The 57,671-nt window shown below is 57.8% G+C and carries 48 protein-coding genes (1 of these 48 running past the window's edge); 38 read left to right on the top strand and 10 right to left on the bottom strand.

What is annotated here, in order from left to right; all coding sequences use genetic code 11:
* Positions 1-485 carry the final stretch of a cytochrome-c peroxidase gene (locus QN224_RS28205; RefSeq protein WP_283979331.1) on the top strand. Its footprint begins 613 nt before the window's first position, so only the last 485 of its 1,098 coding nucleotides appear in the window; its start codon lies off the left edge, out of view; its stop codon occupies positions 483-485.
* Positions 486-892: 407 nt separating this feature from the next.
* Here the strand turns inward: QN224_RS28205 and QN224_RS28200 are convergent, their stop codons facing one another.
* Together QN224_RS28200 and QN224_RS28195 are read right to left on the bottom strand one after the other, a co-directional pair.
* Positions 893-1,792 carry a glycosyltransferase family 10 domain-containing protein gene (locus QN224_RS28200; RefSeq protein ID WP_283979330.1) on the bottom strand — a complete coding sequence of 300 codons (900 nt, stop codon included), beginning with the start codon at positions 1,790-1,792 and terminating at the stop codon, positions 893-895.
* 421 nt (positions 1,793-2,213) lie between these two features.
* A complete protein-coding gene (locus QN224_RS28195; protein ID WP_283979367.1) occupies positions 2,214-2,762 on the bottom strand; it encodes a peroxiredoxin in 549 nt (182 codons plus the stop codon).
* Positions 2,763-3,436: 674 nt separating this feature from the next.
* Between QN224_RS28195 and QN224_RS28190 the strand changes: the two genes are divergently transcribed.
* The 22 genes from QN224_RS28190 (at position 3,437) to QN224_RS28085 (ending at position 23,934) form a co-directional block, all read left to right on the top strand.
* On the top strand, positions 3,437-4,114 hold the full coding sequence (locus tag QN224_RS28190) for a nitrogen fixation protein NifQ (RefSeq protein ID WP_283979329.1): 678 nt from the start codon (positions 3,437-3,439) through the stop codon (positions 4,112-4,114).
* 115 nt (positions 4,115-4,229) lie between these two features.
* Positions 4,230-5,549, top strand: a complete 1,320-nt coding sequence (locus QN224_RS28185) for a dicarboxylate/amino acid:cation symporter (RefSeq protein ID WP_283979328.1) — start codon at positions 4,230-4,232, stop codon at positions 5,547-5,549.
* Positions 5,550-5,897: 348 nt separating this feature from the next.
* The gene (locus QN224_RS28180) at positions 5,898-7,115 is read left to right on the top strand and encodes a cytochrome P450 (protein WP_283979327.1); all 1,218 of its coding nucleotides are present in this window, start codon (positions 5,898-5,900) and stop codon (positions 7,113-7,115) included.
* 423 nt (positions 7,116-7,538) lie between these two features.
* A complete protein-coding gene (locus QN224_RS28175) occupies positions 7,539-7,793 on the top strand; it encodes a hypothetical protein (protein WP_283979369.1) in 255 nt (84 codons plus the stop codon).
* A complete protein-coding gene (locus tag QN224_RS28170) occupies positions 7,759-7,881 on the top strand; it encodes a hypothetical protein (RefSeq protein WP_283979366.1) in 123 nt (40 codons plus the stop codon). The genes QN224_RS28175 and QN224_RS28170 overlap by 35 nt, the downstream gene beginning before the upstream one ends.
* 190 nt (positions 7,882-8,071) lie before the next feature.
* Entirely contained in the window at positions 8,072-8,650 is a 579-nt protein-coding gene (locus QN224_RS28165) for a nuclear transport factor 2 family protein (RefSeq protein WP_283979326.1), read from the top strand.
* Complete coding sequence (locus tag QN224_RS28160; RefSeq protein ID WP_283979325.1) at positions 8,647-10,344, top strand: SDR family oxidoreductase; 1,698 nt, start codon at positions 8,647-8,649, stop codon at positions 10,342-10,344. The genes QN224_RS28165 and QN224_RS28160 overlap by 4 nt, the downstream gene beginning before the upstream one ends.
* Before the next feature lie 210 nt (positions 10,345-10,554).
* Positions 10,555-11,610, top strand: coding sequence for an LLM class flavin-dependent oxidoreductase (locus QN224_RS28155; protein WP_283979324.1), 1,056 nt, complete (start codon positions 10,555-10,557; stop codon positions 11,608-11,610).
* A 715-nt stretch (positions 11,611-12,325) separates the two neighbouring features.
* Positions 12,326-13,210: a nitrogenase iron protein gene (nifH, locus tag QN224_RS28150; protein ID WP_283979323.1), complete on the top strand. Its 885-nt coding sequence runs from the start codon at positions 12,326-12,328 to the stop codon at positions 13,208-13,210.
* 106 nt (positions 13,211-13,316) lie between these two features.
* Positions 13,317-14,819, top strand: coding sequence for a nitrogenase molybdenum-iron protein alpha chain (nifD, locus tag QN224_RS28145; RefSeq protein ID WP_283979322.1), 1,503 nt, complete (start codon positions 13,317-13,319; stop codon positions 14,817-14,819).
* A 99-nt stretch (positions 14,820-14,918) separates the two neighbouring features.
* Positions 14,919-16,460 carry a nitrogenase molybdenum-iron protein subunit beta gene (gene nifK / locus QN224_RS28140; protein ID WP_283979321.1) on the top strand — a complete coding sequence of 514 codons (1,542 nt, stop codon included), beginning with the start codon at positions 14,919-14,921 and terminating at the stop codon, positions 16,458-16,460.
* Between the two features lie 56 nt (positions 16,461-16,516).
* A complete protein-coding gene (nifE, locus tag QN224_RS28135; RefSeq protein WP_283979320.1) occupies positions 16,517-18,001 on the top strand; it encodes a nitrogenase iron-molybdenum cofactor biosynthesis protein NifE in 1,485 nt (494 codons plus the stop codon).
* Positions 18,002-18,012: 11 nt separating this feature from the next.
* On the top strand, positions 18,013-19,365 hold the full coding sequence (gene nifN, locus QN224_RS28130) for a nitrogenase iron-molybdenum cofactor biosynthesis protein NifN (protein WP_309486621.1): 1,353 nt from the start codon (positions 18,013-18,015) through the stop codon (positions 19,363-19,365).
* Positions 19,362-19,844 (top strand): nitrogen fixation protein NifX, encoded by a 483-nt coding sequence (nifX, locus tag QN224_RS28125; RefSeq protein WP_283979319.1) that lies wholly within the window; start codon positions 19,362-19,364, stop codon positions 19,842-19,844. The genes nifN and nifX overlap by 4 nt, the downstream gene beginning before the upstream one ends.
* 3 nt (positions 19,845-19,847) lie before the next feature.
* Positions 19,848-20,336: a NifX-associated nitrogen fixation protein gene (locus QN224_RS28120; protein WP_283979318.1), complete on the top strand. Its 489-nt coding sequence runs from the start codon at positions 19,848-19,850 to the stop codon at positions 20,334-20,336.
* Positions 20,337-20,679: 343 nt separating this feature from the next.
* Complete coding sequence (fdxB, locus tag QN224_RS28115) at positions 20,680-20,997, top strand: ferredoxin III, nif-specific (protein ID WP_283979317.1); 318 nt, start codon at positions 20,680-20,682, stop codon at positions 20,995-20,997.
* 51 nt (positions 20,998-21,048) lie between these two features.
* Positions 21,049-21,300 carry an exopolysaccharide production repressor protein gene (locus QN224_RS28110; protein ID WP_309486623.1) on the top strand — a complete coding sequence of 84 codons (252 nt, stop codon included), beginning with the start codon at positions 21,049-21,051 and terminating at the stop codon, positions 21,298-21,300.
* Between the two features lie 68 nt (positions 21,301-21,368).
* The gene (locus QN224_RS28105) at positions 21,369-21,854 is read left to right on the top strand and encodes a NifX-associated nitrogen fixation protein (RefSeq protein ID WP_283979315.1); all 486 of its coding nucleotides are present in this window, start codon (positions 21,369-21,371) and stop codon (positions 21,852-21,854) included.
* 6 nt (positions 21,855-21,860) lie between these two features.
* On the top strand, positions 21,861-22,004 hold the full coding sequence (locus QN224_RS28100; protein ID WP_283979314.1) for a hypothetical protein: 144 nt from the start codon (positions 21,861-21,863) through the stop codon (positions 22,002-22,004).
* Between the two features lie 969 nt (positions 22,005-22,973).
* Positions 22,974-23,327 (top strand): tryptophan 7-halogenase, encoded by a 354-nt coding sequence (locus QN224_RS28095; RefSeq protein WP_283979313.1) that lies wholly within the window; start codon positions 22,974-22,976, stop codon positions 23,325-23,327.
* Complete coding sequence (locus QN224_RS28090) at positions 23,324-23,614, top strand: tryptophan 7-halogenase (protein WP_283979312.1); 291 nt, start codon at positions 23,324-23,326, stop codon at positions 23,612-23,614. Before QN224_RS28095 ends, QN224_RS28090 begins: the two co-directional genes overlap by 4 nt.
* Positions 23,614-23,934 (top strand): tryptophan 7-halogenase, encoded by a 321-nt coding sequence (locus QN224_RS28085; RefSeq protein ID WP_283979311.1) that lies wholly within the window; start codon positions 23,614-23,616, stop codon positions 23,932-23,934. The genes QN224_RS28090 and QN224_RS28085 overlap by 1 nt, the downstream gene beginning before the upstream one ends.
* A gap of 226 nt (positions 23,935-24,160) precedes the next feature.
* On the opposite strand, the gene QN224_RS28080 is transcribed toward QN224_RS28085, so the two are convergent.
* Positions 24,161-25,111: a LysR family transcriptional regulator gene (locus QN224_RS28080; RefSeq protein WP_283979310.1), complete on the bottom strand. Its 951-nt coding sequence runs from the start codon at positions 25,109-25,111 to the stop codon at positions 24,161-24,163.
* A 2,083-nt stretch (positions 25,112-27,194) separates the two neighbouring features.
* On the opposite strand from QN224_RS28080, the gene QN224_RS28075 reads away from it, so the two are divergent.
* Together QN224_RS28075 and QN224_RS28070 are read left to right on the top strand one after the other, a co-directional pair.
* Positions 27,195-28,217: a LysR family transcriptional regulator gene (locus tag QN224_RS28075; protein ID WP_283979309.1), complete on the top strand. Its 1,023-nt coding sequence runs from the start codon at positions 27,195-27,197 to the stop codon at positions 28,215-28,217.
* Between the two features lie 247 nt (positions 28,218-28,464).
* Positions 28,465-29,478: a 1-aminocyclopropane-1-carboxylate deaminase gene (locus QN224_RS28070; protein WP_283979308.1), complete on the top strand. Its 1,014-nt coding sequence runs from the start codon at positions 28,465-28,467 to the stop codon at positions 29,476-29,478.
* Between the two features lie 452 nt (positions 29,479-29,930).
* On the opposite strand, the gene QN224_RS28065 is transcribed toward QN224_RS28070, so the two are convergent.
* Positions 29,931-31,292 (bottom strand): cytochrome P450, encoded by a 1,362-nt coding sequence (locus tag QN224_RS28065; protein ID WP_283979307.1) that lies wholly within the window; start codon positions 31,290-31,292, stop codon positions 29,931-29,933.
* Between the two features lie 1,001 nt (positions 31,293-32,293).
* Between QN224_RS28065 and QN224_RS28060 the strand changes: the two genes are divergently transcribed.
* The 5 genes from QN224_RS28060 (at position 32,294) to QN224_RS28045 (ending at position 41,097) form a co-directional block, all read left to right on the top strand.
* The gene (locus tag QN224_RS28060; RefSeq protein WP_283979306.1) at positions 32,294-33,613 is read left to right on the top strand and encodes a pitrilysin family protein; all 1,320 of its coding nucleotides are present in this window, start codon (positions 32,294-32,296) and stop codon (positions 33,611-33,613) included.
* Positions 33,610-34,953, top strand: coding sequence for a pitrilysin family protein (locus QN224_RS28055; RefSeq protein WP_283979305.1), 1,344 nt, complete (start codon positions 33,610-33,612; stop codon positions 34,951-34,953). Before QN224_RS28060 ends, QN224_RS28055 begins: the two co-directional genes overlap by 4 nt.
* Positions 34,954-35,434: 481 nt before the next feature.
* Positions 35,435-36,232: an SDR family oxidoreductase gene (locus QN224_RS28050; protein WP_283979304.1), complete on the top strand. Its 798-nt coding sequence runs from the start codon at positions 35,435-35,437 to the stop codon at positions 36,230-36,232.
* A gap of 858 nt (positions 36,233-37,090) precedes the next feature.
* On the top strand, positions 37,091-37,261 hold the full coding sequence (gene tnpB, locus QN224_RS34105) for an IS66 family insertion sequence element accessory protein TnpB (protein ID WP_369292616.1): 171 nt from the start codon (positions 37,091-37,093) through the stop codon (positions 37,259-37,261).
* 923 nt (positions 37,262-38,184) lie between these two features.
* Complete coding sequence (locus tag QN224_RS28045) at positions 38,185-41,097, top strand: Ulp1 family isopeptidase (protein WP_283979303.1); 2,913 nt, start codon at positions 38,185-38,187, stop codon at positions 41,095-41,097.
* Between the two features lie 965 nt (positions 41,098-42,062).
* Here the strand turns inward: QN224_RS28045 and QN224_RS28040 are convergent.
* From QN224_RS28040 to QN224_RS28025, 4 genes are all read right to left on the bottom strand, one after another.
* Positions 42,063-43,001: a GDP-L-fucose synthase gene (locus tag QN224_RS28040; RefSeq protein WP_283979302.1), complete on the bottom strand. Its 939-nt coding sequence runs from the start codon at positions 42,999-43,001 to the stop codon at positions 42,063-42,065.
* 14 nt (positions 43,002-43,015) lie between these two features.
* Positions 43,016-44,071, bottom strand: a complete 1,056-nt coding sequence (gmd, locus tag QN224_RS28035) for a GDP-mannose 4,6-dehydratase (protein ID WP_283979301.1) — start codon at positions 44,069-44,071, stop codon at positions 43,016-43,018.
* Positions 44,072-44,282: 211 nt separating this feature from the next.
* Positions 44,283-45,293 (bottom strand): nodulation protein NodZ, encoded by a 1,011-nt coding sequence (locus QN224_RS28030; RefSeq protein ID WP_283979365.1) that lies wholly within the window; start codon positions 45,291-45,293, stop codon positions 44,283-44,285.
* Between the two features lie 580 nt (positions 45,294-45,873).
* Positions 45,874-47,295, bottom strand: coding sequence for a phosphomannomutase (locus tag QN224_RS28025; protein ID WP_283979300.1), 1,422 nt, complete (start codon positions 47,293-47,295; stop codon positions 45,874-45,876).
* A 153-nt stretch (positions 47,296-47,448) separates the two neighbouring features.
* On the opposite strand from QN224_RS28025, the gene QN224_RS28020 reads away from it, so the two are divergent.
* The 7 genes from QN224_RS28020 to QN224_RS27990 all read left to right on the top strand — a co-directional run bounded on the left by QN224_RS28020 (position 47,449) and on the right by QN224_RS27990 (position 54,532).
* Positions 47,449-48,876 carry a mannose-1-phosphate guanylyltransferase/mannose-6-phosphate isomerase gene (locus QN224_RS28020; RefSeq protein WP_283979364.1) on the top strand — a complete coding sequence of 476 codons (1,428 nt, stop codon included), beginning with the start codon at positions 47,449-47,451 and terminating at the stop codon, positions 48,874-48,876.
* Positions 48,877-49,475: 599 nt separating this feature from the next.
* Positions 49,476-50,060, top strand: coding sequence for a NodA family N-acyltransferase (locus QN224_RS28015; RefSeq protein ID WP_309486656.1), 585 nt, complete (start codon positions 49,476-49,478; stop codon positions 50,058-50,060).
* Positions 50,057-50,716, top strand: coding sequence for a chitooligosaccharide deacetylase NodB (gene nodB / locus QN224_RS28010; RefSeq protein WP_283979298.1), 660 nt, complete (start codon positions 50,057-50,059; stop codon positions 50,714-50,716). The genes QN224_RS28015 and nodB overlap by 4 nt, the downstream gene beginning before the upstream one ends.
* A gap of 14 nt (positions 50,717-50,730) precedes the next feature.
* On the top strand, positions 50,731-52,011 hold the full coding sequence (gene nodC / locus QN224_RS28005; protein ID WP_283979297.1) for a chitooligosaccharide synthase NodC: 1,281 nt from the start codon (positions 50,731-50,733) through the stop codon (positions 52,009-52,011).
* Positions 52,012-52,050: 39 nt separating this feature from the next.
* On the top strand, positions 52,051-53,079 hold the full coding sequence (gene nodI, locus QN224_RS28000; protein WP_283979296.1) for a nodulation factor ABC transporter ATP-binding protein NodI: 1,029 nt from the start codon (positions 52,051-52,053) through the stop codon (positions 53,077-53,079).
* A 4-nt stretch (positions 53,080-53,083) separates the two neighbouring features.
* A complete protein-coding gene (locus QN224_RS27995; RefSeq protein ID WP_283979295.1) occupies positions 53,084-53,866 on the top strand; it encodes an ABC transporter permease in 783 nt (260 codons plus the stop codon).
* Positions 53,867-54,025: 159 nt separating this feature from the next.
* Entirely contained in the window at positions 54,026-54,532 is a 507-nt protein-coding gene (locus QN224_RS27990) for a transposase (protein ID WP_283979363.1), read from the top strand.
* Positions 54,533-54,596: 64 nt separating this feature from the next.
* Here the strand turns inward: QN224_RS27990 and QN224_RS27985 are convergent, their stop codons facing one another.
* Positions 54,597-55,805 (bottom strand): beta-ketoacyl-[acyl-carrier-protein] synthase family protein, encoded by a 1,209-nt coding sequence (locus tag QN224_RS27985; protein ID WP_283979294.1) that lies wholly within the window; start codon positions 55,803-55,805, stop codon positions 54,597-54,599.
* Complete coding sequence (locus tag QN224_RS27980) at positions 55,806-56,087, bottom strand: acyl carrier protein (protein ID WP_283979293.1); 282 nt, start codon at positions 56,085-56,087, stop codon at positions 55,806-55,808. It abuts the gene before it with no gap.
* A gap of 333 nt (positions 56,088-56,420) precedes the next feature.
* Here QN224_RS27980 and QN224_RS27975 point away from each other — a divergent pair, with 333 nt between their 5' ends.
* Complete coding sequence (locus QN224_RS27975) at positions 56,421-57,347, top strand: LysR family transcriptional regulator (protein ID WP_283979292.1); 927 nt, start codon at positions 56,421-56,423, stop codon at positions 57,345-57,347.
* Positions 57,348-57,671: the final 324 nt, after the last annotated feature.

Here is a 57,671-nt window from a genome sequence, read left to right as displayed (position 1 = left end):
TGACCACACCCGATGCGCCGTTCGATCGATACCTCGAGGGTGATGAGAACGCACTCACCGATGAAGCGAAGGAAGGCCTCAGGCTTTTTGTCGACAAGGGATGCTCCTCCTGCCACAACGGCATAAACGTGGGCGGTGGCATGTACGCTCCATTTGGCGTGGTCGAGAAGCCCGGCTCGGAGTTCCTGCCGCCTAACGACAAGGGCCGTCTCCAGGTAACAGGGAAGTTGGACGATGCCTACGTCTTCAAGGTTCCGACGTTGAGGAACGTCACACTCACTCCCCCCTACTTTCACAGCGGCAATGTATGGGACCTCAAGCAGGCCGTGGCGGTGATGGGTACGACCCAGCTTGGCACCGAGCTGGGGGCTGAGGACGTCGCCAAGATCATCGCCTTCTTACGGACGCTCACCGGGGTCCAGCCGCAGGTGACCTATCCGATCCTGCCGCCGAGCGTCCCGACGACGCCCCGGCCGGCGCATTGACCCAACTGCTCACGCCGGCATGTCGTTTCCAAATCTCAACTCCAATCCGTTCGGACCGCTCAGGGACGGGGAACTGCACCAGGCCACTCACCATCCGCAGATCACTTGCATAACACGCGCCCATATTGCCGCCGGGCGATTTCAGTTCAGGCGCTTGTGAGTTCCATTCAATCTTTGCAAATCCGACGGAACCCAGAGCTATTGAAATCGCCCACTTCTTTTTGAGACAGCCTCTAAGGCAACTGCAATCATCGCGTCCCCCATCGATCATCTCCTCCACAACAAAGAACATGATCGCACAAATCGATGATCAGGATTTCTGGTGATTCGTGTGCCTTTGAGCAGCCATAATTAGACCAAATTTAGCCAATCGTGGGGCGCCGGATGCGAGCGAACATCCGAGTCCTTCATTCGTCCCTCCCAAAATCGACCGCAGAGGGACGAATCTGTATAAGTTCGGGGGGCAAAGGAACATCCCGAACGCTCTCGATGAAGTTGGCGAGATAAGCAAATGTATTATATTTCTCAAGAACCAATCGCTTAGCCTCACGTATTGCGTCGCGGCGTTCCTTCCAGAGGTCCGAGTCAATAACTTCTCGGATCTTGTCCAACACCGTTGGGTCCTCTGGATTAATTATCACCATTGATTCGGAAGGGAAAAACCGTGTAATGTCCTGACTACCGTAATAGATCGGCATTGTTTCAGCAACGAAGCAATCCATTAGCTTCTCGGTGAAATAGTAGTCCGCACGAGTATTTTCGAATGCTATACTGTAGCGATAAGGCGCGAGTGCATCCCATTTGTCTCCGATCAGCCGAAAACCTCGACCGAACAGGTCAAAATCGACCGCCCCTCGTAGTCGTTCCAGAAATGCCAATCGATATCGATGTCCTTGGAGGAGGGCGATATTGCTGGTGATCCACGAGAGCCGGCGCGGCTTGTCAACGACTTCGGTGGCCAGAAGTTGGTCATAAGTCTTTCTTACAGACCAAGCCCGAGTGATCGGTGGAGACAGGACGAACCGGCGCCCTGCATCGTGCCGAGCTGCCAACTCCGCGTCAGACGTGAGAACGATGCTATTTAGCCCCTGCCCTTCGTGGAACACGCAATGAGCTTTCGTCGGCGGTTCGCCGATAGCATAAATTATCCTGTTCGGGCTCGCCTCGATCTCGACGGGTAACCCGAAAAGAGAGGCAGAATTAAAGACAATATGCCAATCGGGCGCGAAAGACGTCTTGCGCACGAAGGCGACATTGTTCCAGATCCCACTACCCTTTGGAGTGAGATGGTGGATTGCATCATCCAAGTCTCCCCACGAATCGAGACATCTGGCAACAATGGGAGCTGGACGTTCCGTTAGCAATTTAGGCAAAGCCGTTCTACTCCATTCCCTTTATCCGCGGAAAGTTGCGCACTCCGCCCGACCATCTATTCCAATCTTCTCATATTGGCGTCGAATGGCGGAAGTCAACAAAAACCAAACTTGATCAGCTCCACGCCCTTAGCCCAGCCGTCGTTGATCATAATCGATGGGCGCATGCGACACTTCGCCGACGACGGACAGCAGACTGGCTGCTCGCAGAAGTGTGAAGAGGCTGGCAGGAAGAGAAATCAGCGTCATGGCTACCGCATGGCAGCGTAGAATACAAGCTGCCCATCAGCCGACCGGCCTGTTCGAAACAACCGGTGCAGGCTCCATAGCCAGATCGATATTTTCAGGGGGCCGTTCAGGAGGCAGATGCGGCATTCGGCGTCCTCAGCGTTTCGAGAATGTTCTGCGGAGAAGAGATCCCATAGGGATCGGAATCGCAGTTGTCCGAGAAACCTTCCTCTTCGAACCATTGCTCCACCACGCCATCATTGATAAGGGCAGCGTAACGCCACGAGCGCATGCCAAAGCCAAGATTGTCCTTTGCGACCAACATGCCCATCTTGCGAGTGAATTCGCCCGAACCATCAGGAATAAGCTTGACCTTCTTTAGCCCCAACGCCTTGCCCCATGCATCCATCACGAACGCATCATTGACTGACAGGCAGTAAACCGATTCAATTCCCACCTTCCAGAATTCGTCACAAAGCTTCTCAAAATCGGGCAATTGCTGTGTCGAGCAGGTCGGCGTGAAGGCACCGGGAAGCGAAAACAGAATAGCGCGTTTGCCGCTAAAGTAGTCCTCGGTTGTTTTGACTTCCCAACGGTATGGATTTGGCCCCTCCACAGTCTCGTCGCGAACGCGCGTGCGAAAGGCGACAAAGGGGATTCTCTTTTTTATAGCCATCAGCATTGCTCCTTCGGAAAAGAACTGGCGCATTCGCCGCTCTGGATCCTCTTGCGAAACCCGTTACTTGGGAGTGTCTCGATTAACGTCCGCCACCAACAAGGACGACCACTAGTCCTCAAGAGATTTGTAATATCGGGCATGTCAGGGCGTCGCTTTCAATCTTCTATTTGGCAGCTTGGCGGCCACTCACAAGCGAAAAGCAAGCGCTGTGCCATTCGGCATCAACCCTGCAGCGGCACTGCTTGTGTAGCCGGGGTGGTGTGCAGGTATTAGCCATTCGCATAGGGTGGAACACTCGCAGCTTCTCGAGGCCCAAACCATAGGCGCAATGGTTGGCAGTCGCTCGCGCGCACCAACGCTACCGCCTGCAAGGCCAGGGTGTGTGGAGTTTGCCCCGAATTGGCGGTCCCGCTTTTCCATTGAGGGAACCGGCCGCTGCTTTTGGCACGGATCCGACGTCTAATGTCGTCTTTGTCGTTCTCTCGACATGGCCGCATGCGCCTGCTGTCTGCCGGACATCCATTTAGTCCTTGAATGACCACAAAATTACGTCTTCGGCTCAGCAGACTCGATTGGCACGAGTTTTGAAACTCCCCCGGCACGAAGCGGCCAGAACTGCCGTGCCGTAATCACCACCCGGTGCGTGGAACGAAACAGGGAAGGAAAGCAACATGTCGAACATAGCTCAATTCCGCGCTTTTTCGAAAGGGAGAGCCACCCTCGGAATTAGAATGCCCGATCGGCCGGGTTGGCGACAATTATTTCAGTCGCTGGGCCTCGGACCATGGGCGCCTCTAGACCTCGAAATGGATTTCGATCAGTACGTGCTTGCCTGTGTCCTCTCGCGTGCACTCGAGGAAATCGATGCCGGCGAGGCAACTGCAACAGAGGCAACGGGGCTTTCGCAGGTCGAGCTGCGGGATATCCTGAACGGCAATTTCCCTGCCCCAACGATTCACGCCTTTCGCTTGGAAGAAGTACGCGAGGTGGAGCCTGGCGCGGAGGAGGAACTCCTGCGCGGTTTGCTGCTCGCGCATGCTCGACCGGGCGGTCCGGCGAGCGCCCGTTTCGCCAAGATCATTGCCCGGCGTGCCATGCGCCACGACCACCTCTGGCGAGAGCTTGGTCTTTTCGACCGGGTCGAACTAAGCCGCCTGCTCGCCACTCATTTCCCCACGCTTGCAGCCGGCAATACGAATAACATGCGGTGGAAGAAGTATTTTTACCGCAAGCTCTGCGAGGCTGAGGGCTTTTCGTTGTGCACCGCACCCAGCTGCCAAGAATGCAAGGAATTGAGAAACTGCTTTGGCCCTGAGGAATTCGACGGTCGTCGCGAGGAGGTCACGTAGGGAGCCGACCCTAAGTTAGGCCACCCACGCGAGCTGTTGAGGGATGTCAGGCCTTTCGTCAATTCAGGAGGCTCGGTTCACGGCACACGCACGCAACCATGTGGAGGATTTTGTCATGTTGATCGCAGAACATTCCGCGGAGGTTCGCCGCAAGACACCCTTTTATCGCCATCTCTATGTCCAAGTCCTCGCGGCGATCGCCGCGGGCATCCTGCTCGGGCATTTCTACCCCGAACTCGGCACGCAGTTGAAGCCGCTCGGCGACGCCTTCATCAAGCTCGTCAAGATGATCATCGCGCCAGTCATCTTCCTGACGGTCGCGACCGGTATTGCCGGCATGACCGACCTCGCCAAGGTCGGGCGCGTCGCCGGCAAGGCGATGATCTACTTCCTGACCTTCTCGACCCTCGCGCTCATTGTCGGTCTCATCGTCGCGAATGTCGTCCAGCCGGGTGCCGGCATGCATATCGACCCGGTCTCGCTCGATGCTAAGGCGGTTGCCACCTATACGGCCAAGGCGCATGAGCAGTCCGTCACCGGCTTCCTCATGAACATCATCCCGACAACGCTGATCGGCGCCTTCGTCGAGGGCGACATCCTGTCGGTGCTGTTCATCTCGGTCCTCTTCGGCATTTCGCTCGCCATGGTCGGCAAGAAGGCCGAGCCCGTCGTCGACTTCCTGCAGGCGCTGACGCTGCCGATCTTCCGTCTGGTCGCGATCCTCATGAAGGCCGCTCCGATCGGCGCCTTCGGTGCGATGGCCTTCACCATCGGCAAGTACGGCATCGCCTCGATCGCCAACCTCGCCATGCTAATCGGCACCTTCTACCTGACCTCGTTCCTGTTCGTCTTCATCGTGCTCGGCGCCGTCGCACGCTACAACGGCTTCTCGATCGTCGCGCTCATCCGCTACATCAAGGAAGAACTGCTGCTCGTGCTCGGCACGTCCTCTTCGGAAGCGGCACTGCCGGGCCTGATGAACAAGATGGAGAAGGCAGGCTGCAAGCGCTCGGTCGTCGGCCTCGTCATCCCGACCGGCTATTCCTTCAACCTCGACGGCACCAACATCTACATGACGCTTGCCGCGCTCTTCATCGCGCAGGCGACCGATATCCCGCTGTCGCTCGGTGACCAGATCCTGCTCCTGCTTGTCGCCATGCTGAGCTCGAAGGGGGCTGCCGGCATCACCGGCGCGGGCTTCATCACCCTTGCCGCCACGCTCTCGGTCGTTCCCTCCGTACCGGTCGCCGGCATGGCGCTGATCCTCGGCATCGACCGCTTCATGTCGGAATGCCGCGCAATTATCAATATAATCGGTAATGCAGTTGCGACGGTCGTGGTGGCGAAATGGGAAGGCGAGCTCAATCAGGCGCAGCTTGCGAGCGCCCTTGCAGGGGACGCGCCGATCCCTGCGGCCGTCCAGCCAGCGGAGTAATGCCTCCTACGGCAAACCCGGACAAGTGCGGGCGCGGTCTTATTCTCCAGAGCGCGCCTACTTTCCTTCCTGCGCAACCATGGGCGTTTTCTGCAGCAGTATTTCCCCGGCTCCTCGATGCTCCAGGACTCCGGACCCCCCGGCCAACTTCTTCGGTCGCACTGCGGTTTTCGGGTCAACCAGCAGATTGGCAGGACTTTGAAGCTTGCCCGGCCCGAGGCCTGTAGTCGTCGAGCCGCGAGGGAACTCCCGCAAGAGAAAGAGGTCAGAGATAAGTGTAACCCAGAACCCTTGCCGGATGTGAAAACGATCGGGCGCAGCTGATGAGTGTTGAGAAGGAGAAATCGAGTGGAGAGCAATCCCATTCCAGATCATGTTCCGCCCGGATTGGTGAGGGACTTCAGTCTATTCACGTCGCCCGGCATGGCGCCGACGCCTAACGGGGATCCGCACGCCGCCGTGGCTTGCGTTCATGACGGCCCACCAATCTTTTACTCTCCTTGCAACACGCGCGATGGACGAGGTACCTGGGTCATCACACGCGCGAGAGACCAGCGCAGGGTGCTGGAGGACGCTGAGACCTTTTCCAGTCATCGTAGCATCTTCGCCTCCGCACTCGGCGAGCACTGGCCGGTTATCCCCCTTGAATTGGATCCACCGGCTCATGGTGTCTTCCGTAAACTGCTAAATCCTCTGTTCTCATCTAAGCGGGTGATGGCCCTGGAGCCGACCGTCCGCCTGAGAGCGAGTGTGCTGATCGACGCGATAGCCCGATCCGGGACCAGCTGTGACGTGATGAAGGATTTCGCCTTTCCCTTCACGGTAAGCGTTTTCCTTAGCTTTCTGGGGCTTTCAGAGAGCCGATCCGATGAATTCGTTAGCTGGGTAGGCGATTTGCTCCACGGTGAGAAGGTCAAGCGAACGGCAGCAGCCCGGTCGATCGTGACATTCATTGACGAAGTTGCAGCGATGCGCCGCAAGAAACCAGCTTTTGATTTCATGACATTCATCGTGCAGGCTGAGGTCGACGGCCGCTCCTTAACAAAGGAGGAAGTCCGTGGCATCGGCGTGCTTTTCATGGTCGCGGGACTTGACACGGTCGCAGCCGCCATAGGCTTTGACATTGCCTATCTTGCGCGCAATCCCGAAGACCAAGAATTGCTGCGGAACGAACCAGGCCGGCTCGTGCTCGCCACTGAAGAGTTGCTGCGCGCTTATTCAACTGTTCAGATGATTCGCGTAGCCACGAAGGACGTCGAATTCGAAGGCGTGCCGATCCGTGAGGGAGACTATGTCTGCTGCGCCACTATGATCGCTAATCGTGACCCGTCTGAATTTGAGTGCCCTAACTCTATCGATCTGGCACGACAGGACAACCACCATACCGCCTTTGGCTTTGGTCCTCATCTTTGCCTTGGCGCGCACCTTGCCCGGCGAGAAATTGTCGTTGGTCTACGTGAATGGTTGGCGCACATCCCGCCATTTGGAATCAAGGAAGGTACGGCGCCGATCATCCACGGGGGTCATGTATTCGGGATTAAAGATCTCATTGTGGCTTGGTCCTGATCGGAACGCCGCACGGGTACAAAGAGGCGATGTGATCTCCCCGCGCTTCATTCGCAGTTTCATGTACTCTCAGCGGCCTCGCGAGGCACTCGGACAAGACTGTCCGCCTTGTCGAATTGACGACACAGCCTCGTCTGATCGAATTCCTCCACACTTGCGCCTAAGTAGCTGAAAAGAACGTCTAATATTCAGCTTTGGGAGCTGTCGATGAAATTGGCATGAACTTTGAACACTGCACTGACAGGCGGTGGCTGCTTGTTGGGTGAGCACACTTCTACAGCCTCGAATACGAGGTCTCAAGCCCGAGTGGCCTGGATTCATGAAGATGAGGCAAATTCAACTGAGTTCTCGCGACGGCTGCAAGCCGATTTGTACACTCCAACTTGGAAAGCCACACCGTCGTAAACGAAAAGGAAAAAGGAAATGAGCGAGACGGCAGAAAAACCCTTTGAAACTATGGAAAAGTCGTCCTTTGATCGATCCACGGCGATCAAAGGAGGCGAGCAGCTGATACTCGCTTTTGAGGCTCAAAAAATGGTTGAATCGATCTTCGAATCCACAACGGGCAGGGCTCGCACTGCCGCTGAAGATGATGGCAGCGCTGCGGGCCAATGCCGAGGCCATTTACTCCCAGGTTCAAGCGATGTTCGGGGTGAAGTCGCCGTCCCAGGTTATTGAACGACAGCCGTCCTTCCTGCGCAAGCACATGGACATGATTGTCGAGCAGGTAAGACAATCGGAGGCACTCACCTGTAGGTGCTGCTAGATCTTTCGAAGTCGGTCAAGCACCTTTTCGAACGGGTTCTAACGGACCTCAAGGTGGCCTGATTGTCTCGGAAGGGGAACAATATCAGGCCATTCGAGCCCCACCCGCACGCTTAAACTGCAATGGCTTGAATGTCCTCGTGCCAGGCAGGCACACGCTCCTTCAATCTTCAGAAACCTGTAGAGAGCCCATGAACAAACAGAGCGTAACCAGACTATTCGACCGAGACGCCATCCGCGACTGTCTCCATCGGTACTGTCGAGGAATTGACCGCGCAGACGAGGCCGCTTTGCGCAGCTGTTATTGGCCGGATGCGCGTGACAATCACGGGAGTTACTCCGGCTCTGTCGACGGTTTCATTCAGCTTGCGGTTGGCGTCTTCAAAACGCAGCCGCGCAACATCCACCAGATTACGAACATCATGTTTGAGTTCCGCAGCCCGGCAGAAGCCGCGGTCGAGAGTTATTTCACGGCGCTGCAACGCGGACCTGACGGGGCAGGCGAGGTAACCCAGGTGCTCCTATGCGGACGCTACTGCGATCTGTTTCAGAAAAGGGAAGGAGAGTGGCGCATCTTGGAACGCGTCGTGGTTTATGATTGGGTCGAAGAGCAGAAGCCTCCGACGTCCTTAGAACCAGAACGGTTCGGCCCTCGCCAGCCAATTGGAGCCCCGCACCCGAATGATCCGGTCTACGCGCTTTCGAAGCGCCGTATTGCCGCGACAAGTCATCCAGAGGACCGGGTCGGCAGTGGAGACGAAGAACTATGATAAGACTGCGATATCCAGCGCTTCCTGCCGGGACACGCCCAGACGATCGGCAGGTTCAGCCAGGGCGGGTCATCATCATCACAGGTGCTGCAGGGGGTATTGGCCGTGCGCTGGTCGACACCTTTGCCGCGGCTGGAGACATTGTTGTCGCGGTGGACCTCCCGGACAGTGGCGTAATTGAATTGGGGCGTCATCTGGGCCAGCCCCACCTTGGCCTTGAGTGCGACGTGTCTCGAGAAGAAGAGGTCGTCACCCTCTGTGCCCTCATCGAAAGCCGATTTTCGCAGATTGGAGTGCTTGTCAACAATGCGGGGATAGCGCCGACCATGACGGCGACCGCAGACACTCCGGTGGAGGATTTTCAACGCGCTTTAGCCGTAAACCTCACGGGGCCGTACACCATGGCGCGCGAAACCGCGAAGCTGATGAAACCTGGCGCAGCCATAGTCAATATCGCTTCGATGGCTGGCCTGGCCAGCAACCCGAAGCGCAATGCCTACGCCGCTTCGAAAGCTGGTCTGATCTCAATCACGAAATCGCTGGCCACCGCATGGGGTTCGCGCGGCATCCGTGTGACAGCGGTAGCGCCCGGCTACGTACGCACGCCGATGGTTGCCGAACTGGAGCGCACCGGCAAAATCAACGCTACCGCAATCAGGTGCCGGGTACCGATCGGCCGAATGGCTCGTCCCGACGAGATCGCGCACGCCGTGCGTTTTCTGGCCAGCGCGCAGGCAGGTTACATCACGGGGTCTACGCTTGTGGTCGATGGTGGTTGCATGTCATTCAATCAACCGGGTCGTGCAAATCCGCCCAAGGATGCGGCGCCCCAAGCAGAACTCTCCCCGCCGCTCGAAGGCACCAAGGCGCGAACAGTAGTCGTCATGGGCGGCGCTAAAGGCATAGGCGCGGCCGTCGCTCGCCGTTTTGCCGCGAACGGCGATACGCTCGTGATCGCTGACGTCGACGGTGATGCAGCGGTAGGGTTGTCGGGCTTGCTCGGTGACAGGCACCTGGCAAAACGCGTGGACAGGACGGTGGAGAGCGAGGTCGTGGCGTTGTTCGAAGAGGTGAGGGAGCGCTTCGGCCACATCGACGTATTTGTCAACGGCCCTGGCATGAGTGATACACTCGTCCCCCCTATCGAACAGGTGCCGGCAGCGCTCAAACACCATCTGGATGTGAATCTTTCTGGCGCCTTCACATGCGTACGTGAGGCCGCTATATCAATGCGACCTGGCAGCGTAATTCTCAATCTTGGGGCAAGTTGCGGCCTCTTACCTCTCGGGCTGGGTCATGCCTACCGCGCATACAATGCAGGCATAGACATGCTGACCCGCTGCATGGCGGCCGAACTCGGGCCAGTTGGGATCCGCACAGCCACAGTCGCTCCAGGTCACATCCGCACGTCCAGCGCCATCGAGTGGGAAAAGGTAGCCGGCATGGACCAGACGAGGCTCAGACAGCTGATCCCTTTGGGAAGGTTTGGCGGCCCGGAAGAAGTCGCCGACGCGGCCTACTTTCTGGCCTCGTCAGATGCCTGCTACATCAACGGCTCGACCCTGCACGTAGACGGAGGCTGGACCGCCTCCAGAGACGCGGGATGCCTCAGCGAGCTAGGTGGGACAAATTCGACGGAGAGAACACGGGGTCGGATAACAGCGAGTCGACGACGTTTCCCTCCGCGTAGCTGAGGGTTTGAACGTCTTACCTCCGGCGCTCCGACTTCAAACGAAACGCTATGGACGAGTCGCTCCATCGATCATGGGATGTCTCGTGGACGACGTCAGTCCACGCCGACCGCATGCGTAGACTGAGGCAACGGCTGGCCAAAAGGCGGAACCAAAAAGAGGCGCGGACGTCACCAACTGTGCGATCCCGATCCGCAAACAAGGAGACACCCAGTGGAATTCGCAACGTTCATTCTGGCCGCTCAGCGCGGCTATCATCAATCGCCCGATAGCATCATCCGCCACTCCATTGAACAAGCCATTCTTTCAGAGCAGGCGGGCTTCAGCACAGCTTGGTTCGCCGAGCACCACTTCAACAACTATAGCCTGGTCCCGTCGCCCCTCTTGATGGTGGCCCACTGTGCCGGGTTGACGAACACCATTCGCCTCGGCACCGCCGTCTGCGTACTGCCACTCTATCAACCGCAGCGCCTGCTATCCGAAATCGGCTTTGTCGATGTCGTTGCGAACGGCCGACTCGAACTCGGCGTTGGGTCTGGATACCAGCAGTTCGAATTCGACCGCTTCGGCGTCAATATCGATGAGGCGCCGGCCATCTTCTCGGAATACCTCGACATCTTGCTCAAGGGGCTCAACGACAAGATCTTCTCGCACTCCGGTCACAACATCCAGATACCCCCGACGGCGATTTCGGTGCGCACCCTTCAAAAGCCCACGCCGCCGATCTGGATTGCTACCGCGTCCTCTCGCAGCGTGGCCCGCGCCTATCGTGAGGGACACAATCTTTTCGTCACGGCATTCCACGACGGCTTGGAAACTCTGGGCGCGCTACGCGGCATCATCCAGACGGCGGCGGCATCCGAGGGCAAGAGGGCCAGCGACATTAAGCTATCGTTGCTGCGCTGCTGCTATGCCAGCGATAATGGAGCGGAAATCGACAACTATCTCGATAACGCCCGCTTCCAGCGCCGGCTGTCCGAGGCACTGCATCAGCGTCGCCAGCAGAGCCAGGACGGCTACATGCTGGAGGAGGTGCCGACGCCTTATGATCTATCGTTCGACACTATGCGAAGGAACCTGCCGATCGGCAGCATAAACCGCGTAATTGATCGCCTTCTGGAGGAGATCGAAGTCTTCAAGCCGGACCAGATTGCAATTCAGACCCAGTTGGGGGATTTGGACCAGAAGACGATGCTGCGTCAGATAGAGCTCTGGGGAGACAGGATTATCCCAGCAGTCCAGAAATCTCTTGGGCAGTCAGAGGCTTGAAGTTTTATCGTGCCTTCCACTTCGGCCACCTCGACTAACTCAGACCCATCGGAGTGCCCATCGGGTGCAAGCCGGCGTCGCCGGCGCCCGACAATGTCGGGCGCTCACGATAGCTGAACTTTTCGTGGAAGCGCTGACTCATTCATTAGCAAACGTTAGATGGAAAACAGCGCTCACTAGACTGGTCGTGCCCGTCATTCCGACCTCCGTTTCACCTGTTGTCCATAGAAAGCCCGTCGTTTCCAAGGCATACATTCAGATGCTAGACCGGCAGACGTTCAAGCACCAGTTCTCATTTGAATCTTTTGACCCGATGAGTCGCGAGCTTAAACGGATGAGGGTCGGGAAAAAGGTCTGAAGGAAACTTGATCGGCGGAAGACACTTCGAGCTGACAATACCTCTGAGAAAAGCCTCACCCCCAGTGCCTTAGTCCTTGATCGGCAGCGTTATCTTGTCGCCGTCCTAACGTGTGACAGGCACGCTATGCGACAATGCCGGTTCCATTTGTCGGTTCCGCGACAAAAGCTTGTTTCATCGTGCGGTGTCCTTGCTCATCCTAAATAGCTGAGAAAGCAAAAAAATCAGCGTCTGTTCGGCTCACGTGGCCCGAGTTGGCACGGCTTTTGTAACCATTCTTGCGCAGGCGGCGGAAGCTGCCGGCGGCATTCATGTTGCGGGCAACCGCGATGGTTCGAACAAACGAAGGAAAGCAACATGGCAGGTCTGCGTCAAATCGCATTTTATGGGAAGGGCGGTATCGGCAAGTCCACCACCTCGCAAAATACGCTCGCCGCTCTTGTCGACCTCGGGCAGAAGATCCTCATCGTCGGCTGCGACCCCAAGGCCGACTCCACCCGTCTGATCCTGAACTCGAAGGCGCAGGACACGGTACTGCATCTCGCGGCCGAGGAAGGTTCCGTGGAAGACCTCGAAGTCGAGGACGTGCTCAAGGTCGGTTACAAAGGCATCAAATGCGTGGAGTCCGGCGGCCCCGAACCGGGCGTCGGCTGCGCCGGACGCGGCGTTATCACGTCGATCAATTTTCTTGAAGAAAACGGCGCATACGACGATGTCGACTATGTTTCCTACGACGTGCTCGGCGACGTGGTGTGTGGCGGCTTCGCCATGCCGATCCGTGAAAACAAGGCCCAGGAAATCTACATCGTAATGTCCGGTGAGATGATGGCACTCTATGCTGCCAACAACATCGCCAAGGGAATCCTGAAATATGCCCATTCGGGCGGCGTGCGGCTCGGCGGGCTGATTTGCAATGAGCGCCAAACAGACCGCGAACTTGATCTCGCGGAGGCACTGGCGGCCAAGCTCAATTCCAAGCTCATCCACTTCGTGCCACGCGACAACATCGTCCAGCATGCCGAACTCAGGAAAATGACGGTGATCCAATATGCACCGGACTCCAAACAGGCGGCGGAATATCGCGCGCTGGCCGAAAAGATCCATGCCAATTCGGGCCAAGGCACCATCCCGACCCCGATCACCATGGAGGAGCTGGAAGACATGCTGCTCGACTTCGGCATCATGAAGACCGACGAGCAGATGCTTGCAGAACTCCAGGCCAAGGAAGCAACTGCCCAATAACCGCCGCCGCATACGAGGGGCGCGGAACTTGATCCGGCGCACCATTCCACGAACGGTGCCTCTCGTTGGAGGCGTCACCCAAACCTCGAGAAGGGGGCAGGCCCAAATGAGCCTCGATTACGAAAATGACAGTGCTCGCCATGAGGAGCTTATCGCGCAAGTGCTGTCGCAGTACCCACACAAAGCGGCGAAGCGTCGCCAAAAGCACCTCAGTGTCGCAACCGATAGGGAGGAGGTCGGCGGGGAAGCCCAGACCATCTCCGAATGCGACGTTAAATCGAACATCAAGTCCATTCCAGGCGTGATGACGATCCGCGGCTGCGCCTATGCCGGCTCCAAAGGCGTGGTTTGGGGGCCGGTCAAGGATATGGTCCACGTTTCACACGGGCCGGTCGGTTGCGGTCAATATTCGTGGTCCCAGCGCCGCAACTATTATGTCGGCACGACAGGCGTCGATACGTTCGTGACCATGCAGTTCACCTCTGACTTTCAGGAGAAAGATATCGTCTTCGGTGGAGACAAAAAGCTGGAAAAGATTATCGACGAGATCGAGGAACTGTTTCCCCTGAATAACGGCATCACCGTCCAGTCTGAATGTCCGATCGGCCTCATAGGCGACGACATTGAGGCGGTGTCTCGCAAGAAGGCCAAGGAGCACGAAAAAACGATCGTACCGGTACGCTGCGAAGGCTTCCGCGGCGTCTCGCAATCGCTCGGCCACCACATCGCTAATGACGCGATCCGTGACTGGGTCTTCGGCAAGGCAGACGTCGAGTTCGAAACTGGTCCCTACGACGTCAACGTGGTTGGCGACTATAACATCGGCGGCGACGCCTGGGCCTCGCGCATCCTGCTCGAGGAGATGGGCCTGCGCGTAGTCGGAAACTGGTCGGGAGACGCAACACTCGCGGAAGTGGAACGCGCCCCAAAGGCCAAGCTCAACCTAATTCATTGCTACCGATCGATGAATTACATCTGTCGGCACATGGAGGAACGATACGGTATCCCTTGGCTGGAATACAATTTCTTCGGTCCATCCCAGATCGAAGCCTCTCTGCGCAAGATAGCCAAGCACTTCGGCCCTACAATCGAGGAAAGGGCCGAGAAGGTCATCTCCAAGTACCGGCCCTTGGTCGATGCTGTGATCGACAAGTATTGGCCGCGGCTCGAGGGCAAGAGGGTGATGCTCTACGTGGGTGGTTTGCGCCCCCGTCACGTCATCACCGCCTATGAAGACCTCGGCATGCAGATCGTCGGCACCGGCTACGAATTCGCCCACAACGACGACTATCAGCGCACCGGCCATTACGTGAAGAAGGGCACGCTGATCTATGACGACGTAACCAGTTACGAACTTGATAAGTTCATCGAGCGGATACGTCCCGATCTTGTTGGCTCCGGCATCAAGGAGAAGTACCCGGTGCAGAAAATGGGTATACCATTCCGCCAGATGCACTCATGGGACTACTCCGGCCCATACCATGGCTACGACGGCTTCGCCATCTTCGCCCGCGACATGGATCTGGCCATCAACAATCCAGTCTGGGACCTCTACGACGCGCCCTGGAAGAAAGTGGCAGCGCCTGGGGCAGCGGTTTCAGCCGAATAAGAACTTGGTCTTTCGCGGACAAGGACCCGCGGGAGACCTGACGTCTCGAACGTTTCTGTGCCGCCGTTCGACGAGGCCAGATGAAAGAGGGTGACAACTATGCCGCAATCCGCCGAACAAATTCTCGACCATGCTCCCCTGTTCCGCGAGCCGGAATACAGGCAAATGCTGGCGGAGAAGAAGCTCAATTTCGAATGTCCTCATCCAGATCAGATCGTTACTGATCAGGGTGCATATACCGAAACCTGGGAATATCGCGAAAAAAATCTTGCCCGCGAAGCGCTCGTAGTGAACCCGGCCAAAGGCTGCCAGCCGCTCGGCGCGGTGTTCGCGGCCGCGGGTTTCGAGCGCACCATGTCCTTCGTCCATGGTAGCCAGGGGTGCGTTGCCTATTACCGTTCGCACTTGTCGCGGCATTTCAAGGAGCCTTCATCGGCCGTCTCGTCCTCAATGACCGAGGATGCGGCAGTGTTCGGCGGTCTGAAGAACATGGTCGACGGGCTTGCTAATACTTACACGCTCTACGACCCGAAGATGATTGCCGTCTCTACCACCTGTATGGCGGAGGTCATTGGTGACGATCTGCATGGTTTCATCGAGAACGCCAAGAACGAAGGCTCAGTCCCTCCCGAATTCGACGTGCCGTTCGCGCACACGCCAGCCTTTTTCGGCAGCCACGTCGACGGTTATGACGCCATGGTCAAAGGCATTCTGGAGCACTTCTGGAAAGGCAAGGAGCGCACGAAAGAGGCTGGCACGATCAACATCATTCCAGGCTTCGACGGCTTCTGCGTCGGCAACAATCGCGAGCTGAAGCGCCTGCTCAACCTTATGGGCGTGTCCTACACCTTTATCCAGGATGCCTCCGACCAGTTCGATACGCCGTCGGATGGCGAATTCCGTATGTATGACGGAGGCACAAAGATCAAAGACGTGCGGGCGGCGCTCAACGCGGAGGCCACGCTGTCGCTGCAGCACTACAATACCCGCAGGACGCTCGAATATTGTCGGGAGGTCGAACAGGCTACGGCCTCCTTCCACTATCCGCTCGGAGTCAAAGCAACTGACGAATTCCTGATGAAGGTGTCGGACATTTCCGGCAAAGAAATCCCCGAGACAATACGCCTTGAGCGCGGCCGCCTGATCGACGCCATGGCGGACAGCCAATCGTGGCTACACGGCAAGAAATACGCAATCTACGGCGATCCTGACTTCGTCTATGCCATAGCCCGGTTCGTTATGGAAACCGGCGGCGAGCCGATCCACTGCCTCGCTACCAACGGCACGCCGGCCTGGGAACGCGAGATGAAGGAGCTACTTGCATCTTCTCCGTTTGGAAAGGATGCCCAGGTCTGGGCTGGGAAGGATCTATGGGCAATGCGCTCGCTGCTCTTCACCGAGCCTGTGGACCTGCTGATCGGCAATTCTTATGGCAAGTATCTAGAGCGCGATACCGGTACGCCACTCATCCGGCTGATGTTTCCGATCTTTGACAGGCACCATCACCATCGTTTCCCCCTCATGGGGTACCAGGGCGGACTGCGTGTCCTAACAACGATCCTCGACAAGATCTTCGACAAACTCGATCGCGAGTCGATGCAGGTTGGTGTGACGGACTATTCTTATGACCTCACGCGCTGAAATCGGCGGCCGGCAAAGGCCGGCCTTCTCCCTATAAAATGTTGGAGTTCAGCGAAATGTCCCCGCTCACTGTAAAAATCCAGGATACCTTCGTCGAACCCGCCTGCGAAAGGAATCGCAGCAAGGATCCCGAGACGCGCAAAAAGGGCTGTTCGAAGCCGCTGACCCCCGGTGCGGCAGCCGGCGGCTGCGCCTTCGATGGCGCCAAGGTGGTGCTGCAGCCGATCACCGACGTCGCGCATCTGGTCCATGCACCGCTCGCCTGCGAAGGCAATTCCTGGGACAATCGCGGTACGGCTTCGTCAGGTCCGACGCTTTGGCGGACAAGTTTCACCACTGACCTCACCGAACTCGATGTTGTGATGGGGAACAGCGAACGGAAGCTTCTAAAAGCAATCGGAGAAATCAAAGAGGCGTATGCGCCGCCAGCTATCTTTGTCTATGCGACCTGCGTCACCTCACTGATCGGCGACGACATCGAGGCGGTCTGCAAGCGCGCGACCGAAAAATTCGGCTTACCGGTGGTGCCTATCAATGCGCCGGGCTTCGTCGGTTCAAAGAATCTTGGCAACAAGCTCGCCGGCGAGGCTTTGCTGGATCATGTCATCGGTACGGTGGAGCCTAATGACGCCGGCCCTTACGACATCAATATCCTTGGCGAGTTCAACCTCTCTGGCGAGTTCTGGTTGGTAAAGCCGCTCTTGGACAAGCTTGGCATCCGTGTTCGCGCCTGCATTCCGGGCGACGCGCGCTACCGACAGATTGCCTCCTCTCACCGCGCACGGGCAGCCATGATGGTGTGCTCAACCGCGCTCATCAACCTTGCCCGCAAGATGGAGGAGCGCTGGCAGATCCCCTTTTTCGAGGGTTCCTTCTACGGCATCACGGCCACCTCGGAAGCACTCCGGCGAATCGCTGATCTGCTCGTGAAGAACGGCGCCGATGCAGAGCTTCTCGATCGCACCGATACACTCATCGCAGAGGAGGAGGCGATCGCGTGGAAAAAGGTTGAGGCTTACCGGCCGAGACTCGAAGGCAAGCGGGTTCTCATCAACACCGGCGGCGTGAAGTCCTGGTCGCTTGTTCATGCGCTGATGGAAATCGGCATGGAGATCGTGGGCACCTCGGTCAAGAAATCGACCGCCGAAGACAAGGAGCGCATCAAGCAGATGCTGAAGGACGAGCACCACATGTTTGAGTCGATGGCGCCGCACGAGCTTTACGCCATGCTCTCAGAACACAGGGCCGACATCATGCTGTCGGGCGGGCGCACCCAGTTCATCGCGTTGAAGGCCAAGACACCCTGGCTTGATATCAACCAGGAGCGTCACCATCCCTATGCCGGCTACGACGGCACGGTGGAACTCGTACGCCAAATCGATCTCGCCATTCACAATCCTATCTGGTCCGAAGTGCGGGAGCCGCCACCATGGGAACACGACCCCGCCGTGGCGGAAGAACTGCCGAGCACGCAGGGAGGAACCGCGAGTGTCGCGCCTTCAAAGTCTCGCCGGCACAACGTCGCAGACTTCGCTGAGTAAAGAGGAAGCCAATGGTTCGCATCTATCCCCAGACCAAATCAGCGGCCATCAATCCGCTCAAGTCGTCCCAGCCGCTGGGTGCCGCGTTAGCCTTTCTTGGAGTGGATGGTGCGATACCGCTGTTCCACGGCAGCCAAGGCTGCACCAGCTTCGCGCTGGTGCTTTGCGTTCGCCATTTCAAAGAAACGGTCCCCCTGCAGACAACGGCGATGGACGAAGTGGCAACGGTCCTGGGCGGGGCAGGCCATCTGGAAGAAGCGATCCTCAACTTAAAGACCCGTACGAACGCGAAGCTGATCGGGATCTGCACGACGGCACTGGTCGAAACCCGTGCGGAAGACTTCTCACGGCAAATCGCCAACATCAAGATGATGCGCGCGGAAGAACTCGCAGGTACGCAGATCGTGCTGGCAAACACGCCGGATTTCGACGGCTCCCTCGAGGAGGGCTGGGCCAAGGCTGTCGCCGCGATGATCCAAGGGCTTACACGGCGCGGCCAGCAGCCGTGTAAGCCGAAGAAGGTGGCGATTCTGCCCGGGTGGCATCTCACGGTCGCCGATATCGAGCATTTGCGCGAGATGGTGGAGAGTTTTGGGCTCAAGCCGGTCATCCTGCCGGACGTTTCCAACTCGCTCGACGGTACGGTGCCCGACCGCTGGATGCGGACCACCTATGGCGGCACCAGCATTGAGGACATCGAGGAGCTTGGCACGACGGTGCGATGCATCGCCGTCGGAGAGCATATGCGGCGCCCGGCTGAGCTGCTGCAGAAACTGACGGGCGTGCCTTACATCTCATTCCAGTCGTTAACGGGACTGAAGAACGTCGACCAGTTCGTCTCGCTTCTTTCCGAAATTTCCGGCGTGCCGGTGCCGGCCAAAATCCATCGGTACCGCGCACAGCTGCAGGACGCGCTGCTCGACGGGCACTTCCATTTCGCCGGCAAGAAGATCGCGATCGCCGCCGAGCCGGACCAGCTCTACCAGCTTGCCACCTTTTTCACGGGGCTAGGCGCCGAGATCAATGCGGCCGTTACGACTACGGGTTCGTCGAAAATTCTCGAGAAAGTGCCGACCGAGTCGCTACAGATCGGCGATCTCGGCGATTTCGAAGATCTAGCTGGCGGCGCTGATCTTCTCGTTACCCATTCGCACGGACGCCAGGCGGCAGAACGCCTCGGCATTCCTCTCCTGCGCGTTGGCTTCCCGATATTTGACCGTCTCGGCAGCCAGCACAAGCTCACAGTTCTCTATCAGGGGACGCGCAACCTGATCTTCGAGGCGGCCAACATCCTCCAGGCCAATCGGCATACGCCGGCGCCTGAGATACTTGATCCAGTGTGGAAGCAGGGAAATGCCACATGACCTCCGTTCGTCGCCTGTCGCTCGTCCCTGACGAGATTCACCCGCGGTGCTCCGGCGCGTTGCGCATAGCGATCGCGACGCAAGACATGAAAATGCTCAACGCTCATTTCGGATCGGCCAAGCGGTTTGCGGTCTACGACGTAACCCGTGACGGCTGGGATTTGGTGGAAGCAGTGAGTTTCGCCGACGTTTCCGACGAGAGCGGAAAGCATCGAGCCGAGGGCGATGGCCGGATCACCTCGAAGGTGGACGCGTTGAGGGGCTGTCAACTCCTCTTTTGTCTGGCTATCGGGGGACCTTCCGCAGCCAAGGCCGTAGCGGCGAAAATCCATCCGATCAAGGTGGGGCACCCTGAACCGATCCTAGACGTGCTTTCGCGAACCCGGAAAATGCTCAGGACGGCTCCCCCGCCCTGGTTGCGCAAGGTGCTGACAGAAGCGGGCGCCGCCGCAAACAAGCCCTTCGAAGACGAGGCCTGAATCATGAAAAAAATGTCGGACACCCCGGGTACGCCTGCTTGCAAGGAGGACGATGCGGCCCTTGCTACCCCTTTCGTCAAATGCCTCACGCGGCTGATCCGCGCTCAGGATACCTATGGGTCGCGGGATGGCACATCGGACGCGGAGCTGTTGGCCCACTTCATCGTCAGCGAGCAGCAGCGCCGTACGATCCCGATCATCGGCGATCCCGATCCGGACGTACTGTTGAGGATCAATATTTTTTATACCGCCGTGGGGCTCACGATCGAAGGGCGCACCGGCTTGGTGGCTTCTCCCACTATGATGATCAGCAACGAGGGTTTCGGGCGCGTGCTTCTAACGACCGGGCGATTAGTCGTATTCTCGAAGACACTGCGCGACGTCCACCGATTTGGATTCGCAACGCTTCGTAAGCTCGCGGAGGCCGGCGCGAAACTAGTGGACGATGCGATCGCCGCCATCGAAGCATATCCAGACGTGGCGCGAGAGTGACGTCGATCTGGGCACAAGGAATCGTCGGCCCCCCTCTCTCTGGGGCCGACGTGGGCAGCGGGGCTATACCTCCCCGGTCCCGCTGCCGCCACTGCCCCGAAGCCGATGCGATCGCCGCCATCGAAGCATATCCAGATGTGGCACGAGAGTGACGTCGATTTGGGCACAAGGAATCGCCGGCCCCCCTCTCTCTGGGCCGACGTGGGCAGCGGGGCTATACCTCCCCGGTCCCGCTGCCGCCACTGCCCCGAAGCCTGAGGCGCTCAATGCCTCCGCAAATTCCTGCAACCGCCAACGATGATCCGCTGGCCGCCCCGCATGAGAAAGAGCTGGAGAACTAGCGATGACAAGTCATTTCTTTACCCGCGACGGCTCCCCATGGATGCCGGAGTATCTGACGGCTATCGACGGCACGACCTGCATTGGTTGCGGCCGCTGCTATAAGGTCTGCTCGCGTGAGGTCATGCACCTGCACGGCATCGATGAATCAGGTGAAATTCTCGGTGTCTGCGATGGCGAGGACGACGACTTCGACGGCGAGCTCAATCGTATGATCATGCTTGTCGACCACCCCGGCCGCTGCATCGGCTGCGGGGCCTGCGCCCGCGTCTGCCCGAAGAACTGCCAGACCCATGTTGCGGCAGACAAGATTGCTGCTTGATCTAACGGACGAACCGGGAGAACGCCGTTGCCCTTCAGAATCTTTTCTCGTGTGCTGCACCTGGTCCTGTGCACCAACGCTTTAACAGTCTACTTCGTCTCGTATTCGATCCGCAGAGTAATCATTACAACATTGGGTACTTCGCTGCTTCTTCAAGGCGCCTACTTCGGAAGCGTACTTTTTCTGATCTGGCGAAGTGGCTGCACACAGACAGCGTCGAAGGGGCGCAGGATTCCGACCATTCCTGGTGAGCATGGCGGGAAATGCATTTTGCATGGTGGCGGACAGCTGTTGGGGGACTAGCATCAGACGGTGCTGGAGGAACCACATCGATCTAAGAGAAAACGCGCGCGGAGGATGAGGACTGGACGATGGCAACACTATCTGATCCCGCTGTTACTCCTGCAGTCGGCGACGACAAGGCTCTTGCCACCCCATTCATCAAATGCCTCGTGCGGTGGATACGCGCTCACGATTTCTACGGATCGAGGGAGAATAAGTGCGACGCCCAGCTGCTGGCCAAGTTCACTGTCACGGAGGAACAGCGTCGTGCGATCCCGATCATCGGCGACCCCGATCCGGACGTGCTGTGGAGGCTTGACGCATTTTACGGGGCAGTTGGTGTCGCTATAGAGGAGCGCGCGGGCCTGCTGGTATCGCGAACGATGGAGATCAGCCATGAGGGCTGCGGGCGCGTGCTATTTACGACCAGACGGCTAGTCGTGCTGTCGAAGACCTTGCGCGACGTTCATCGGTTTGGCTTCAGTACGCTTCGCAAACTTGCCAAGACGGGCACGAAGCTGGTCAACCATGCGGTCGAAGTCATCCAAGCTTATCCGGACTTGGCACGGGAGTAAGGGCCTATGTTCCAGGAAAAAAGCCGCTCTGATCTTGAAGAGCTGAAGAAGAGTGGCGGCGACAGCTGCAGTCGAGTGCTGAAACTGCAAAGGCACGATGTTTCCGAGCACATGCTGGTCAACTCGCCGAAATCATGCAGCAACGGATGAACGGTCGACGCTCTTGCGCAGATGGACGCTGCGAAGTTCGTCACATGCCTTCAGCGAAAGAATCAGGAGAATCGCGTTGCCCTTCAGAACCTTTCTTCGCGTCTTGTGCTTGCTCCTGTGCGCCAATGCTCTCGCTGCCTATATTGTCTCGCATACCGTTCGCAGCCTATTTGTCACTACGCTAGCTTATTCGCTGCTCCTTCAAATGGCTTATGCCGGAAGCGTCTTCCTCCTAGTCTGTTTGGCTGCGGTAGCGGAGCTGGTCAGGGGTCTGAGCATGCTCGATCAACTCAAAAACGGTTGGAAACCTGTATCACGGGCATGGCCGCACCCGCATCAGCGGCGAAAGGCTCGGTACTGTCACGAACGCCAACCAGAGGGCGCGCGGCCAGGCGAGTACACGACCGGTCCTGGCGGCGCCGACGTTAGCTATTGCGATCTAATCTCGGCGCGGCGACCGAACGCGCGGACATCGGTTATCATCCAGGCCGGACATACTGCGGACCTCTCGTAAAAGGGCGCATGGCAACTACCATACAACAACGATTGGAGACGTGAATGCTTGATCTGACGAATGCAAGGCAGATAGGAATTATCGGGGGCGGTATTGTGGACTGGCTTGCGGCGATTGCTTGTCCCGTGTTTTCGACCCAGATGTGGATGTCACGGTCATAGAGACTCTCCGGCGTTATTTCCACTTGGCCTGCTGGAGGGGATCGCTTAACCTGATTGACACGTTGTGTCGTAATGATCTCGACTCGGACGTTTTCATCGGTGAAGCCGGTGCCACATATCATGGTGTGCTCTATGACAATTGGAAGGGTGGCGGAGTTCCGGAGATCGACTACCGCGTCGATGGCTTCTTCCCTCAGCTGTCCGCGAGAATCGCGGTGGGGGAGGACCTACACACGTGCATCCCCGGATTTGAGGCGATCGCGAGGAATTCATCGCAGCAGCGAGATAGACGAGTTGATCGCGACCGGCCAGTCCGGTCTCTACCCGTCCTACCATTTCGATGATGCCGGTTTCGAGCGGTACCTCAAGCGGGTTGGCCTGGCACGTGGGATCACTTCCTGCGCCACCGCGGTATGCGGGATTAGGCTTGATGATCGAGGCCATGTGTGCGCCTTGCAGCTCGAGGGCGAACAACTCGAGGTCGACTTCGCCGTCGATGCCTCCGGCTCTGCCAGAGTGGGTCTCGGCAGTGTCTTTAATGCCCGTTGGCGTTCGTTCGCCAATGTTTTGCCGACCGTCCGAGCGATCACCTTTGATCTTCAGCCGGCAGGATCTTCGCCTCAAGCCCTGACCGTTCGACCGCCATGACTGCCGGATGGATCTGGGAGGTCCAATTGAATCGCACGACCAGGGCCGGCTATTTGTTCAGTAGCAGACATGCGGACACTGGTATGGCGATGGCGAAGGCCGAGCAGCGCTTTGGACACCGTCTCCAGCCGAAGCACGAGCTTTCGTTCTATCAAGGCTATTTCGAAACCGCGCGGGTCAACAACCTTGTGGCACTCGGAACGGCATCCGGATTCGTCGAGCCGCTGCAGGCTGCGCTTGCCGCCCACCTTCGAGCAGTTGAGGAATTTGGAATGCATTCTCGCTAATGCACGCGGAATCGTGCCTGCTCAGACGAGCGCTGGACAGGCGTTCGAAACTCCTGCAGCTGCACTATGATGGGAACCGAAACGACACGCCGTTCTGGCGAGAAATTACTGCGGCTGAGTTGCCGGAGAGTTATGCCGAGCTAAGGGCTTGCTTTCAAAAACGGACGCCGCGTTTAACCGATATCCAACCCTACGTCGGAGGCGGGTGGCAGAGCCTATTCCACCAGTTCGATTGGATCTCGGTGGCGGCCCATCGCCGGGTAGTGCCCCCGACGGCGGCGCGCGGAGCTGCGCCAGCTCCCGGTGGAATGGCAAAGTGAGGCCCAGGACCATCTCGACCTGCTGAAAGGAACGGCGTCGGCCATCAGACCGCGGAGTGGATGGGTGCGTTAGGCCTTGCGTGCTATTGCCGCTGCAAGCCAAGCAAAATCTTATAGCGCAAGTCGGATCAAGCAGAGCATCCAATTTGGTCGGCGCAAGGTGTGCCTTTCGACTTTGCAACACGCGGGCGTCCGCCGATAGGCTGGATATGAAAGCGGTGCCTCCTCAAACCCGCCTAGGCTGTGGATGCCGGACCGCCTCGCTCGGAGCAGCCATGCGGGACGCCTCCCGTAACAGAATCTCCCGCATCCAGATGCTTGCCTGATCCCTGTCGTGAAGCGCGGGCCACTGGACAGCCTCGGTGAATGTTGGAAGTTGTAGCGGAAGTTCAACGATCCGCAGGGGTGTGGTCTTTGCGAAATGATTGGCCAGCCGCAATGGTATGGTCGCTATGCGGTCGGTCCCTGACAGCAACGGCGGAATCAAACTAAAGCCCGGCGCGACGACCTCGATGCGTCTCTTCATTCCGTATTCGAGCAATAGCCATTCCTCGATGGATGGTTTGAGCGTACGCCCGAATTTGACTCCAATGTGCCCCATCGACATGTATCTCTCGAGGGAAAGCTGCCGCGGCAGTTGCTTGTTCGTCAGGCAGCCGACGCACACGAACCTCTCGTCAAGCAGTTTCGCTTTGGGATGCGCGTTCGACAAGAATGATTCCGGAAGGATCAGAAAATCGACGTCGCCGCATCGCAGTAGCTCATCGGGATCATCATCGACAGACCGCAACTCGAAGCCGACGCCAGGTGCTTCTCGAGCCACACGCTCTACGACCTTCTCAAGGAACACCAGCGTCATGAAATCGGAGAGGCTGATCCTGAACCTGCGCTCCGATAAGGCCGGGTTGAACATGTCCGACGAAATGATGGAATACTGAATATGCAGCAGGGCGTCGCGGACTGCGGGTGCAAGCACTTCCGCACGCGGTGTTGGGACAAGTTTGCGGCCCTGCATGGTAAATAGCTCGTCGCCGAAATAGGTGCGTAGCCGAGCGATGGCCGAACTCATCGCCGATTGACTGAGGTTGATGCTTTGTGCCGCGGCGGTGACGCTTCGTTTACTCATCAGAGCGTCCAGCGCAACGAGGAGATTCAGATCAAGGCCTTTGAAACGCATTGGATGTATCCCACGGTGCGGATGATTGCCATCTAAAACAATCCATACGATTGCCGAATGGGCGTCGTCGGGCCTCGGCCTCCGGGCTAGCCACGGATGCCTATCCGACGAGAAGAAGATCAGGCGGCTGGGCCGCAGTCAGTTGGCGCGCCGCGGAAGCGACACTGCGCGACCGAGCTGTTTACTGCGCTCAAGATGAGAAGGCATAAACGCGCTGACCTGCGCATCGGATCCAGGGAATTGCTCTGCTCTGAGTAGCAACGGTCGCACATGATCGAGCACCCTGAGGCGCATCGTTAGCAAGGCGTTGAAGCCGTGGCTCTTAAGCAGCACCCGAGCTTTAAGAATCAGCATAGCTCACGATGTCACGTAGTTTGTCGAGGAAGAGGTCGCCAACGGGCGAACTCTCGCTGAGGCGACACCGCCTGCGATCATCAATGAATGTGCCACTGCCTCAGGTATGGAACGCGCCTGATGTTGCTTTTCTCGGACTAGCGGCGTCAGCAGGGCCTGTGGCCGACTGGTCAGCCGGCTGTCGCTCGTCTTGAGCCAGTCGGGCCTCAGCCGGAGTGCGGCGAGCAAGGCTCTTAAGGACGGGGACCACAGGCCCAGGAAGACATCGGCGTTTCGGGTTTGCCCCAAGGGCGTGACTCGGCTCATTGCCTCTCGACGCTTTTCCTCTGCCACCGGACCCTTGTCGACAGCCCCGGCCTCCGGGATTTCGCCCAGAAGCGCGTTACTGCCCAGGTTTGTCGACTTGCCAGCAGGAGACGTCTCCGCCGTCGCCACAGCGTTCCCCAGTGCCCTGCCCAGGCTCGGATCATCTTGTTTGGACGTGGCGCCTGACTGGAACTTTCCTGAGCACATCGATAGCATTCTCCGGTAAATGAAAGGATGGACAATGTTAGCGCCGGTTGTCTGACCCGAGCCATGCAAACTGCTGATCGCATCATGCCCTTTGGATATAGGTGAAGCTCTTTCGAAGGACTGCAACGAACAGCGCTCTTTGGCGGCACACCTGACACACACACACACACACACTCTCTCTCTCTCTCTCTCTCTCTCTCTCTCTTCGGCGACAGATTACGCGACATCACAATTTGCTGGCCCAACGAGCGGCGCGGGGCCACCCAGTGCGTTACGGGCGAAGGCGAGGCGCGTGTGCCCGCTGCCTGGTCGCCGTTGCGCAAACGAGCAGATCAGATGAAGAGCGTTGGAGCGCATGTATCCACAGCGTGGATGAGAATCATGCGAAAACTCAATTTTCCCACTCAGGCGGAATTCGATTAGAAAAGCGTTGACTACATCGGAGGCAGACGTGGAAATTCGAACACACCACTCCAACGGGGGCTGTTGCAAAGGGAACATGATTGGTCCCGGCCTCGGCACGCGGTTTCCAGCGACAAACTGTTTTTTCGGCTTGTGCACTGGTGCCCCGACCCGGGGTGCCCACCAGTGCAATCTCGAGGAGCCCGGCCGTGCGAGCGCAAGCATGCGACGAGCAATGGCTCAAAGTGCGCGGGGCCCCCCGTGGCGAGGCGCCTGCGCTTGCCCTGACTTCGCGCCGCTGCCAGATTCATCGGCTTCATCAGGCCGAGGTAAGCTCAGTCCATGGCCGCGGCGTCTACGAGTGGCCCTGCAACATTTACCTTCAGTGTCATCAACGCATAAAATCAGGCTGGGTAAATATTGCAAAGAGGTCCTTCGCCGGATTGAACGATCGGAAACAAGCGGGCACAACAGCTTAACCTATTAGCCTTGCCCTTGCACAATGAATGCGGTGCGCGGCAGAACGCAGCCGAAACAGCTTAACGGCACCGTCGAGGCCGGCAATGATTGATCATGCTTCACTAGCTTCACTCAATGAGGACCGACTATGTAAGGCTCAAGTTTGGAGGTGATGTACGCAGACGCAAAGGTCATGTCGCGTCCGGCGATGATCACGTGATGCCCCAAGTGCTCCGATCTTGCGGCAATTCGCAATTAGTCGCGAGGCCTATGAAGGCCTTTAGTAATCCGTTTCACGACGGCCTCGTTTTTGAGGGTATGGCCCGAGAACGCTACTTACCCTGGAGAAGTAATCATGGATCAGCCCGTTTGGAAGGGGCCGCAGACGACTGTCGGGGAAGGTGACGCCGCACAGCAGCGGCAGATACCGAACCTGGCATCGATCGACCTGAACCGACTGGTGGAGCTTGAGGCGCTACTGCAGTGCCGAAACATCACGCACGCGGCCCAACACGTCGGCCGCAGTCAACCGGCAATGAGCCGCGCGTTGTCAAGACTGCGAGGCATGTTCAATGACGATCTTTTGGTTCGCGGCTCAAGCGGCCTGGTCCTGACGCCGCAGGCTGATCGCTTGGCCAAAAGGCTCCCGTCTTTGTTGAATGCAATCCGCGAGATGGTGAACAGTCGCAGCTTCGATCCAAGAGACATGCGGTGCAAGATAACAATGGCGATGCCAGATCACCAAGGCCTCGTTCTGCTGCCCGGTCTATTGCGGCGTCTACAGGAGTGCGCACCTCATCTCCATATTGTCACCGATCCAGTGCTGGACGGCGCACTGCGGCGACTTGAGCAAGGTGAGATCGATCTGGCCATGGGGCAAATCGGTGCGGCTCCGGCGGGCTACTTGCGGCGAACGCTCTACACCGACCGCTGCACCTGCCTGCTACGCCACGACCACCCGGCCCTGGAGCGGGAATGGAGTATCGGGACCTTCGCTGCTTTGCGCCACGCCTCCATTGGCTCGAACGCCAATGATCGCTTCGGTCAAATCTATGACGGACTGGCCCAGCTCGGTCTACCGGATCGAAATCCATTGGTGGTTTCTAACCTGCTGACGGCGGCTGTAGTGGTCGCCGCGACCGACCTCGCTCTGATTGTACCGCATCGCGTAGCAACCCGAATCGCCGCCATGTTGCCGCTCGCGATTGTCGATCCCCCGGTGGACGTGACGCCCTACGAGGTCGTGCTGATCTGGCACGAGCGCTGCCATCGCGACGTGGAACATCGGTGGCTGCGCCGTGAAATAGCCGTCGCAGCGCGGATCGACGGAGCGGATCTGTCGGACGAGTGCGGTATACCTTTCGACGACCCGCATTGAGGATACTTCAACTACGCGAACCGCGCCAAGAAAAGCAGTTGGAGCGGTAGCAGCAAAAGACGCTAAGGTGGCCGCTACGGTAGGCATGGGCTTTCTCGTAAACGGACCTCCTCGCAGCAGCCGCGCCGGCAGCGTACTCGCTTTTTTAAGAGCCTGAAATCCGAAAACGCAGCCGACCTCAGGTGCGCCGCTAAGGCTCATGCAGAACCACGTTCAGTTCGATCATTCACGTATGGCTGGAGAGATCATGCTAAAACAATTTGAACGATACCCGCTTACTTTTGGACCGACGCCTATCGAGAAGCTTGACCGCCTCGGAAAATACCTTGGACATAAAGTCGAAATTTACGCTAAACGCGAGGACTGCAACTCCGGTCTTGCTTTTGGCGGAAACAAGCTCCGCAAGCTCGAATACATCGTTCCTGAGGCGATCGCCTCCAAGGCCGACACCCTCGTTTCCATCGGCGGCGTACAGTCCAACCACACGCGGATGGTCGCGGCCGTTGCTGCGAAGCTCGGCATGAAATGCCTTCTGGTGCAGGAGAGCTGGGTGCCGCATGAGGACGCCGTCTATGATCGGGTCGGCAACATTCTGTTGAGCCGTATCATGGGCGCGGAGGTGCGCCTTATCGACGAGGGTTTTGACATCGGTATCCGCCGCAGTTGGGAACAAGCGCTAGACGACGTCAAATCAAGAGGCGGTACGCCCTATGCGATACCGGCCGGGGCATCCGTTCACAAGTATGGCGGCCTCGGCTACGTGGGCTTCGCAGAGGAGGTGCGCGCTCAGGAGAAGCAACTTGGGTTTGCCTTTGACTATTTTGTGGTATGCACGGTCACCGGGTCGACGCACGCGGGTATGCTCGTCGGATTCGCTAAGGACGGCCGACAGCGAAACGTGATAGGCATCGATGCCTCGGCCACTCCCGCCCAAACCAAGGCGCAAGTACTAAACATTGCCCGGCATACAGCAGATCTGATCGACCCGGCAATGGAAATTATTGAGGACGATGTGGTCTTGCTCGAGGAGTATGCACGCCCCTGTTATGGCATTCCATCCGAGGGAACGAAGGAGGCTATCCGCCTCTGCGCGCGGCTTGAGGGCATCATTACTGATCCAGTCTACGAGGGTAAATCAATGCAGGGAATGGTCGATCTCATCAAAAATGGCTTCTTCCCAGAAGGGTCGCGGGTTCTCTACGTGCATCTCGGTGGCGCGCCAGCTATCAACGGCTACAGCTATACGTTTCGCGAAGGCTGACCCTCCGTTGCGACGGCGGTCGCTGCGGCCCTCTGGTGCACGGTGCGATTATCACGCCGCGCCTTTCAAAAAGCCGAGGTAACGCTGTGCTCAAGCGGGCCAGATCTTGCAGCGAGCTTGTGTAGGCACGAAAACGGCGGTCACAGGAGCTCCGGTTGGAGGAGCATAGCAGGTGAATGCTCTCTCCCTTCCAGGGTTAGGCTCACTTACGGCTGCGATCGATGCTCGTGGAGCGCGGCCGCGGTTATCGCGTGGAAGCGGAATGAGCGTAATGGTGATCTGGTAGCCGAAGTGAGATGGCCGAACAGCCATTCGCCGCGCTGACGCAAATTTCGATTAAGACGAGGCAAATGGGATCGATACGTTCACTTCGTCACGCTTTCATCCAGATTACAGTGAAGCCCACGTCCAGCAACCTGAAATTTCTTGTTATCATGCCTCACGCTTCCTCCCTACTTCCTTCGTCGCCGAATCGACATCGAGAGAGTTGGGTGAGGCCGCAGCGTGATCTTCATCACACGCTTCGGCGGGGTCTCGGTGCAGTTAAAGAACTCAAAGGACTGAAGGAGGACAGCAAGAACGGCGACGGCTTCCATGAGTGCGAAGGCGCTGCCTAGACAAACTCGGGGACCCGCGCCGAACGGCATATATGCATAGCGGTGCCGCGTGCGGGTGTTTTCGGGGTCAAACCTCGTCGGCTCGAAGCTTTCTGGATCCGGCCATAAATCGGCTTTACGATGCAAGGCGTAAATGGGGATGAAAAAGACTGTACCGGCTGGGATGAGGTACCGGTCAAGCCGGAAGTCGTTGATTGCCGTACGCGTGATGATCGGCGCCGGGGGAAAGAGGCGCATTGCCTCCAAAAATACCTGCTTCGTATAGATGAGTTGAGTTAAATGCTCGGGGAGGACTGGGCCACCTCCCGTAACCTGCGAAATCTCCCTGACGACCTTTGACTTATCTGCCGGGTGCCGCGAGAGAAGGTGAAGTGTCCAAGCTAGACCGAGCGCAGTTGTCTCATGTCCAGCAGTGATGAGGGTCATCAGGTTGTCAATGATTTCCTCGTCGTTCATTGTTCGGCCGGTTTCAGGGTCAGACGCCGCCAGCAGCATCGAAACGAGGTCATGCCTTTCGTTCGCCTGGTTTCGACGTTTCGCGATCACTGCCGCCAGGCTCGCGCGGAGAAAGGCGACTGCCGCGCGTGCTCTAGTGCGGCCTGGATACGGAAGCCACTCAGGTGCGCCGATCATTCCAAAAGCTAATGTCCAACCGCTCGGCTCAAGGTAGTCCGTTATGCTCCGCTCGACGCGAGAGACATTGATGCCGTGTCCGCCCGACATCATCGTTTCGACAATTATGTCGAAGGCCGTGCGCATCATCTCGTGGCCCACGTCCAGAACTTCGCCGTCGTGCTGCAGCCAGCGAGTCTTGGTCTGTTCAGCGGCCGCGATCATCGTAGGCTGGAGGTCAAGAAGCCTTTCGTGCCGGAAAGCGGCGGCCACCGATTGCCGCTGCCATTTCCAGTGCGCACCGTCGGCGGTTAGCAACCCGCCGCCCAGCGCAGGTCCCAACATGTGCTTGGTATGCTCGCCCTTGCTAAGGCGCTGGGCATTCTCTACCAGCGTCTTCTGGATAAGGACGGGATCGCTCAGATACACGTTCAGGCTGCCCAACTGCCTAGTGAAGACGATGGACTCCTGGAATACGGATGGAGGCAGAGCGTCCAGTGGATTCTTGATCATGGACCACAATGCCTTCGCCGTCGAATGCTTTGTCATGGGAAACGGTGACGGAAAATTGATGCTCGCATCCATTAAGAAGCTCCTTATGTGACGCCATCCTGCATTCATGACACGGTACTGCGGCCGTGCCGAGTCCGCCGTCAATCGACATACATCAGTACTAAGCCATTGAGCCTTTCACCAGTCTCGTGGGGTACAATGATGAGCGTAGCGAACTGCTGACAATGGTTCGCACCGCTTCTCGCAGGGATATAACTCGTTTCGTCTTGGGCCTGACTTCAAGCGTCTGCGATAGCGAACCACAAGACAACTTCCTCACCCGGTACCCGAAAGTCTTTGAGCCAGATCATTTGAACAGAAGAAAACCCTCGCGCTGCGTGACCTTGGTCGCCGACGATGTTTATGCTCGCGGGGCGTCTACTCGGTTCAAGACCGATCCCAACTCCGCACGGTCGGATTGTCTTTCAATCCCGTCGTAACGGCTTCAACCGGAAAAACAGCTTGCGGTGCGTCTCGGCTCGGACGGCAGAGTCCCGGTCTCCCAGGAGTGCCATTTTCAATGCTCGACTAGTCGTCTCCAGGTCGGACAAAACGACTGGCGCGCGGTCGACCTCTGTACATGGTGGCGACGGATATGAAAATCAATTCATGCCGGAAAACAGAGATGCGGCAGGTCGCTGCCATCGCCGTTCGCACAGTAGATCCTGTCGATTTCGAGTGTCCGATGTACAACAATGTCGGACATGCGAGACAGCTGGTTCGATCGACTACCTTGTATTCATGAGGCTTTTTCTTTGGCACGCGCGTTGCTCTGCGGCCTTTGCAGACGCATCACCCACAACGATAATCGTGCGGAGAATGTCCAAATGATTTCAGAACGCTTTATGCCGGGGCCTTCGCCCGGCCTTCCTACCGCAGCACGTTCCAGATGGAGAAGAAGGAGGACGCCGTACTCGCCAAGAAACGGTCAAGCCAAGACTGCACAGGCGCTTATACCTTGGTGTTGGTCGACGATCCGTCCTGGAGTGGTTTCGTGCATACGTGCACTTGCCCTGGCCCTCGCGCTTCAATCTATGATGACCTCGGAAGCGGCGGCCGTCGGGGACCCGCTCGAGGTTGGAAATTTTATGCTGAGCAACGGCCTGGAGGTGGTCGTGATACCCGATCACCGGGCGCCGATCGTTACGCACATGGTCTGGTATAAGGTTGGCAACGCCGATGAACCAGCCGGCAAATCGGGCATCGCTCATTTTTTGGAGCATCTGATGTTCAAGGGTACGAAGAAGCACCCTGCCGGCGAGTTGGCCACAAAGGTCGCCGAGATCGGCGGGGAGGAGAACGCCTTCACTTACCGGGACTACACCGCCTACTTTCAGACGGTTACGCCGGAGGCGCTCGGGACGATGATGGAATTCGAAGCTGACCGGATGCGCAATCTCGTCCTCACCGACGCGGTTGTCGAGACAGAGCGCGATGTCATTCTCGAGGAGCGGCGATCGGGTATCGAGAACCAATCCGAGCAACTTCTCGACGAGGAGGTGCAGGCGACCCTCTATCAGAACCACCCTTACCGCATTCCGGTCATCGGCTGGATGCACGAGATGGAACAGCTTAATTGCGGGGACGCCCTATCGTTCTACGATCGCTTCTATGCCCCAAACAACGCCATACTGGTGGTGGCAGGCGACGTGGACACCGCGACCGTGTGGAGGCTCGCTGAGAACACCTACGGGGCCGTGCCGCGCGGACCCGACCTGCCGCCGCGTGTGAGGCCGCAGGAGCCGGAGCAGAACACCAAGCGGACGGTCACGCTCACCGACCCGCGCGTTACCATGCCGAGCTTCCAAAAGTCCTGGGTAACGCCTTCCTACGGAACAGCCGAGCCCGGCGAAGCCGAAGCCCTCGAGCTTCTGTCGGAAATTCTCGGCGGAGGAACGCGCAGCCGGATCTATCAGGACTTGGTGGTAAAGCAAGGAATAGCCGACGCCGGTAGCGCCTATTTCGACGGAACCATGCTCGACCCCTCAAGCTTCACGATTTATGGCTCGCCTCGCGGGGGTGAGATCGAGGCAGTGGAAACGGCGATCGACGCTGAAATTCAGAAAATCATCGAGGACGGCGTTACGGATGTCGAGCTGGAGAAGGCCAAAAACCGCTTCCTGCGCTCGGTGATCTTCGCATGCGACAGTCAAGCCGGAATGGCCAGGATGTACGGGGCGGCGCTTGCAACCGGGGGCACTGCCTACGACGTACAGGAACGGCCGTTGAGGGTCCGCATGGTAACGGCGGCGCAGGTGCAGGCGGTTGCCAGGAAATACCTAGATCCCGAGCGATCCGTGACGGGATATCTTCTGCCGCGGCAAACCGTTACCTCAGGAGAGAAGAGCCGATGACAATTTTCAACCGACTACCGGTCGGGGCCGCCAAACCATTGCTGGTCGTGCTCGTATTGATGGGCCTCTCTGCGACGCCGGCTAGAGCAGCCAAGGCGATCCAAGAGGTCACGACGTCAACCGGCATCACGGCCTGGCTGGTGGAAGATTATTCGCTGCCGATCGTCAGCATTCGTTTCGCGTTCCGGGGCGGCAGCACCCAGGATCCATCTGGTAAGGAAGGCATTGTCAATCTCATGACAAGCCTGTTGGACGAAGGGGCCGGCGAGCTTGACAGCGAAGCCTTCCAGGAGCGGCTGGATGATGCTGGCGCGGCGACGCGGTTCTGGGCCGGATCGGATGCGGTGTACGGCTCGATGCGAGTGCTAGCCGATCAGAAGGACGATGCGTTCGATCTACTCCGGCGGGCCATCGAGCAGCCGCGTTTCGACCAAGAGCCTCTGGATCGCATTCGAGGTCAGATAGGCTCCGGGATCAGGTCACAAGCTAAGGATCCGGAGACGGCCGCAGAGGTCGCATGGAGCAAGGCAATCTATGGCGATCATCCTTATAGCCGGCCATATGAGGGCACCGAGCAAACCCTCGCCGCTGTTACGACCTCCGATCTGAGAACGCTTCACAAGCGGCTTTTCGCGCGCGGCAACCTCTCCATCGCTGTGGCAGGAGCGATCAATGCCGACACGCTCAAGCGCGATCTGGATCGGATATTCGGTGGGTTGCCTGCCGAACCCTCCCTAGTGCCGATCCCTGAAGCCGAACCTAAACTGGGTCAGGAAATCCTCACTCCCTTTTACCTCGCGCAAACCCGGCTGAGCCTAACCTATCCGGGGCTCAGCCATAAAGACGCGCATTTCTTCGCAGCCTATCTGATGAACAACATCCTCGGGGGCAGCGTATCCACGTCCAGGCTCTGGAACGCGGTTCGCGAGAAGCGAGGGCTTGCTTACGATATTCACTCTATACTCGACAACCGCGACTATGCCTCGACGCTCGTTATCGGCACGGGAACCCGCCCGGATCGGGCCGCGGAGGTACTGTCCCTCATTCGCGGGGAGGTGAGGCGAATGACAGATGAGGGCGTCAGTGAGAAGGAACTCGAAGCAGCGAAGAAAGAGGCCATCGGCAGTTATGCGATCGCGAGCCTCAACTCGTTGAGCGCAATCACGCACACACTGCTTGAAATCCAGATGGAAGATCTCGGTATTGACTATATCGAGCGGCGGAAACAGCTGATCCAAGCCGTAACCGTGGATGACGTCCGGTCGGCCGCGAGACGGCTTCTCTCAACGGACCCCGCTGTCTTGATCCTCGGAGCGCCGCTCGAGGAAAGGAGAGGTTGACGGTCCGCAGAGAAAGCCCGACCGTCGCGGCAGCGGTCGGGTCGACGTTCTCCAGGCGGCGGGCCTGCAGACTTGTGCACATCCTCGTGGTCGGGAGTCGCCAAGGTCAGCTTCTTACGGTCGCTCACCGGAGTGTCGAGCCGGAGCTGTGCCATCGCACCACGCCCCCTAGCGCCACCCTTTTGGCCGCGGTGCTCATGCCTCAATGCAGCTTTTAGAGTAAGCATTCGGGGCGAACATTCTGGCCTCTAGCAGGCGAATCTTCTGACGGATCGAACAGATGTTAGCGCGCCGCTTCCGATCAAATTGTTACTTCTAATCGCCTCGACGGGAATTTGGACACAATGTGAATCTTGCGAATTGGAGATTCGCGTGCAACGCGCATAGTTCGGTGCGGGTGTTCTCTTCAGATCAGAAGGCGTGGCGAGCCGGTGGAAAGCCACCTTGGTCACGGCATTTCAACAACAGATTGGTGCAACTCATGAATAGGACTGAAGAACACACCCATGGGGATGCCCGCGGCTGCGTGATCGTCACCGGTGCAGCATCTGGAATAGGACGAGCGACGACCTCAGCGCTTATAAGCGAGCGGTGGCAAGTGCTGGCATTAGACTGCAATGCAGAGGCACTTGAAGTGCTCCGCCGCGATGTCGATCCTTGCGATGCACTGACGATTCACGCAGTGGATGTCACGCGAACCACTGAGGTTGGGCGAATTTTCAGCGAACTGCCTGACGCGACGCCGCTGCGCGGATTGGTTTGTTGTGCGGCGCGTGGAGACAACACACGCTTCTTAGACATCTCTCTGGATTCGCTGCACTCCCTGATCGAGTTAAATTTCATTGCGACGTTCTCCATTTGCCAGACCGCTGCACGGTGCATGGTTAAAGAGGGCGGAGGCTCTATCGTTAACATTTCTTCAGTCTCAGGTCTGCGAGCCAATGCGGGTCGATCCGCTTACGGATCGTCCAAGGCTGCCGTTGAGATGCTTAGCAAAGTAATGGCCGTGGAGTTGGCGCCCTTCAACGTGCGCGTCAATGCTCTCGCGCCTGGGCCGACGCTGACCGAAATGGCTGCCAAAATGCACGACGGAGCCGAGCGACGGCGACTGCTTAGTTCTGTACCGCAAGCACGATACGCAAGCCCCGACGAAATTGCGCAGGGCGTCGCATTTTTGTTGGATCCCATCCGCTCTGGATACATAACCGGCCATACCCTCTGTGTGGACGGCGGAATGTTCGCAGCCGGGAGCTTTGAGCCCGTAGTTGACGCAAGCTAGCGGCCTGTCAGATCCAAGTTAGTAAGGACGTTTGCGGTACGGGGCGCGTCATTGTCGCAGGATCACTCCGAGGGGAGTTCGCGGCCTTCTGTGCAGCACGAGCGCAGGCAAGCCAGCGATCTTCAACGATGCCGGTGTAGGAAAGGACTCCGACGGAATTCGACCTCGAAAATGGAATAATCCTTACGTCAACGAGGCTGCGCGAAAGCCTGGCTGCCAAGTTTCCCTGAGCGCGCGCTCGTGTTGGCTGCTCCAGTACTCCAATACGAAGTCCCCCCAAAGGCCGAGAGCCGAGCCGTATACCGGGTGTCACGGTGGCCGTCGTAGTGATTGACTCGCTTGCACTGCTTTTGCCTGGGGCCTCCCAATCTGTCATGGTCGCCGGCTCGCACCGTGCACTGCTTCCGATGGACGGAAGACTTCTGCTAAATGGTGAGGGTCCGGTGAGCGAATTTTGCTGAGCGAGCCAGTTAGGCGATGTTCTGGCATTAGAACCAGCATTGGTGCTGACACTAATTCCAGATCTCAGAGTTGGCATGGCTCGCATGGAGATCATTTCCAGCGTTGAGCGTATGGTCGAAAAGAAGCTAAGCTGGAGATATTGGCAGAAGCGGACCAGCCTGGCGTCCGCATTGGCGATGTAGCTCGTCTTCATGACCATCTATCCGGCTCAGACCGTTTATGGCGGAAGACACTTAGCCACTTCGATGCGTCAGCATCGTTTCTTCCGGTACAGCTCGTCGACGAAGTCGGCCTTGGGCGGCCTGCGGCTTTGCCGACGCCACTGTTTATCAAGATCTTGCTACGAAACGGTCGGGGTTTGAAAGTTCCACCAGACATCGAGCGAAAGATGCTGGCATGGTTGATCGCCTGTGTGGAGGCAGCACGATCGGGTTTTCAGGGAATGTGCGGGTCTATTTGGCCTGTGGGGTGACCGATATCCGGCGTGGCATTGCTGGACTGTCGGCGTTGGTCGAAGCGGTCATAAAGGAGGCGCCGGGGTCTGGCGCGATCTTCGGGTTCCGCTGATCAGAGCCCATATCGCCGCGGTCGACCGAATACACACTGACGATACCCCGGTTGATCTTCTCGACCCTCGCTCATTTCCAATCCATCCAGTACCGTTACCATCCGCCGATCAACGACACATCGATCTCTCGCTGCGAGAGCAAAGCGCGAAGCGGTCATTCCGCGCGGCAATGGTCGCGCTTTGGCCGTCGAACACAGCCGCTCTTACCTGACATGAACCTGACCTGCCGCAGGTTGCATCCTGAGAGCGGTCCTGGAAATTTCTGAGCAATCTGCGTCATCGTTGGGCCTGCGGCCGCTCCGTCGCCGAACGATACCGAACGAGGACGACGAGAGTGCAATACTGAAGGCGATGTTCGCCAGCTGCAAGGAATTAGACTCCTGTGGGTATCCTCGTATCGGCACTCCCGGGAAACAGGGCGCTTGTCGTGAACCACAAGACCGAGGCGCAATGGCCTGATCGGCTCAATGGGGTGAAGACGGAGTCCGCACGACAGGGGTCAAAAGCAGGGAGAGCGTAATAAAGACGATTGACGGTTGAAGCGGTCTGTCCGGTGGACTTCCAGCACAAGCGCGGGCTACATTCCCACTCAGCCATTTAAGCTCGCAACCAGTTCAAACATCAACATCCGGCAGACCGGCACATCAGTAGCCGCATCATTGTCTACCCTCAGCCGGCACGGAATTTGCATCGGCAGTCACAGAGAGGCTCGTCAGCCTCTTGAAAGCTAAATGAGATACATTGGACGTTGAGCAACGAAAAGGAATGCAAATTGTGCGTCCGAGCTTAGCTCATTGGCCAGCTATGATTTGTGTCATCTAGGGAGAGTGATGTGGAGCCCTGCAACGGATGGTTTAACGCTTGGATGTACCACTATGCTGCTCTGCAAGAACAGCAGCGGGCGAGGCAACAATCGGGAGACATGCCCGAGGATCAAGCAGGTTTTGAACAGCAGGTGAGCGGGTTGCAGCTCAGTTCCGCCGGCGAGCGCTCCGGTGATGCTATTTACCCTGGTGCTAGTATGCCTAACACGCGCCCCGCGGAGGTGCATGGAAACATCCAGCGCGCTGATATCGAGGAATCGACGTGGATGCCGTCGCAGTCCGACCCACGACATAGCGGGTTCAGCAGCACGAGCCACACCGTGCCCTCGGAAGCGCATCCTGCTGCGCGGACGAAGGACAGCAAAGGCCGGCATCTGTCACGTGTCAAGTCAGGGGTCGTCAAAGCCTTCGGGGGAAGTTGTCGCGAGAACTCGGCCGGCGTCTCTGCGTCGCAAGTAGTCCATTCAGAGCTTCGCATATGCTGCGCGAAGCGACGCATTGCGACCGAGCCCTTCGCGTCGGACAAAATCCTTGTTTCCAGGTTTCTGAGAGCGTCTCTCGGCAGCACATTTTTGCCTGCCCAGAGGAATGCATCTCATTTGCGCCAGTTCAGTGCCTGGCTTAACGAGCGCGAGAGGGAGCCAATTGCCGACCGGCTGAACGAGCATAAGTTGGACGACGATGCGCGGGAGTATGCGCAGCAATCTGACCCTACCGGCAGCAAGAGCACCAAAGATCAAATCATAGAGGCATTGGAAAATCTACGGCATGCCGATCTGCCACCAGCTGAGCTCACAGATGACGAGAGGCTTATTGCCGAGTTCAGGAAGGCGGCCCAATCGGCCGGCCGGCCGAAAAGCACCGTCCTTTGGTGGGTGGGTCGGCTGCAACAATTGCGCATATGGCTTTGGTCCGAGGGCTTGACGCTGACCAGCGTGCTTGACCGCCCCGAGGAATTGAAGCGACTTGCGACACTTTCTGGCACAAGGAGTATCCATGCGGCGCTGCCAGTGCTCCAGGAATTCCATGCCGCGAACGTCGAGGAACGCCCTGCGAATTTCAACATCCACGGCCGACAGCGCTTCGGGCGCCAGCTGAACCCCCATCCCGCAGACGCCCGCCTCATCGACGCTATGCTCAAGGAAGCCCTGCGCGGACTTGGAGACTCGACTGCGGCGCAAAAGCTGCCCCTTCGATTAAGCGCTAGCCGGCTTCGTGCCTTCAGTGACTGGCTCCAAAGGGAGGGAAAGGGCAACATAGTTGACCGGCTCAGCGGGACTGGGCAGCGGAATGCGTTAAACGCAGATGCCAAGAACTTCAGGAGGAATAGACGTTCATTCTGCGAAAAAGATTTGACGATGCTTCGGCAATACCTACAAGTCGTCGAGGCGAATAGAGCGCTCGGGTTGCGGGCTCCTGAGGAGGCGCGTTCGTTCGCCGGGGAAGATGCCCAGCAGTCCAGCTTGTTTCAAGAGTCTTCCTCAGCTCCAGACACCCCGTTCGAGGGAGCTTGGGATTGGCTCAGCAGGGAGATGCAGGGCTCCGCGTCGCAATCGTCTGCAGAGCCCTCCTCACCTCCAGACACCCCGTTCGAGGGAGCTTGGGATTGGCTCAGCAGGCAGATGCAGGGCCCCGCGCGTCCCTCGTCTTCGAGGTCTCGGTCGTCAGACCTTGCGACACTTTCTGGCACAAGGAGTATCCATGCGGCGCTGCCAGTGCTCCAGGAATTCCATGCCGCGAACGTCGAGGAACGCCCTGCGAATTTCAACATCCACGGCCGACAGCGCTTCGGGCGCCAGCTGAACCCCCATCCCGCAGACGCCCGCCTCATCGACGCTATGCTCAAGGAAGCCCTGCGCGGACTTGGAGACTCGACTGCGGCGCAAAAGCTGCCCCTTCGATTAAGCGCTAGCCGGCTTCGTGCCTTCAGTGACTGGCTCCAAAGGGAGGGAAAGGGCAACATAGTTGACCGGCTCAGCGGGACTGGGCAGCGGAATGCGTTAAACGCAGATGCCAAGAACTTCAGGAGGAATAGACGTTCATTCTGCGAAAAAGATTTGACGATGCTTCGGCAATACCTACAAGTCGTCGAGGCGAATAGAGCGCTCGGGTTGCGGGCTCCTGAGGAGGCGCGTTCGTTCGCCGGGGAAGACGCCCGGCAGTCCAGCTTGTTTCAAGAGTCTTCCTCAGCTCCAGACACCCCGTTCGAGGGAGCTTGGGATTGGCTCAGCAGGCAGATGCAGGGCCCCGCGCGTCCCTCGTCTTCGAGGTCTCGGTCGTCAGACATCTACCGCAGTCTTGACTCTCTGGTTGATTTGCCGTCCACACCGCACGAGTTGCGTGATGATCATTATGCGCCGGCGTTTCCGAGCACATCCTCCGATGCTCAGATCGCGGCGTTGAGTCCGACCGCCTCGTCCCATGACGGTGGTCGGCTGGAGCTCGGCGCCACGGATTGGCTGGGTGACCAGCATATCGCGGCGGATTACGCGCTTCTGATGCAGGAATTGCAGCGGGACAATCCGGATCTCGCCTCCCGGACGCGGCTCGTGGATCCCCTCATAGCTCACTATCATCTGCGCTTGGGCCCCGAAAACGAGGCGGTGCGTGCCTTCCAGCGCATTGTCCATAATCAGGACGGTAACGATACAGCCGACTTCCTGTTCTTGCCGGTGAGCGATGCCAGTGCTTGGGATCCCGAATGCCGCGGCTGGCACTGGTCGCTGCTGCTCGTTGATCGTCGCGAGCGGGCAAGGCCGGTTGCCTTTCATTACGACTCGAACCGGGGATCCAACAACGAGCTTGCAACAATGCTCGCACAACGCCTGGGCGCCCGTCTGGAGCCAGCCCGCATGACCCAGCAGCGCAACGGCTATGATTGCGGTGTCTTCGTCCTGGACGGCACGCGGGTACTGGTTCGCCAATTGGCGCAAGAACGGCGGCCAGCCATGCTGCACCTCGATAACCTGGTCGTTGATCGGCTGGCACTGCAAGACCGACTCCGGCGCTGATGTCGGCGCGGCGATAATCAAGGGTTCTTGGGTGCAATTCGCCTTCCACTCTCCATCGTAGCGCGCGTTGCGCAGAATCAGACGGCGGCCAGTAGCCTATTTGTCAGCAGTGGATATCTGGAGAGCTGATACATCTGGCGCTTGATTATACTGGGCCGGTTACTCTGTCCCTCGACCGAGGCTCGCACTCCAGTGTGGGATGATCTGCGGATTCCGACGATCGCGCGCATGCATTCCAACCTGATGCCGCGCACCATTCCAATTTGATCGCGGGCCGCGCGTCCGACATTCCTTTGGCCAGGGTATTTTCCACGGTTTTGGGGTCCGGCCTTTTAGGTCTGTGTTTCGGCCGATTGGCGCAGACGGCGCATGGACTCGCCGCTCATTTCAAGCCTGTGGGCGTTGTGAACGAGCCGACCCAACATGCAGAACCTGACCCATAGCGCCTTTGATTCGGAACACAAGTATCCCATCAAAGGTCCCATGACGGTGGTGGATAGCGACCTGCGCTCTGGCAGAGTGGGGTTGCTGACCAACAACTCTGTGGAGGCCAATCATGCATGTTGTAGCCGATCGTTCTACGGCGCCTGCCGCTATCCGCACCGATCTTGGCGCGATCTTCGTCTCTTTGGAGCTCAAGCTGCGCTTAGTTCGACCTTTACCGCCCGAGCGTGGCGTTCCGCGAGCGGTCCGCATCCCTCGTCGGCCCCGGCCGTGGGTCGTCCATTTCCGCGTCGCGCGAAAGCACCTTTTAGAGTGGTCTACGCGGCCGCGGAACATCGGCGCGAAATGCGAAGCGGCGCGAATGGCCGCTCGCCGGCAGCGATCAGGGTCAAGTGCTCGTGAACGATTGCACTCTGGTGGAAGCCGAGGGGATCAACCTCGCGGCGATTCGTTGTGGACGGGGTGAACTCGAAGGCGGTGGGTCTCCCTGGGGGAGGGGAATCCAGCCCGATCACCGCAGTCTAACTGTCCGCCACATTCCTGATAAACCATTCGTAGGATTTGGCAACTCCAACCTCGATGGAGGTTTTAGGGCGCCACCCCATCGATAGTAGTTTTTCGCTGGACAAAAGTTTTCGCGGCGTTCCATCCGGCTTGGATATATCAAGTTCTATATCACCTTTAAAGCCAACAACGTCGCAGACGAGGCGTGCAAGCTCGCGAATAGTTATGTCGGTGCCAAAACCTATGTTGATGTGTTCCATTTCGGAGTAATGCTTAAGCAGGAAAATCAAGGCATCGGCACAATCTTCGCTGTACAAGAACTCCCGACGAGGCGTTCCGCTCCCCCATACACGCAATCGATCGAGGTTTTTAATCTTTGCATCGTGTGCTTTGCGTATCAATGCCGGCACAACATGACCTGAGGTAAGATCAAAGTTATCGCGAGGGCCATAGAGGTTCGTTGGCATGGCCGAGATGAAGTCTGCGCGATGTTGCTTGCGGTAGGCCTGACATAACTTAATGCCAGCGATCTTTGCGATTGCGTACCATTGGTTGGTCGGCTCAAGTGGACCAGTCAGGAGCGCGTCTTCTTTGATGGGTTGCGAAGCGTACTTCGGATAAATGCAACTCGATCCCAGGAAAATAAGCTTTTCGACGCCATTTCGAAACGAGGCGTCGATGACATTGGCCTCCATCACCAGGTTCTGATAGATGAAGTCGGCGGGCATAGTGTCATTTGCCAGGATGCCGCCAACCTTCGCTGCGGCCATTACGACGGTGTGCGGCTTTTCTTTTGACAGAAATTGCTGAACTGCCTCTTGCCGCGTGAGATCAAGGTTTTGTCTATCCGCAACGATGACGTCGCAATCTTCTGAGGCAAGCGACTGGGTTATGGCGCTGCCGACCATACCTCCGTGTCCTGCGACCCAAACTCGTTTCCCGCTTAGCGAATACATCGGATTCAAGCCTCTTACTGTAACGCGTCTCTCATTAACTTCAGATCTTCCCTGACCATTTCGCGGGCAAGCTCCCTCACACTTGTCTCGTGTCTCCAGCCCAGGACCTGCTTCGCCTTTGTGGGATCGCCTAAGAGCAGATCTACCTCCGTCGGTCTGAAATGACGCGGATCTACCGCCACGATGCATTTGCCTGTGACGACATCAATACCCCTTTCTTCGATGCCTTCTCCCAGCCATTCAATCGTCTTTCCGGCTTCCTCAAATGCCCATTCTACAAACGTGCGGACCGATGTGGTCACCCCCGTAGCCAGGACATAGTCGTCTGGCTTATCCTGCTGACACATCATCCACATGCCGCGCACATACTCACGAGCATGACCCCAATCACGTTGAGCATCAAGATTTCCCAGATAAAGCACTTCCTGTTTACCGAGGCTGATGGCTGCCGCGGCCCGCGTAATCTTGCGCGTGACGAATGTTTCACCTCGAAGCGGGCTTTCGTGATTGAAAAGAATACCGTTGGATGCGTGAATGCCGTAAGCCTCTCTATAGTTCACGACAATCCAGTACGCGTAGAGCTTAGCGGCAGCGTAAGGTGAACGCGGGTAGAACGGTGTGTTCTCGTTTTGAGGGACCTGTTGAACCAAACCATACAACTCTGAAGTTGATGCCTGATAAAACCGCGTCCGATTTGTCAGCCCAAGAATTCGGATGGCTTCCAGCATGCGCAATGTACCAAGCGCATCAGCGCTTGCGGTGTATTCAGGGGTCTCGAAGCTTACCTGGACATGGCTCTGCGCGGCAAGATTGTAGATTTCATCCGGTTGGGCTTGCTGAACAATGCGCAGTAGATTGGTCGCATCTGTCATATCTCCATAGTGGAGAAAAAATCTGGCTTCAGGATCGTGGGGATCCCGATAGATGTGCTCTATTCGTTGGGTGTTGAATGACGACGAACGACGCTTTATGCCGTGAACTATATAGCCTTTGTCCAACAGCAGTTCCGCGAGGTATGCCCCATCCTGTCCCGTGATGCCCGTTATCAAAGCTATTTTCCGATCTGCCACTTTTGAAATCTCCAATGAGTTTGCTTGGGGCGAGGGGTTTGCGTCACTACCCTGGTTCTAGAGAGAGATAATCGCTCCTTGGCGCAGACCAGACAGTGCCAGCGGTACGCTATCCGTAATACGAGTGCTGCCGAACTGTCGCGCCTTAGTGCATTTTAGACGGCAGCAGCTCGACATATGGCCCGCATCTCGTGGAGCGTGATTAACGTCGCTATGCCTGTTCGCTGCATTTGCTGAATCGCCATGGCGGGTCTTGGCTAAGACGGGAGATTTGACCGCTTTCTATCAAAGTCAAACGACTTGGATCCTTCAGATCGAACTCAATTACCCGTGGTACGAAAAGGCGTGCATAACGTGTAAAGGCGCTTGTCGGGGGAAAACGAATGACGGTGTCGCAGCGCCCGAGAAGATACATCTCAACGAGGGCGGAAATTCCGCCGTCAACTCCAAGTCCTGCAGTATGTAAAGGGCCTGCCTGATCGGCTCGGAAACGCTTGGGGACGGTGAGAAGATCGGGAAGCCTAGCCGACACCTGATCTAAGACCTGCTCGCTGTCGGTACACAAGAACACCCGCACAGGCCTTGGGTGCGGTAACGCTTTAGCCTCATCAATCGCACTGCACACATGGCGAACGGCGAGCTCCGGATCGCCCCAGTAGGGTGCATGGTCCATGACGTCTTCACCGTTACCATGCCGAACATGAACCCCGATAATGCTGTGCCCCTCAAAACGCTCCTGATAGATGGCGTCTATGCGTGTTTGAATTTCGGGCCGGGGCTCGACACTCTGGAACACCTGCCGCTCGGCATCCTCATCGCAACGCCACATCAAACAGGCGTCACACACAACCGTGTTCGCTTCGACATCGTGCTCGGCCTGAAAGAGCTCGCCTAACTCGTCGCGCTCTTGGAAAATCTGCTCATCTGGACGGTAAACGCAGTCGATCGATGGCCTATTCCACCACCCTGGGAAGAACGGTCCAGGGAAGGAAAAATCGTTGATACGGTCGTCGCAAATAACCGGTACGCCAGCGATGTCTTTGATCGGTTGGAAGAACACCGGAAAGGCATTTGTGAAGGATTGATCGAGATAGCAGGATCCACGCCAGTCGACGGCTAGCGTTCGTCCCGACCGCTGAGCGTAGCGCCAAGCGGCCGCCAGCGACCACAGACAATCACCGAAACCCGTACGCCTCCGAGAGACGACAAACCGGCGCTTCATCAATCCACTAGCCTGCATTGTTGGTAGTCTCGTTTCAGATACAAGGACACGAGGTTGCATCTGGTGTGGGATCCCTGTTCGATCACTCGTCGACCGCGACGCCCGACAATTTGGTGCAGTCCCCGTGGCACTGCGACGTGGAGCAGAAGAGCTCCCTCAGCGCTGCCCACCCTTATCTCTGCGCCGCTCGCAAATCTTGACGCCGATGCATTCGCTTCCGGTTATATTCAGCGTTTTCTAATGGGCCCCGGCAGCATATGTAAAATTGATTGTTTGGATAGCAAACATCCATGGCGTGGATACGGCGAGACGTGCGATGACGATGGGCGTTGGGTGGGGTGGGCGAGCCGCGCGCCTGCTCAGGTGGGGCAATTGGACCGAAGGAAGAGAGCTATTGCCATCTCCTGTAGAGCGCGAGCAAGCGACAGCGTCTTCCAGCTCTACAAGTCGCGGCATCGGGATCATGGGCGATAGCGCTGCGAAGGCAGGCATAGCACTGATAACTCGAGGGCGGGACGACCAAAGCCGAAACAGCAGCCTAGCGCTCGAGGCAGTCAACCAGGTCTACGCCAGCACTTTTTCAAATCCAATTTTTAAGCACCGCCAATCCTTCGGAGAGCAGGTGTTCGGCGGTATCTCGGTCGTCCGCTTCAACGTAACAACGCACTTCGGGCGCGTTTCCTGAAGGACGGATGTGCAGGATCCGGCCGCCCTCGAATGTGAGGCGCAGACCATCCACGTCATTCATGGCCATCACGCGTCCGATCTTATCGAATCGATAAGACAGGGCGCCCTCCGACGCTTTCAAGTGCGCCAACAGGGCGCAGCTCCTGTCGACCGGATAGTTTTCGATCCGGCTGGACTGAGCGACTGGCAGGCGATGCTGTGCGACGAGGGCGGAGAGAGGAATTTTGGCGTCTGCGGCCATGTGGAGTGTGGCAATGATGGGCAGCATGCAGTCCCGGGTAGGCAAGGCGGGAAGCGAGGCACTCCCAACCGTGAAGTCCGACCCTAGCATGACGCCTCCGTTGGCCTCGAAACCCATCACCCCCTGCCTTCCGCCTTCAACCGCCTCAATCATGGCAGCAATGACGTAAGGCGACCCAACCCGTGTACGCACCACCTCGACGCCGCTCGCCGCCTCGATTCCGGAATTGCTAGTTATAGGCGTAGCGATAAACTTGGCGTTCAGGAGCTTTGCCGAAATGAGGCCGAGCAGATCACCACGCAATGGTGTCCCAGTTTCGTCCGCCACAAGGGGCCGGTCGCCATCTCCGTCGGTCGACACAATGGCGTCAAACGCGTACTCTTTCGCCCAGCTCGCGAGCTTCTCGCATGTCGCCTCGGATAATGCTTCCGTATCGACAGGGACGAAAAACTCGGATCGGCCGATCGGTACAACATTTGCGCCATGGCTCTCCAAGATCGCAATCAAAATGTCGCGTGCAACGCTGCTGTGCTGATATACGCCGACCTTTAGCCCCTTAAGGTCTATTTCTGGAAGCAGGGCCTCGTAACGTTTGATAAAGAGGCCAGTTGCTTCGGCGGAGTGATCGATGCCGTGGCCGTGCTCAACCCTTGATGCATCGGCGTCGACTGCAAGCTGCTCCGCCAGCGCCGTGATCGCCTGCTCATCAGCCTTGTCGATCTCGCCGTTTGGCCCATAGAACTTGATGCCGTTTCGATCGGCCGGGATATGCGACCCCGTCACCATGAGTGATCCGGCACCGAGTTTAAGGCCATACAAAGCAAGTGCTGGCGTAGGCAGCGCTCCGCAGTCAATCGGCACCATTCCTGCCCGGGCGAGCGCTCCCATGCAGGTAGCGGCGATCTCGGGACTTGATGGGCGAAAGTCGCGGCCTATCAATACGATTGCTCCTCGGCCGGCCTGCCCCCGTTGGAGGAGCATCTTCGAAAAGGCTGTAGCGTAGAGCGCCGAAACGCTTCCGACGAGATCGGTTGCCAGTCCGCGCAGACCACTAGTGCCGAATTTCGGCTTCATTGTTTTCCCCATCACTACCCAGTGTTCAGGAGCCGCTCATCGCAACGTTAACAAACAAAGAGGACGAGTCGAACACGAATCGAACAAGTGTTATTGCGTCACGCGTCCTAAATGGCTATGAAGCGTCAGCTGAACTATTCAAAAAGCAATTCCATGCTTCCAAAGATTATCCCGGCTATCATGGCAGGGGGTAGGGGCACAAGGCTCTGGCCATTGTCCCGCGCAACTGCCGCAAAACAGTTTCTCAAGCTGGTAGGCGAGGAAACGCTGTTTCAAGCGACGCTTGAACGCGTGTCTGATTCCGCAATATATGGAGCACCACTCGTCATCACCAATGAGGACTACCGGTTTTTGGTGGCCGAACAGGCACGTCAGCGGGGGGTCACGCTTTCCAGCATCGTCCTTGAGCCGGTGCCACGTAACACGGCAGCCGCAGTCGCCGTCGCCGCACGAATCGTGGCTGATCGGTTTGGTAGGGACGCGTTTTTGTTTGTGCTGCCATCGGACCACGCCATTACGGTCGACGACGCCTACAAAAGCTGTATCCACTCAGCTTGCCTGACCGCAGCGGACGGCAAGCTCGTGACGTTCGGTATACAACCCACTGGGCCGGCGACGGGCTACGGCTACATTGAATGTGGCATGGACATCGGCAATGGCGCGCATGCGGTCAACCGTTTTGTCGAGAAACCTAGCCGCGAAAAGGCGGCGGCTCTTTTGGAGAGCGGCCACTACTTTTGGAACTCTGGTATGTTCCTCTTCCAGGTAGGTACGGTCATCGCCGAGCTCGAGGAATACGCACCCGACGTGCTGACGGCGGCCCAAAACGCTGTGGATGGCTCAACTGTCGACGCCGACTTCCTACGGCTCGCCTTTGAGGGTTTCAGCAAAGCACCATCCATCTCGATAGACTGTGCACTGATGGAAAAAACCGCGAACGCCGCTGTATTGCCATCGCATTTTTCCTGGTCGGATCTCGGCAGTTGGGATGCTGTTTGGGAGATCGGGGAGCGGAATGTGGACGGTAACGTGATCAAAGGCAATGCGACGGTCTCCAACACGAAGAATTCACTTGTGATGTCGCGTGCCAGCCATCTTGCTGTACAGGGACTCGACGGCGTCGCTGTCATCGCCAGCGAAGACGCCGTCTTCGTGGGCCGATTGGAAGAGGCACATGAGATCGGAAACCTTGTGAAGCGCCTCGCTGGCGACAGGAATACGGCACATCTTACGGAATCGCATCCAACATCGCTGCGGCCATGGGGAGGCTACACCACGATACTCACCGGCGATCGCTTTCAAGTAAGGCGGTTGTTCGTGCACCCGGGTAAAATGCTGTCGCTCCAGAGGCACTTTCATCGCTCGGAGCACTGGATCTGCGTGAAAGGGGTGGCGGAAGTGACAATCGACGACGAGGTAGGGATCCTGCACGAGAACCAGTCGATCTACATCCCAGAGGGGGCGGTACATCAGCTGGGGAATCCGGGCAAGATCATGCTGGAGATAATTGAGATTCAAACCGGTTCCTATTTGGGCGAGGACGACATCGTACGTCTCGTCGACGAATTTGCCGAACGCTGAGCAGCTAACCACATACTCGGGTGCACTGGCTTCGACGAGCCCATTCCGGCGGCGAGGGGAGATGTTGCTCGCCGGTGCGCAAGCCCTTAGAAATAGATTCTCTGCGGTGCTGCGCCGACCACGCGGGGCGCCTCGGCATTCGTTGGAGGACATTTGTCGGATTCGATTTGGTGGCGAGACGCGGAGTAAATCCGCGACAGGGTCCGCATCCCCGTCGCCCGCGTGTCGGCTGAACTGAGAATTTTCTTCCACTCCTGGCTGATCTGAAGAACTGACCACTCGCGTTGTGCACGAGCAGTAAAGATCGATGAGGCAGCAGTTCCTAAGTCGTCGAGGAGACGAAGCTGCTCTAGCTGAGTCGAGGTAAAGCGCTGCGGCTGCGAAGAGATTCGGATCAAAGCGCTTGAAGAGATCGGCGGTCGGGTGCTGAAGATGCATCACCATGACCGGCGCCAAGTCGCTGATATATTCATGGTATCGATGGAGGTGATCCAAACAATCTATTTTACCAATCCCACGGACAGCTATTAGAAAACGCTGAATTTAACCGAAATCAAATGCATCGGCCGCAAGGTTGCGACGGTGCGAGGAGGACGCACATGCAGGTGCGGTGGAAACTGTGCTGGGAAAGCGAGTTAGAACTCTCCGACCACACGGAGCTTGCTGAGTTTTTTCGAGCGACCTATGGGCCGACGGGCGCCTTTAACGCAAAACCATTTGAAAATGGTCGCAGCTGGGCGGGAGCACGGCCCGAGCTGCGTGTCGTCGGTTACGACTCGCGCGGTGTGGCGGCCCATTTGGGAGTATTACGCCGTTTTATCAAGGTTGGAGAGACTGATTTACTGGTGGGCGAACTAGGACTGTGGGGAGTCCGCCCGGACCTTGAAGGCCTTGGACTCTGTCATTCGATGCGTGTGTTGTACCCAGCGCTTCGGCAGCTCGGCGTTCCATTCCTGTTCGGCACTGTTCGGCACGCACTGTTCAAGCATGTTGACAGGCTCTGCCGAGACGGTCTGGCGACCATCCTTCCGGGCATTCGCATCCGCTCCACCCTCGCAGATGTGTATCTCGACCTGCCCCCGACGCGGCTCGAGGAGCTCCTCGTCGTTGTTTTTCCGATCGGACGTCCAATGGGCGAGTGGCCCTCCGGTACGCTCATTGACAGGAATGGTCCAGAGCTATGAAACAACTGAATTGCAAATGCGAAGTGCCGAGCTTCTCTGCTGACGGCACCGAAGATCGTCGCGTTTACTTGACGTTTGACGACGGCCCGAATCCGCTCTTCACTCCTGAAATCCTGGATCTGCTGGCAGAGCACCGTGTGTCGGCGACTTTCTTCGTCATTGGTGCTTATGCGAAACAGCAACCGGAACTCATCCGACGTATGGTTGCCGAAGGGCACGAGGTCGCTAACCACACGATGACTCATTTGGACCTGTCTACATGCGGTCTCGGTGAAATAGAACGCGAAATACTTGAGGCGAACAGTGCTATCCGAATGGCATGCCCCGGCGCCCCGGTGCGACACATGCGGGCGCCATTTGGAGCCTGGACAGAAGAAGTACTTGCCGTCTCAACCAAGGCTGAAATGGCGCCCGTGCACTGGTCGGTAGACCCTCGAGACTGGTCTCGCCCCGGGGTCGACGCCATTGTCGATTCAGTCCTGGCATCTGTCCGGCCCGGCGCGATTGTACTTCTGCACGACGGGTGCCCTCCCGACGAGTTGAAGCCGGGCAGTCATGCCAGCCTACGCGACCAGACGGTCGAGGCGCTATCTCGTATAATCCCAGCGTTGCATGATGGTGGATTTTCAATCCACTCGCTTGCTCAGCATTATTGAACGGACGGAATCCCATGGATCTGCTCGGTACCACCAGCAGCGTGGCCATTTCTTTATATGCGCTGCTCTCGACTGGTTATAAAGGCATGCAAGCCATTTATGCCTTGCCAACAAACGTCTCATCCGCACCAGCGGGTGCCGCCGCTTCCGACGTGCTGCCGAGCGTGGATGTCATCGTGCCGAGCTACAATGAGGACCCGCGGACGCTTTGTGCTTGCTTGGCCTCCATTGGGGATCAAGATTATATCGGAGAACTGCGGATCTATGTAGTTGATGACGGTTCTGCGAATCGGGATGCCGTCTTATCCGTGCAATCTCATTATGCGCACAATCCGACGTTTCAGTTCATTTTGCTGCCAAAGAATGTCGGAAAGCGTAAGGCGCAGATTGCCGCGATACGGCGTTCATCGGGAGACTTGGTGCTCAACGTCGACTCGGATACGACAATCGCGCCCGACGTCGTCTCCAAACTTGTCCTGAAGATGAAAAATCCCGCGATAGGCGCGGCAATGGGTCAGCTCGCGGCTGGCAATCGGAGCGACACTTGGCTGACGCGGTTGATCGATATGGAGTATTGGCTTGCTTGCAACGAGGAGCGTGCGGCGCAGGCTCGCTTCGGCGCTGTTATGTGTTGCTGCGGCCCCTGTGCCATGTACCGCCGGTCCGCGCTCCTTTTGCTGCTCGATCAATACGAGACGCAACTCTTCAGGGGCAAGCCAAGCGACTTCGGCGAGGATCGCCATCTCACGATCCTCATGCTGAAGGCGGGCTTTCAAACGGAGTATGTCCCGGACGCCATCGCGGCCACCGTCGTTCCGAATAGGCTAAAACCGTATCTGCGCCAACAACTGCGCTGGGCAAGAAGCACGTTCCGAGACACCTTGCTTGGGCTGCGTCTACTGTCTGGTCTCGATCGCTATCTGACGCTGGACGTGATCGGACAGAACCTTGGTCCGCTACTTCTCGCCCTCTCGGTCCTGACGGGGCTTGCGCAATTGGCACTGACAGCCACGGTTCCCTGGTCGACAATCCTCATGATTGCATCCATGACCATGATTCGCTGCAGCGTGGCGGCGCTCCGAGCGGGCCAACTTCGATTTCTCGCGTTCTCGCTGCACACACTCATCAACATCTTTCTCTTACTGCCCTTGAAAGCCTATGCGTTGTGTACATTGAGCAACAGCGATTGGCTGTCGCGCGGATCCGAGGTCAGCGTAGCCGATAGCAATGAGAAACTGAACGCTATTCAAAGCCAGAAATTGGCGGCGTCTCACGGCACTCGAAATGACGGGTGATACTTGCGTTACTCTAGATGGACGAGTTTGAGGCGGGACATGAATTTATTGCGTCAGAAGTCGACCCCGGATGGTCGGTGCCGGTTCGGCACCAATCTGTTCGAGCAGGAGCACAACAGGCATATAGACGCAGAACATTCTCCAGCAGACTGTGTTTCAGCCCCGGCGATTAATCTTGCGGGCGTAAGAAAGTCATATGGCGACAAGTTCGTTGTCGACGGCCTCTCGTTCACTGTTGCGACGGGGGAGTGCTTCGGTCTGCTGGGGCCGAACGGGGCAGGCAAAAGCACAATCGCGCGTATGGTCCTCGGCATGACACCGCCTCACGCGGGCAGCATCGCTGTGCTCGGAGTACCTGTGCCAGCAAGGGCTCGCCTGGCACGCAGCGGCATCGGCGTGGTTCCACAGTTCGATAACCTTGATCTGGAATTCACGGTGCGCGAGAACCTGCAGGTGTTTGGTCGTTACTTCGGAATGAGCACGCGTGAGATCGAAGCAGTCATCCCATCCCTGCTTGACTTCGCGCGCCTCGAGAGCAAAGCGGATTCACGCGTCGCGGACCTGTCCGGCGGCATGAAGCGGCGCCTGACGCTTGCACGTGCACTCATCAACGACCCACAGCTCCTGATAATGGACGAGCCGACTACTGGTCTCGACCCGCACGCGCGCCACCTGATCTGGGAACGGTTGCGGTCCCTGTTGGCACGCGGCAAGACAATTCTCCTGACGACCCATTTCATGGAAGAGGCAGAGCGGCTATGCGACCGGTTGTGCATCCTTGAAGAAGGGCGCAAGATTGCCGAAGGTCGACCTCATGCGCTGATCGAGGAGCAGATCGGCTGTCAGGTAATTGAGATATACGGTGGCAACCCGCGTGAGCTGAGTACGCTGGTCAGGCCTTATGCTCGGCGCCTGGAGGTGAGCGGAGAGACCCTCTTCTGCTATACGACCGATCCAGATCAGGTACGCGCGCAACTTCGTGAGCGGCCCGGCCTGCGCCTTCTAGAGCGTCCGCCCAATCTTGAGGATGTCTTTTTGCGGCTAACTGGTCGAGAAATGAAGGATTAAACGAATGTGGGAACGTTATGCGACGGCTCTGCCCGCCAATGGGTGGAACTGGATTGCGGTGTGGCGTCGCAATTTTCTGGCGTGGAAGAAGGTTGCACTTGCGTCGATTCTCGGCAGCCTCGCCGATCCAATGATCTACTTCTTTGGACTAGGCACCGGCTTCGGAATAATGGTAGGGCACGTTGAGGGTACATCGTACATCGCTTTTCTGGCAGCGGGCATGGTCGCCGCAAGCGCGATGACTGCGTCGACCTTCGAAACGCTCTATGCGGCTTACGGTCGAATGCGCGGAACCTGGGAAGCAATCCTGTGCACTCAACTTTCCCTTGGCGATATTGTTCTAGGTGAATTAGCGTGGGCAGCCACCAAGGCTCTTGTGACCGGTACAGGAATCACGATTGTTGCTGCGATGCTAGGCTATGCGGAATGGCCGTCCGTTCTCTGTACCTTGCCACTCATCGCGCTTACGGGTTTCGCCTTTGCGAGCTTAGCTATGATTGTCACGGCGCTTGCACCCAGCTACGACTATTTCATATTCTACCAGACCCTTGTCATCACCCCGATGCTGTTCCTGTCCGGCGCGCTCTTCCCGCTCACCCAACTACCCGACTCATTTCAGCAGCTGTCGCGTTTCTTGCCGCTGTCACATTCCATCGATCTCATTCGTCCGGCGCTGCTTGGACGCTCAGTTGAAAGCGTCGGCCTGCACATCGGCGCGCTTTGCATCTACATAGTAATCCCGTTCATCCTGTCGCTGGGCCTGTTTCGTCGGCGGCTGATGCGTTGACCAACCGCTGGCATATCGATGCGGTGTCGTCTGGATAGATTATTCTTGGAGCATTTAGGCTGTAGAGATCTGGCTTGTCAGTGGGCCCGGAAAATCCCCGCGTCAGTTCCACAGTAAGCTGCGGGGTCAAAGCGCCGAGCGGGTCTTCGATGCGCTGACATCCGACCGAGACAATCAGTACCTGATGATCGACAGCACTATCGTCCGCGCCCATCGACAGGCGGCAAGTGGGAAAGGGCGGTCAAGGATCAGGCGCTGGGGCGTTCCAGAGGTGGACTGACCACCAAGATTCATATGCTGGTCGATGCGCTCGGACGTCCCCTGCGCTTCATTGTGACAGCCGGTCAGGTCGGCGACATCACGCAGGCTCCTGCTCTTATTGACGGCCAGGAAGGTCAGGCTGTGCCCGCCGACAAAGCCTATGACAGCAATGCCTTGCTTGCAACGATCGCAAGTAGGGGGCCGAAGCCGTCATTCCCTCAAACCGTTCCCGCAAGATCATCATCCCGCACGACCCGGTCGTCTATCGGCACCGTAAACAATATCGAACGGCATTTCCATTCCATCGCCTCAAGCACTTTCGACGCGTCGCAACGCGTTACTCGCCGAACACTCCACTTTACTGGCGTCATCTATCTCGCTGCGATCCTGATCTGGCTACGATGAATGTCGATCGGTCCTAACTCTAGGCGAGGCCATATCTCAGGTGGCGAGCCCTCCTGGCTTGCTGCTAAAGATGCCTGAATGCCAGAACTGCATTCGTGCCTCCCATACCAAAGGCGTTGCTCAGTGCCACGCGCACCTTACGTTCCCGCGGCACATTGGGGGTGACGTCGAGATCACATTCAGGGTCTGGCTCACGATAATTGACTGTCGGCGGCACGACACCCTCGCGCATCGCCATCACACAGGCAATCATTTCAAGCGCTCCCGCCGCGCCGAGGCAATGCGCGTGCATGGACTTGGTGGAAGAGATGGATATTGAATAGGCATGGTCACCGAAGACGCGCTTGATCGCCGTCGTTTCGGTCTGATCATTGGCTCTGGTCCCAGTGCCGTGCGCGTTTAGGTAGTCCACATCCCCGGCATTCAGCCCGGCATCAGCAAGGCAGGCGCGCATAGCCGCCTCCGGCCCCTCTACAGCAGGTGCGACGATAGCGAACGCATCGGCGGAAAAGCCGACGCCGGCGATCTCGGCAAGTATTACGGCACCGCGCTCTGCCGCATGTTCATAGCTTTCCAGCACGGCCATCCCCGCACCCTCGCCCAGCACCACGCCCTTTCTATCGGCCGAGAAGGGCCGGCAGGTGTCCGGCGCCAGGACACGCAGTGCTTCCCATGACTTCAGCACGCCCCACATGAGCGGCGCTTCGCTGCCGCCGGCAAGCATTACGTCGGCGCGACCGAGCCTGATCTGATCGACCGCCGTAGCGATCGCATGATTTGCTGAGGCACAAGCGGACGTGACGCCCAGGACAGGCCCGCGCAAGCCAAGGTTCATGCTGACCTGACCGGCAGCCGCGCTCGGCATGACTTTAGGTGCGGTAAGGATGGCAGCGCGGCGGGCGCCATTTAGAAGGAGAGCACGGTAGTTTTCTTCGATCGCGCCCCAGCCGCAGATGCCAACGCCCACCGTTGCGCCGAAGCGGTGGGCGTTTCCTTCATCAATGGAGAGTCCGGCCTGTCGCATGGCTTCCCGCGCTGCAATCACGGCGAGCAGGCTGAAGCGGTCCATGGAGATGAGTTGTTTGCGATCGATGTCGTGCTCCGGCAGCGCTGGGATCTCGGCACCGACCATGCCCTTCAATTCATGAAGCTCCGAATGGACGATGGGGCCGATAGCGGAACGACCCTCGCGCATTGCTTTCCAGATGGTGGCAGCGTCGGTGCCGAGTGCGCACAGCCCACCCATTCCGGTGATGACGACGCGTCTGTGCATTCAAACCTCTTCGGCGAGCAAGCGGCGTACGGCTTCCACCACATCGCCGACATTCTGGAGGTTTGACCAGGCCTCGGCGGTGTTCAACTCGATTCTGATGCCGTAGCTCTGTTCGAGGTCCCAGAGAATATCCGCCAGCCCCAACGAATCGACTCCGAGCGAGGTCAGTTCGCTGGCAGCCGTTATCTCGTTGCCGCTTAAGCCGGGAGATACATCGGCGCCGTTCGATGCGACACGGTTTTTGATCATCGCGATAACGTCATCTACGAGTTGATCTGGCATCCTGGTCTCCTATCGTTTGACTTCGACACAGACGCGGCGCGATCCAACGCTTTGCGCGTCTACTTGCCGCCCGCCGAGCGTGCCCCACGTGGGGAGCATCGCCATTAGACGCACAGGTCCTACGTGCGCGTGACGTCCGGTCCGAAACTTGTGGCGTAATTGCGTTGGTGAACCCTTCGTGCCGGTCATCGACTGTGGTTTTCCTCTACCGTTCTCAATCTCTCTGCGGGCACTTGATTTCGGTTAAATTCAGCGCTTTCTAATAGCATTCGACATCATTGGTAAAATCGATTATGTGGATTACACTCATTCACGCCATGGATGCGACAGGACATGCGATTCAAGGGCCTTGATCTCAATCTGCTCGTTGCGCTCGACGCGCTGATGACCGAGCGTAAGCTTACGGCTGCGGCACGCAGCATCAACCTCAGTCAGCCGGCGATGAGCGCGGCCATCGCCCGGCTACGTACCTATTTTAGCGACGAGCTGTTTACCATGCAGGGCCGCGAACTTATCCCAACACCGCGTGCGGAAGCGCTTGCTCCCGCGGTCCGCGACGCCCTTCTGCAAATTCAGCTCTCCATCATTGCTTGGGAGCCGTTCAGCCCGACACAATCGGAGCGCCGCTTCAGGATCGTCCTTTCCGATTTCATGACACTGGTGTTCTTTGACAAAGTCGTGGGGCGTGTGGCGCGGGAAGCCCCCGCCGTCAGCTTCGAGTTGCTGTCTCTCGATGATGAACCCGATGAACTACTCCGGCGCGGTGACGTCGATTTTCTAATCCTTCCGGAACAGTTCATGTCGAACGGACACCCCAGAGCGAAACTGCTTGTCGAAACACTCGTGTGCGTGGGTTGCCCCACGAACCAACAGCTGTCGGGACAGCTTTCCTTCGAAAAATACATGTCGATGGGGCATATTGCAGTCAAGTTCGGGCGTACGCTGAAGCCAACCATAGAGGAATGGTTATTGCTGGAATACGGTCTCAAAAGGCGAATCGAGGTAGCCGTGCCGGGCTTTAGCATGATTCCGCCGTTGCTACCGGGCACCGACCGTATAGCGACTATGCCGTCACGACTGGTCAAGCATTTCGCAAAGACGATCCCGCTGCAGATCGTGGACCTTCCGGTGCCACTTCCCGCATTCACCATTGCGGTTCAATGGCCGGCCCTTCACAATGGTGATCCGGCAAGTCTCTGGATGCGGCAGATGCTGCTACAGGAGGCCGCCCGAATCGAATCTCGCCCCGAGACTTGTTAGCGCAAAGAGTAGATCGACGCGGTTTCTGGCGAACACTTGGATCTGAGACACTAATCGCACCAGGATCGATCGTTCGCGCCGCTGGCACCTGCCAAGGTCGCGGCGCTCATGAGTTCCGAGCGCGAGCACCCGTCTTTGCCAGCGCTGGGCCCCGCAGACGCCCCCTCGTTCAAGATCTGCTTATGCCCGCGGCTTTACGAGCCGCGCACGGCAGCCCTCGTTGCAGGCCTAGCAGGCTGTTGAAAAAGAAGCTGGCCTAGAGGCTTTAGCCGTGATTCAGTGGCTTCGTGAGTTTCGGAGTTGATGGATGCGCGGCGGCGATGT

This window comes from Sinorhizobium sp. 7-81 (genome assembly GCF_030124405.1).
GTDB classification, from domain to species: Bacteria; Pseudomonadota; Alphaproteobacteria; order Rhizobiales; family Rhizobiaceae; genus Sinorhizobium; species Sinorhizobium psoraleae.
The sequence above is the reverse complement of the archived record's forward strand: the minus strand, read 5'-3'. Positions and strand labels throughout refer to the sequence as shown.

Bases quoted from the DNA above. Each gene is read 5' to 3' on its own strand.
- QN224_RS28195 (WP_283979367.1), bottom strand. From the start codon at position 2,762: ATGGCTATAAAAAAGAGAATCCCCTTTGTCGCCTTTCGCACGCGCGTT.
- QN224_RS28190 (WP_283979329.1), top strand. From the start codon at position 3,437: ATGTCGAACATAGCTCAATTCCGCGCTTTTTCGAAAGGGAGAGCCACC.
- QN224_RS28185 (WP_283979328.1), top strand. From the start codon at position 4,230: ATGTTGATCGCAGAACATTCCGCGGAGGTTCGCCGCAAGACACCCTTT.
- QN224_RS28175 (WP_283979369.1), top strand. From the start codon at position 7,539: ATGAGCGAGACGGCAGAAAAACCCTTTGAAACTATGGAAAAGTCGTCC.
- QN224_RS28170 (WP_283979366.1), top strand. From the start codon at position 7,759: ATGTTCGGGGTGAAGTCGCCGTCCCAGGTTATTGAACGACAGCCGTCC.
- QN224_RS28165 (WP_283979326.1), top strand. From the start codon at position 8,072: ATGAACAAACAGAGCGTAACCAGACTATTCGACCGAGACGCCATCCGC.
- QN224_RS28160 (WP_283979325.1), top strand. From the start codon at position 8,647: ATGATAAGACTGCGATATCCAGCGCTTCCTGCCGGGACACGCCCAGAC.
- nifH (WP_283979323.1), top strand. From the start codon at position 12,326: ATGGCAGGTCTGCGTCAAATCGCATTTTATGGGAAGGGCGGTATCGGC.
- nifD (WP_283979322.1), top strand. From the start codon at position 13,317: ATGAGCCTCGATTACGAAAATGACAGTGCTCGCCATGAGGAGCTTATC.
- nifK (WP_283979321.1), top strand. From the start codon at position 14,919: ATGCCGCAATCCGCCGAACAAATTCTCGACCATGCTCCCCTGTTCCGC.
- nifE (WP_283979320.1), top strand. From the start codon at position 16,517: ATGTCCCCGCTCACTGTAAAAATCCAGGATACCTTCGTCGAACCCGCC.
- nifN (WP_309486621.1), top strand. From the start codon at position 18,013: ATGGTTCGCATCTATCCCCAGACCAAATCAGCGGCCATCAATCCGCTC.
- nifX (WP_283979319.1), top strand. From the start codon at position 19,362: ATGACCTCCGTTCGTCGCCTGTCGCTCGTCCCTGACGAGATTCACCCG.
- QN224_RS28120 (WP_283979318.1), top strand. From the start codon at position 19,848: ATGAAAAAAATGTCGGACACCCCGGGTACGCCTGCTTGCAAGGAGGAC.
- fdxB (WP_283979317.1), top strand. From the start codon at position 20,680: ATGACAAGTCATTTCTTTACCCGCGACGGCTCCCCATGGATGCCGGAG.
- QN224_RS28105 (WP_283979315.1), top strand. From the start codon at position 21,369: ATGGCAACACTATCTGATCCCGCTGTTACTCCTGCAGTCGGCGACGAC.
- QN224_RS28100 (WP_283979314.1), top strand. From the start codon at position 21,861: ATGTTCCAGGAAAAAAGCCGCTCTGATCTTGAAGAGCTGAAGAAGAGT.
- QN224_RS28090 (WP_283979312.1), top strand. From the start codon at position 23,324: ATGACTGCCGGATGGATCTGGGAGGTCCAATTGAATCGCACGACCAGG.
- QN224_RS28085 (WP_283979311.1), top strand. From the start codon at position 23,614: ATGCACGCGGAATCGTGCCTGCTCAGACGAGCGCTGGACAGGCGTTCG.
- QN224_RS28080 (WP_283979310.1), bottom strand. From the start codon at position 25,111: ATGCGTTTCAAAGGCCTTGATCTGAATCTCCTCGTTGCGCTGGACGCT.
- QN224_RS28075 (WP_283979309.1), top strand. From the start codon at position 27,195: ATGGATCAGCCCGTTTGGAAGGGGCCGCAGACGACTGTCGGGGAAGGT.
- QN224_RS28070 (WP_283979308.1), top strand. From the start codon at position 28,465: ATGCTAAAACAATTTGAACGATACCCGCTTACTTTTGGACCGACGCCT.
- QN224_RS28065 (WP_283979307.1), bottom strand. From the start codon at position 31,292: ATGGATGCGAGCATCAATTTTCCGTCACCGTTTCCCATGACAAAGCAT.
- QN224_RS28060 (WP_283979306.1), top strand. From the start codon at position 32,294: ATGATGACCTCGGAAGCGGCGGCCGTCGGGGACCCGCTCGAGGTTGGA.
- QN224_RS28055 (WP_283979305.1), top strand. From the start codon at position 33,610: ATGACAATTTTCAACCGACTACCGGTCGGGGCCGCCAAACCATTGCTG.
- QN224_RS28050 (WP_283979304.1), top strand. From the start codon at position 35,435: ATGAATAGGACTGAAGAACACACCCATGGGGATGCCCGCGGCTGCGTG.
- tnpB (WP_369292616.1), top strand. From the start codon at position 37,091: ATGGTTGATCGCCTGTGTGGAGGCAGCACGATCGGGTTTTCAGGGAAT.
- QN224_RS28045 (WP_283979303.1), top strand. From the start codon at position 38,185: ATGCCCGAGGATCAAGCAGGTTTTGAACAGCAGGTGAGCGGGTTGCAG.
- QN224_RS28040 (WP_283979302.1), bottom strand. From the start codon at position 43,001: ATGTATTCGCTAAGCGGGAAACGAGTTTGGGTCGCAGGACACGGAGGT.
- QN224_RS28030 (WP_283979365.1), bottom strand. From the start codon at position 45,293: ATGAAGCGCCGGTTTGTCGTCTCTCGGAGGCGTACGGGTTTCGGTGAT.
- QN224_RS28025 (WP_283979300.1), bottom strand. From the start codon at position 47,295: ATGAAGCCGAAATTCGGCACTAGTGGTCTGCGCGGACTGGCAACCGAT.
- QN224_RS28020 (WP_283979364.1), top strand. From the start codon at position 47,449: ATGCTTCCAAAGATTATCCCGGCTATCATGGCAGGGGGTAGGGGCACA.
- QN224_RS28015 (WP_309486656.1), top strand. From the start codon at position 49,476: ATGCAGGTGCGGTGGAAACTGTGCTGGGAAAGCGAGTTAGAACTCTCC.
- nodB (WP_283979298.1), top strand. From the start codon at position 50,057: ATGAAACAACTGAATTGCAAATGCGAAGTGCCGAGCTTCTCTGCTGAC.
- nodC (WP_283979297.1), top strand. From the start codon at position 50,731: ATGGATCTGCTCGGTACCACCAGCAGCGTGGCCATTTCTTTATATGCG.
- nodI (WP_283979296.1), top strand. From the start codon at position 52,051: ATGAATTTATTGCGTCAGAAGTCGACCCCGGATGGTCGGTGCCGGTTC.
- QN224_RS27995 (WP_283979295.1), top strand. From the start codon at position 53,084: ATGTGGGAACGTTATGCGACGGCTCTGCCCGCCAATGGGTGGAACTGG.
- QN224_RS27985 (WP_283979294.1), bottom strand. From the start codon at position 55,805: ATGCACAGACGCGTCGTCATCACCGGAATGGGTGGGCTGTGCGCACTC.
- QN224_RS27980 (WP_283979293.1), bottom strand. From the start codon at position 56,087: ATGCCAGATCAACTCGTAGATGACGTTATCGCGATGATCAAAAACCGT.
- QN224_RS27975 (WP_283979292.1), top strand. From the start codon at position 56,421: ATGCGATTCAAGGGCCTTGATCTCAATCTGCTCGTTGCGCTCGACGCG.